51 protein-coding genes (1 of these 51 only partly in view) are annotated in these 56,661 nt (G+C 62.6%); 30 read left to right on the top strand and 21 right to left on the bottom strand.

Features of this window, described 5'->3' with window-relative positions; genetic code table 11:
• The 8 genes in view from trbE to AC5ZGW_RS19770 are tightly spaced (at most 10 nt apart) and all read left to right on the top strand, a layout consistent with a single transcriptional unit that may run on beyond the window.
• A protein-coding gene (trbE, locus tag AC5ZGW_RS19805; protein ID WP_130224674.1) for a conjugal transfer protein TrbE crosses the window boundary here: on the top strand, positions 1–1,842 show its 3' portion. It extends 597 nt beyond the left edge of the window; only the last 1,842 of its 2,439 coding nucleotides appear in the window; its start codon lies beyond the left edge, outside the window; it ends in the stop codon at positions 1,840–1,842.
• Complete coding sequence (gene trbJ, locus AC5ZGW_RS19800) at positions 1,839–2,600, top strand: P-type conjugative transfer protein TrbJ (protein WP_130224672.1); 762 nt, start codon at positions 1,839–1,841, stop codon at positions 2,598–2,600. Before trbE ends, trbJ begins: the two co-directional genes overlap by 4 nt.
• A gap of 10 nt (positions 2,601–2,610) precedes the next feature.
• Positions 2,611–3,012, top strand: coding sequence for a putative entry exclusion protein TrbK-alt (gene trbK-alt, locus AC5ZGW_RS19795; RefSeq protein ID WP_496113949.1), 402 nt, complete (start codon positions 2,611–2,613; stop codon positions 3,010–3,012).
• 1 nt (position 3,013) lies between these two features.
• Positions 3,014–4,369, top strand: coding sequence for a P-type conjugative transfer protein TrbL (trbL, locus tag AC5ZGW_RS19790; protein WP_496113948.1), 1,356 nt, complete (start codon positions 3,014–3,016; stop codon positions 4,367–4,369).
• A gap of 2 nt (positions 4,370–4,371) precedes the next feature.
• The gene (trbF, locus tag AC5ZGW_RS19785; protein WP_130224670.1) at positions 4,372–5,055 is read left to right on the top strand and encodes a conjugal transfer protein TrbF; all 684 of its coding nucleotides are present in this window, start codon (positions 4,372–4,374) and stop codon (positions 5,053–5,055) included.
• Positions 5,052–6,104 (top strand): P-type conjugative transfer protein TrbG, encoded by a 1,053-nt coding sequence (gene trbG, locus AC5ZGW_RS19780; protein ID WP_130224668.1) that lies wholly within the window; start codon positions 5,052–5,054, stop codon positions 6,102–6,104. Before trbF ends, trbG begins: the two co-directional genes overlap by 4 nt.
• Complete coding sequence (locus AC5ZGW_RS19775) at positions 6,101–7,357, top strand: TraB/TrbI/VirB10 family type IV secretion system protein (RefSeq protein WP_496113947.1); 1,257 nt, start codon at positions 6,101–6,103, stop codon at positions 7,355–7,357. The genes trbG and AC5ZGW_RS19775 overlap by 4 nt, the downstream gene beginning before the upstream one ends.
• A 1-nt stretch (position 7,358) precedes the next feature.
• Positions 7,359–7,598, top strand: coding sequence for a DUF2274 domain-containing protein (locus AC5ZGW_RS19770; protein ID WP_130226245.1), 240 nt, complete (start codon positions 7,359–7,361; stop codon positions 7,596–7,598).
• Here the strand turns inward: AC5ZGW_RS19770 and AC5ZGW_RS19765 are convergent.
• From AC5ZGW_RS19765 to AC5ZGW_RS19755, 3 genes are all read right to left on the bottom strand, one after another.
• Complete coding sequence (locus AC5ZGW_RS19765) at positions 7,531–8,511, bottom strand: LysR family transcriptional regulator (protein ID WP_130226246.1); 981 nt, start codon at positions 8,509–8,511, stop codon at positions 7,531–7,533. The two genes, AC5ZGW_RS19770 and AC5ZGW_RS19765, sit on opposite strands and share 68 nt — an antisense overlap.
• A 412-nt stretch (positions 8,512–8,923) precedes the next feature.
• Positions 8,924–10,192, bottom strand: coding sequence for an FAD-dependent monooxygenase (locus tag AC5ZGW_RS19760; protein WP_130226247.1), 1,269 nt, complete (start codon positions 10,190–10,192; stop codon positions 8,924–8,926).
• Positions 10,193–10,231: 39 nt separating this feature from the next.
• Positions 10,232–10,522: a hypothetical protein gene (locus tag AC5ZGW_RS19755; RefSeq protein ID WP_130226248.1), complete on the bottom strand. Its 291-nt coding sequence runs from the start codon at positions 10,520–10,522 to the stop codon at positions 10,232–10,234.
• Between the two features lie 47 nt (positions 10,523–10,569).
• Here AC5ZGW_RS19755 and AC5ZGW_RS19750 point away from each other — a divergent pair, with 47 nt between their 5' ends.
• Entirely contained in the window at positions 10,570–11,394 is an 825-nt protein-coding gene (locus AC5ZGW_RS19750) for an AraC family transcriptional regulator (protein ID WP_130226249.1), read from the top strand.
• Positions 11,395–11,602: 208 nt separating this feature from the next.
• Here AC5ZGW_RS19750 and AC5ZGW_RS19745 read toward each other — a convergent pair whose 3' ends face one another.
• From AC5ZGW_RS19745 to AC5ZGW_RS19730, 4 genes are read right to left on the bottom strand one after another with little or no spacing between them, the layout of a single operon-like run.
• Positions 11,603–11,935 (bottom strand): nuclear transport factor 2 family protein, encoded by a 333-nt coding sequence (locus AC5ZGW_RS19745; protein WP_130226250.1) that lies wholly within the window; start codon positions 11,933–11,935, stop codon positions 11,603–11,605.
• Positions 11,936–11,981: 46 nt separating this feature from the next.
• The gene (locus AC5ZGW_RS19740; RefSeq protein ID WP_130226251.1) at positions 11,982–12,374 is read right to left on the bottom strand and encodes a hypothetical protein; all 393 of its coding nucleotides are present in this window, start codon (positions 12,372–12,374) and stop codon (positions 11,982–11,984) included.
• A 4-nt stretch (positions 12,375–12,378) separates the two neighbouring features.
• The gene (locus tag AC5ZGW_RS19735; protein WP_130226252.1) at positions 12,379–13,596 is read right to left on the bottom strand and encodes an MFS transporter; all 1,218 of its coding nucleotides are present in this window, start codon (positions 13,594–13,596) and stop codon (positions 12,379–12,381) included.
• Positions 13,593–14,219, bottom strand: a complete 627-nt coding sequence (locus tag AC5ZGW_RS19730) for a TetR/AcrR family transcriptional regulator (protein ID WP_130226253.1) — start codon at positions 14,217–14,219, stop codon at positions 13,593–13,595. Before AC5ZGW_RS19730 ends, AC5ZGW_RS19735 begins: the two co-directional genes overlap by 4 nt.
• A 286-nt stretch (positions 14,220–14,505) precedes the next feature.
• On the opposite strand from AC5ZGW_RS19730, the gene AC5ZGW_RS19725 reads away from it, so the two are divergent.
• The 9 genes from AC5ZGW_RS19725 to AC5ZGW_RS19685 all read left to right on the top strand — a co-directional run bounded on the left by AC5ZGW_RS19725 (position 14,506) and on the right by AC5ZGW_RS19685 (position 28,847).
• Entirely contained in the window at positions 14,506–16,749 is a 2,244-nt protein-coding gene (locus tag AC5ZGW_RS19725; protein WP_130226254.1) for a TonB-dependent receptor, read from the top strand.
• Positions 16,750–16,760: 11 nt separating this feature from the next.
• Positions 16,761–18,080 (top strand): MFS transporter, encoded by a 1,320-nt coding sequence (locus AC5ZGW_RS19720; RefSeq protein ID WP_130226255.1) that lies wholly within the window; start codon positions 16,761–16,763, stop codon positions 18,078–18,080.
• Entirely contained in the window at positions 17,968–18,990 is a 1,023-nt protein-coding gene (locus AC5ZGW_RS19715) for a helix-turn-helix domain-containing protein (protein ID WP_130226256.1), read from the top strand. Before AC5ZGW_RS19720 ends, AC5ZGW_RS19715 begins: the two co-directional genes overlap by 113 nt.
• On the top strand, positions 18,987–19,709 hold the full coding sequence (locus AC5ZGW_RS19710; protein WP_130226257.1) for a 4'-phosphopantetheinyl transferase family protein: 723 nt from the start codon (positions 18,987–18,989) through the stop codon (positions 19,707–19,709). The genes AC5ZGW_RS19715 and AC5ZGW_RS19710 overlap by 4 nt, the downstream gene beginning before the upstream one ends.
• A gap of 438 nt (positions 19,710–20,147) precedes the next feature.
• A complete protein-coding gene (locus AC5ZGW_RS19705; RefSeq protein ID WP_130226258.1) occupies positions 20,148–21,341 on the top strand; it encodes an isochorismate synthase in 1,194 nt (397 codons plus the stop codon).
• 73 nt (positions 21,342–21,414) lie between these two features.
• Entirely contained in the window at positions 21,415–26,070 is a 4,656-nt protein-coding gene (locus AC5ZGW_RS19700) for a non-ribosomal peptide synthetase (RefSeq protein WP_130226259.1), read from the top strand.
• Positions 26,067–27,716 (top strand): (2,3-dihydroxybenzoyl)adenylate synthase, encoded by a 1,650-nt coding sequence (locus AC5ZGW_RS19695; RefSeq protein ID WP_130226260.1) that lies wholly within the window; start codon positions 26,067–26,069, stop codon positions 27,714–27,716. The genes AC5ZGW_RS19700 and AC5ZGW_RS19695 overlap by 4 nt, the downstream gene beginning before the upstream one ends.
• Positions 27,713–28,501 (top strand): thioesterase II family protein, encoded by a 789-nt coding sequence (locus AC5ZGW_RS19690; RefSeq protein ID WP_130226261.1) that lies wholly within the window; start codon positions 27,713–27,715, stop codon positions 28,499–28,501. The genes AC5ZGW_RS19695 and AC5ZGW_RS19690 overlap by 4 nt, the downstream gene beginning before the upstream one ends.
• Positions 28,502–28,526: 25 nt before the next feature.
• Positions 28,527–28,847, top strand: a complete 321-nt coding sequence (locus AC5ZGW_RS19685) for an isochorismate lyase (RefSeq protein WP_130226262.1) — start codon at positions 28,527–28,529, stop codon at positions 28,845–28,847.
• A gap of 11 nt (positions 28,848–28,858) precedes the next feature.
• Here the strand turns inward: AC5ZGW_RS19685 and AC5ZGW_RS19680 are convergent, their stop codons facing one another.
• The gene (locus AC5ZGW_RS19680) at positions 28,859–29,215 is read right to left on the bottom strand and encodes a hypothetical protein (protein WP_130226263.1); all 357 of its coding nucleotides are present in this window, start codon (positions 29,213–29,215) and stop codon (positions 28,859–28,861) included.
• 152 nt (positions 29,216–29,367) lie between these two features.
• On the opposite strand from AC5ZGW_RS19680, the gene AC5ZGW_RS19675 reads away from it, so the two are divergent.
• Complete coding sequence (locus AC5ZGW_RS19675; RefSeq protein WP_130226264.1) at positions 29,368–29,664, top strand: helix-turn-helix transcriptional regulator; 297 nt, start codon at positions 29,368–29,370, stop codon at positions 29,662–29,664.
• Here AC5ZGW_RS19675 and AC5ZGW_RS19670 read toward each other — a convergent pair.
• The 4 genes from AC5ZGW_RS19670 to AC5ZGW_RS19655 form a co-directional block, all read right to left on the bottom strand.
• Positions 29,618–30,874, bottom strand: a complete 1,257-nt coding sequence (locus AC5ZGW_RS19670) for a tyrosine-type recombinase/integrase (RefSeq protein WP_130226265.1) — start codon at positions 30,872–30,874, stop codon at positions 29,618–29,620. The two genes, AC5ZGW_RS19675 and AC5ZGW_RS19670, sit on opposite strands and share 47 nt — an antisense overlap.
• Before the next feature lie 292 nt (positions 30,875–31,166).
• Positions 31,167–32,765, bottom strand: a complete 1,599-nt coding sequence (guaA, locus tag AC5ZGW_RS19665; RefSeq protein ID WP_130226285.1) for a glutamine-hydrolyzing GMP synthase — start codon at positions 32,763–32,765, stop codon at positions 31,167–31,169.
• Positions 32,766–32,954: 189 nt separating this feature from the next.
• Positions 32,955–34,256, bottom strand: a complete 1,302-nt coding sequence (locus tag AC5ZGW_RS19660; RefSeq protein WP_130226266.1) for an RsmB/NOP family class I SAM-dependent RNA methyltransferase — start codon at positions 34,254–34,256, stop codon at positions 32,955–32,957.
• Between the two features lie 9 nt (positions 34,257–34,265).
• Entirely contained in the window at positions 34,266–34,649 is a 384-nt protein-coding gene (locus tag AC5ZGW_RS19655) for an MAPEG family protein (protein WP_130226267.1), read from the bottom strand.
• A 124-nt stretch (positions 34,650–34,773) separates the two neighbouring features.
• On the opposite strand from AC5ZGW_RS19655, the gene AC5ZGW_RS19650 reads away from it, so the two are divergent.
• Positions 34,774–35,613 (top strand): metallophosphoesterase family protein, encoded by an 840-nt coding sequence (locus tag AC5ZGW_RS19650; RefSeq protein ID WP_130226268.1) that lies wholly within the window; start codon positions 34,774–34,776, stop codon positions 35,611–35,613.
• On the opposite strand, the gene AC5ZGW_RS19645 is transcribed toward AC5ZGW_RS19650, so the two are convergent.
• The 4 genes from AC5ZGW_RS19645 to guaB form a co-directional block, all read right to left on the bottom strand.
• A complete protein-coding gene (locus tag AC5ZGW_RS19645; RefSeq protein ID WP_349645083.1) occupies positions 35,573–35,887 on the bottom strand; it encodes a hypothetical protein in 315 nt (104 codons plus the stop codon). The two genes, AC5ZGW_RS19650 and AC5ZGW_RS19645, sit on opposite strands and share 41 nt — an antisense overlap.
• A gap of 205 nt (positions 35,888–36,092) precedes the next feature.
• Positions 36,093–36,353, bottom strand: coding sequence for a hypothetical protein (locus tag AC5ZGW_RS19640; RefSeq protein ID WP_130226269.1), 261 nt, complete (start codon positions 36,351–36,353; stop codon positions 36,093–36,095).
• 246 nt (positions 36,354–36,599) lie between these two features.
• On the bottom strand, positions 36,600–37,622 hold the full coding sequence (curA, locus tag AC5ZGW_RS19635) for an NADPH-dependent curcumin/dihydrocurcumin reductase (protein ID WP_130226270.1): 1,023 nt from the start codon (positions 37,620–37,622) through the stop codon (positions 36,600–36,602).
• 123 nt (positions 37,623–37,745) lie between these two features.
• On the bottom strand, positions 37,746–39,242 hold the full coding sequence (guaB, locus tag AC5ZGW_RS19630; RefSeq protein ID WP_130226271.1) for an IMP dehydrogenase: 1,497 nt from the start codon (positions 39,240–39,242) through the stop codon (positions 37,746–37,748).
• Between the two features lie 344 nt (positions 39,243–39,586).
• On the opposite strand from guaB, the gene AC5ZGW_RS19625 reads away from it, so the two are divergent.
• The 3 genes from AC5ZGW_RS19625 to feoB all read left to right on the top strand — a co-directional run bounded on the left by AC5ZGW_RS19625 (position 39,587) and on the right by feoB (position 43,322).
• A complete protein-coding gene (locus AC5ZGW_RS19625; protein ID WP_130226272.1) occupies positions 39,587–41,062 on the top strand; it encodes an MFS transporter in 1,476 nt (491 codons plus the stop codon).
• Between the two features lie 93 nt (positions 41,063–41,155).
• The gene (locus AC5ZGW_RS19620; RefSeq protein WP_130226273.1) at positions 41,156–41,431 is read left to right on the top strand and encodes a FeoA family protein; all 276 of its coding nucleotides are present in this window, start codon (positions 41,156–41,158) and stop codon (positions 41,429–41,431) included.
• Positions 41,432–41,450: 19 nt separating this feature from the next.
• Complete coding sequence (feoB, locus tag AC5ZGW_RS19615; RefSeq protein ID WP_130226274.1) at positions 41,451–43,322, top strand: ferrous iron transporter B; 1,872 nt, start codon at positions 41,451–41,453, stop codon at positions 43,320–43,322.
• A 9-nt stretch (positions 43,323–43,331) separates the two neighbouring features.
• Here the strand turns inward: feoB and AC5ZGW_RS19610 are convergent, their stop codons facing one another.
• The gene (locus AC5ZGW_RS19610; RefSeq protein ID WP_130226275.1) at positions 43,332–44,639 is read right to left on the bottom strand and encodes a sensor histidine kinase; all 1,308 of its coding nucleotides are present in this window, start codon (positions 44,637–44,639) and stop codon (positions 43,332–43,334) included.
• Positions 44,633–45,298 carry a response regulator transcription factor gene (locus tag AC5ZGW_RS19605; RefSeq protein ID WP_130226276.1) on the bottom strand — a complete coding sequence of 222 codons (666 nt, stop codon included), beginning with the start codon at positions 45,296–45,298 and terminating at the stop codon, positions 44,633–44,635. Before AC5ZGW_RS19605 ends, AC5ZGW_RS19610 begins: the two co-directional genes overlap by 7 nt.
• A 464-nt stretch (positions 45,299–45,762) precedes the next feature.
• Here AC5ZGW_RS19605 and AC5ZGW_RS19600 point away from each other — a divergent pair, with 464 nt between their 5' ends.
• Complete coding sequence (locus AC5ZGW_RS19600) at positions 45,763–46,530, top strand: COG4705 family protein (protein WP_130226277.1); 768 nt, start codon at positions 45,763–45,765, stop codon at positions 46,528–46,530.
• 9 nt (positions 46,531–46,539) lie between these two features.
• Here AC5ZGW_RS19600 and AC5ZGW_RS19595 read toward each other — a convergent pair whose 3' ends face one another.
• Positions 46,540–47,238 carry an RlmE family RNA methyltransferase gene (locus AC5ZGW_RS19595; RefSeq protein ID WP_130226278.1) on the bottom strand — a complete coding sequence of 233 codons (699 nt, stop codon included), beginning with the start codon at positions 47,236–47,238 and terminating at the stop codon, positions 46,540–46,542.
• A 75-nt stretch (positions 47,239–47,313) separates the two neighbouring features.
• A complete protein-coding gene (locus AC5ZGW_RS19590) occupies positions 47,314–48,369 on the bottom strand; it encodes a Ppx/GppA phosphatase family protein (protein ID WP_130226279.1) in 1,056 nt (351 codons plus the stop codon).
• 196 nt (positions 48,370–48,565) lie between these two features.
• Here AC5ZGW_RS19590 and AC5ZGW_RS19585 point away from each other — a divergent pair, with 196 nt between their 5' ends.
• Positions 48,566–50,941, top strand: a complete 2,376-nt coding sequence (locus AC5ZGW_RS19585) for a xanthine dehydrogenase family protein molybdopterin-binding subunit (RefSeq protein WP_130226280.1) — start codon at positions 48,566–48,568, stop codon at positions 50,939–50,941.
• A gap of 148 nt (positions 50,942–51,089) precedes the next feature.
• Here the strand turns inward: AC5ZGW_RS19585 and AC5ZGW_RS19580 are convergent, their stop codons facing one another.
• Positions 51,090–51,887, bottom strand: a complete 798-nt coding sequence (locus AC5ZGW_RS19580) for a hotdog family protein (RefSeq protein ID WP_130226281.1) — start codon at positions 51,885–51,887, stop codon at positions 51,090–51,092.
• A gap of 116 nt (positions 51,888–52,003) precedes the next feature.
• Between AC5ZGW_RS19580 and AC5ZGW_RS19575 the strand changes: the two genes are divergently transcribed.
• The 5 genes from AC5ZGW_RS19575 to AC5ZGW_RS19555 all read left to right on the top strand — a co-directional run bounded on the left by AC5ZGW_RS19575 (position 52,004) and on the right by AC5ZGW_RS19555 (position 56,498).
• Entirely contained in the window at positions 52,004–52,516 is a 513-nt protein-coding gene (locus AC5ZGW_RS19575; RefSeq protein WP_165435246.1) for a YaiI/YqxD family protein, read from the top strand.
• Complete coding sequence (locus AC5ZGW_RS19570; RefSeq protein ID WP_130226282.1) at positions 52,516–54,327, top strand: ABC-F family ATP-binding cassette domain-containing protein; 1,812 nt, start codon at positions 52,516–52,518, stop codon at positions 54,325–54,327. Before AC5ZGW_RS19575 ends, AC5ZGW_RS19570 begins: the two co-directional genes overlap by 1 nt.
• Positions 54,328–54,330: 3 nt before the next feature.
• The gene (locus AC5ZGW_RS19565) at positions 54,331–55,410 is read left to right on the top strand and encodes a D-TA family PLP-dependent enzyme (RefSeq protein WP_130226283.1); all 1,080 of its coding nucleotides are present in this window, start codon (positions 54,331–54,333) and stop codon (positions 55,408–55,410) included.
• Between the two features lie 256 nt (positions 55,411–55,666).
• Positions 55,667–56,065: a hypothetical protein gene (locus tag AC5ZGW_RS19560; protein ID WP_130226284.1), complete on the top strand. Its 399-nt coding sequence runs from the start codon at positions 55,667–55,669 to the stop codon at positions 56,063–56,065.
• Positions 56,066–56,282: 217 nt separating this feature from the next.
• Entirely contained in the window at positions 56,283–56,498 is a 216-nt protein-coding gene (locus AC5ZGW_RS19555; protein ID WP_165421176.1) for a hypothetical protein, read from the top strand.
• Positions 56,499–56,661: the final 163 nt, after the last annotated feature.

Below are 56,661 nucleotides of genomic sequence, written 5' to 3'. Positions count from 1 at the left end.
GTCCCCGAAACGCCGATCTATCTCGACGCGCTGCTCGCCGACCAGCCGCTCACCGGCGGGCTCGAGCCGCGCCTTGGCGCGTCGCATCTGCGCATCCTCACCGTCACAGGCTTTCCAACGGCGACGACGCCTGGCCTGCTCGACGAGCTGAACCGTCTCGCATTTCCGTATCGTTGGTCGACGCGCGCGATCCTGCTCGACAAGACCGACGCGACCAAGCTGCTGACCAAGATCCGCCGGCAATGGTTCGCCAAGCGCAAGTCGATCGCCGCGATCCTCAAGGAGGTGATGACCAACGAGGCCTCCGTCCTCGTGGACACCGACGCCGCGAACAAGGCCGCCGATGCCGACATGGCGCTCCAGGAGCTTGGCGCCGACTATGCCGGGATGGCCTACGTCACCGCGACGGTGACGGTGTGGGACGAGGATCCGCGCGCTGCCGACGAGAAGCTGCGCCTGGTCGAGAAGGTCATTCAGGGCCGCGACTTCACCGCCATGCCCGAGACCATCAACGCGGTGGACGCCTGGCTCGGATCATTGCCCGGCCACGTCTATGCGAACGTCCGCCAGCCGCCGATTTCCACGCTCAATCTCGCCCACATGATCCCGCTATCGGCGGTGTGGGCGGGGCCGGAACGGGACGAGCATTTTGCAGCGCCCCCACTGCTCTTCGGCAAGACCGAAGGCTCGACCCCGTTCCGGCTTTCGCTTCACGTCGGCGACGTCGGCCACACGCTGATCGTCGGCCCAACCGGCGCGGGCAAGTCGGTCCTGCTGGCACTGATGGCGCTGCAGTTCAGACGCTATGCCCGCGCCCAAGTCTTCGCCTTCGACTTCGGCGGCTCGATCCGCGCGGCGGCGCTCGGCATGGGCGGCGATTGGCATGACCTCGGCGGCGATCTCAGCGACGGCGCGACCGATAGCGTCAGCCTTCAACCGCTCGCTCGCGTTCATGACGTGCCCGAGCGCGCTTGGGCGGGCGACTGGATCGTATCGATCCTGACCCGCGAGGGCGTGGCGATCACGCCCGAGGTGAAGGAGCATATCTGGACGGCGCTGACCTCGCTGGCATCGGCGCCCGTCGAGGAGCGCACGATCACCGGCCTGGTCGTGCTGCTCCAGTCGAACGATCTCAAACAGGCGCTCAGGCCCTATTGCGTCGGCGGTCCCTACGGCCGGCTGCTCGACGCCGAGCGCGAGTATCTTGGCTCGGCGTTCGTTCAAGCGTTCGAGACTGAAGGGCTGATCGGCACCGGCGCGGCGCCGGCGGTTCTCTCCTATCTTTTCCATCGGATCGAAGATCGGCTCGACGGTTCGCCGACTCTTCTCATCATCGACGAGGGCTGGCTGGCGCTGGACGATGACGGCTTCGCCGGCCAGCTCCGCGAATGGCTGAAGACGCTGCGCAAGAAAAACGCCAGCGTCATCTTCGCCACGCAATCGCTCAGCGATATCGACGGCTCGGCAATCGCGCCCGCCATCATCGAAAGCTGCCAGACCCGGCTCCTGCTGCCGAACGAGCGCGCAATCGAGCCGCAGATCACGGCGATCTATCGCCGCTTCGGCCTCAACGACCGCCAGATCGAGATCATCGCGCGGGCAATGCCCAAGCGCGACTACTACTGCCAGTCGCGGCGCGGCAACCGACTGTTCGAGCTCGGCCTGTCCGATGTCGCGCTCGCGCTCTGCGCCGCGTCGTCGAAGACCGACCAGGCGGCCATCGCCCGCATCGTCGCCAAACACGGCCGCGACGGCTTCCTCGCCGCCTGGCTCGATCACCGTGAAGTCGGCTGGGCCGCCGATCTCATCCCCACGCTCACCAACAAGGAGACGTCCCAATGAAACTGCGCAATTCCCGCGCAGCGCGTTTTGCTGCCGCCCTGCTATCCGCTCCCGTCGCGATCACGCCCATGCTCGCGACGCCCGCGCATGCCATCTTCGTATTCGATCCATCGAACTATGCGCAGAACGTGCTGACAGCGTCGCGATCGCTCCAGCAGATCACCAACCAGATCACCTCGCTACAGAACGAAGCGCAGATGCTGATCAACCAGGCACGCAACCTTGCGAGCCTGCCGTTCTCGTCGCTGCAGCAGCTTCAACAGTCCGTTCAGCGCACGCAGCAGCTTCTCAACCAGGCGCAGAATATCGCCTACGACGTCCAGCAGATCGACCGGATGTTCCAGCAGAAATACGGGAACGTCTCGCTGTCGGCCTCAGACCAGCAACTCGTCACCGATGCGCACTCGCGCTGGCAGAACACGGTCGGTGGCCTGCAGGATGCGATGCGGGTGCAGGCAGGCGTCGTCGGCAACATCGACACCAACCGCACGCAGATGTCTGCGCTGATCGGCCAGAGCCAGGGCGCGACAGGTGCGCTGCAGGCGACGCAGGCCGGCAACCAGCTCCTCGCGCTCCAGGCTCAGCAACTCGCGGATCTCACCGCCGTCGTCGCCGCCAACGGTCGGGCGCAAGCCTTGCAGTCGGCCGAGCAGGCCGCCGCCGCCGAACAGGGCCGCGAGCAGCGCCGGCGGTTCCTGACGCCGGGCTCGGGCTATCAGCCCGGCAACGCCCGCATGTTCCCGAACAGCGGCAACTAAGGCTGGCGTGATGGACGGCAAGACCCTCGCTCGCGTCGGCGCCATCGTCTTCGTCGCGGTCGCCATCGCGGCGACCGCGATCGAGATGAATCGCAAGGACGTTTCGACGGATGTCCTCGCGACGCAGGACCGTCCGATCACAGCACGAGATCCTCTCGCCTCGGAACTGCTTCGCTGTTCCGAGATCGGCGAGGCCGGCACGCGCGATCCCAATTGCCTGAAGGCATGGGCGGAGAACCGGCGCCGCTTCCTCGGCCGGCCGGCCCGAGTTTCATCACCGTCGCCGGTTGCGCCGACCCCGCTGTTTCCAAGTGCGCCCGCGTCGGCTGATCCCATCCACAAAGACAGTGCGCCAGCGGGCGTGACCGAGCCTGCGATGCAGGCCGAGCCCGCCCGGCCGGAGGTTCGCTGACATGGGCGGCACCGGCGTCATTGACCATTTCCTCGAGGTCTTCACCCGCTACATTGACGGAGGATTCGGGCTGCTCGGCGGCGAAGTCGGTTTCATCGCCACCACCTTGATCGTCATCGACGTCACGCTCGCCGCGCTATTCTGGTCATGGGGCGCCGACGACGACATCACGGCGAGGCTGGTCAAGAAGACGCTCTTCGTCGGTGTCTTCGCCTACCTGATCTCCAACTGGAACAACCTCGCCCGCATCGTCTTCGAGAGCTTCGCGGGCCTCGGCCTGAAGGCTTCGGGCACCGGCTTTGCCGTCAGCGATCTCATGCGCCCGGGCAAGGTGGCGCAGACCGGTCTCGATGCCGGCCGCCCGCTGCTCGACTCCATCTCCAGCTTGATGGGTTACTGGTCGTTTTTCGAAAACTTCATCCAGATCGCCTGCATGTTTTTCGCCTGGGCGCTGGTGCTGCTGGCATTCTTCATCCTCGCGGTCCAGCTCTTCGTGACCCTGATCGAGTTCAAGCTGACGACGCTCGCCGGCTTCGTCCTCATTCCCTTCGGCCTGTTCGGCAAGTCCGCCTTCATGGCCGAGCGTGTGCTCGGCAACGTCATCTCCTCCGGCATCAAGGTGCTGGTGCTCGCCGTCATCATCGGCATCGGCTCGACCCTCTTCTCCGAGTTCACCTCCGGCTTTGGCGGCAATACGCCGTCGATCGACGACGCCATGGCGATCGTGCTCGCCGCGCTGTCGCTGCTCGGTCTCGGCATCTTCGGCCCCGGCATCGCCAACGGCCTCATCTCCGGCGGCCCGCAGCTCGGCGCCGGCGCGGCCATTGGCACTGGTCTCGCTGCCGGCGGCGTTGTCGCAGCAGGCGCGGCCGCCGCCGGCGCAGCCGTATCCGGTGGAGCTGCACTTGCTGGCGGCGCAGCCGCCGCAGCTCGTGGCGGTGCAGCCCTCGCCGGCGGAACCTCCACCGCCTACAGCCTCGGCGCGGCCGGCCAATCCGGCGCATCGGGCGTCGCGTCGGGCCTTGGCAATGTTGTCAGCACCGGCGCGAAGGCGGCCGTCTCCCCGTTGAAACGCGCAGCCGCGCGCGCCGCCGACAGCCTCAAGCAGAGCTATCAGGCCGGCGGCCAGGCCGCGACGGATATCGCCACGGGCGCATCCGGCGCCGCAACGACAACCGCCGCGGAACCCGCATCTGCGGGAGCCGCGTCCGCTGCCAACGATGGCCCGCCAGCCTGGGCGAAGCGCATGAAGCGCTCGCAGCAAATGTCCCACGGCGTCTCCGCGGCCGCCCACGCCGTGCGTAGCGGCGACAGCCATGGCGGCGGCTCCTCCGTCAACCTTTCCGAGAGCGACTGACCATGTTCAAACGACCATCCACCCATTACGGCAAAGACCCTCAGCCCGAGACGCCCTATCAGCGCGCCGCTCAGGTCTGGGACGATCGTATCGGCTCCGCCCGCGTTCAGGCGCGCAACTGGCGCTACATGGCCTTCGGCTCATTGGCGCTCGCGGGCGGGCTTTCGGCCGCGCTGGTCTGGCAGTCCGCCAACGGCTCGATTGTGCCCTGGGTGGTGCAGGTCGACCGGCTCGGCCAGGCACAGGCGGTCGCGCCGGCGACCCCAGACTATCAGCCAAACGATCCGCAGATCGCCTTCTACCTCGCGCGCTTCATCGAACAGGTCCGCTCGATCCCGTCCGACGCCATCATCGTGCGGCAGAACTGGCTGCGCGCCTATGATTTCACGACACAGGGCGGCGCGCTCGCGCTCAACGACTATGCCCGCGCCAACGACCCATTTACCAAGGTCGGCAAGCAGCAGATCGCGATCGAGGTGTCGTCGGTCATCCGCGCCTCGCCGTCCAGCTTCCGCATCGCCTGGATCGAGCGCCGCTATCAGGATGGCTCGCTGGCTTCCACCGAGCGCTGGTCCGCGATCCTCACCGTCGTCGTGCAGCCCCCGCGCGACGCCGACACGCTGCGGAAGAATCCCCTCGGAATCTACGTCAACGCCGTCAACTGGTCGAAGGAGCTTGGACAATGACATCGACCTTCCGCAAAGCCGGGAGGCCGGCTTTCCTCAACCGTGCCGTTGCGGGTTTCCGTAAATCCGGCTTGCCGCTTCTCCTGCTTTGCACCTCGGCGCTCGCGGGCTGTGCCGGACACACGCCACCGCCCGAGATTTCCTATGACGATGCCGCGCCCGCTGTCATCGCCGCCGATCCGCCGAAACCCGTGCAGGTGGTGGAGTTGCCGAAGCCCCTCCCGCTGCCCGGCCAATTGAAGCCGGTCGGCAAGGACGGCAAGCACGAGCCCGAGCCGGCCAATCCCGCTGCGCGCGTGAACCAGGCCAACGCCGCCGCGCGGGTCCAACCCGTCCGCAACGGCTTCATCAACTCGATGCAGGTCTATCCCTTCGTCGATGGCGCGCTCTATCAGGTCTACGCATCACCGGGGCAGATCACTGATATCGCGCTTCAGCCCGGCGAGCAGCTCGTCGGCTCCGGTCCCGTCGCCGCCGGCGACACGGTGCGCTGGATCATCGGCGACACCGAGAGCGGTATTGGCGCGGCCAAGCAGGTCCATATCCTCGTGAAGCCCACCCGCGTCGAGCTGATGACCAATCTCGTCATCAACACCGACCGGCGCACCTATCACATGGAGCTGCGGGCAACGCCTTCGACCTATATGGCGTCGGTGTCCTGGCAATATCCGCAGGACCAACTCATCGCGCTGCGCCGTCAAAACCAGCAGGCTGAGGCGGCGCAGCCGGTATCCAGCGGCATCGATCTCGCGCGCGTCAATTTCCGATACGAGGTAACGGGGGACCGCGCGCCGTGGCGGCCGCTGCGCGCCTTCGATGACGGCAAACAGGTGTTCATCGAATTTCCGCGCGGCATCGGCCAAGGCGAGATGCCACCGCTGTTCGTGGTCGGGCCAGAGGGCGACACCTCCGAGCTGGTGAACTATCGCGTGCGCGGCAACTACATGATCGTGGATCGCTTGTTCGCCGCCGCCGAGTTGCGCTTCGGCGCGGGCAAGAACCAGAAACGCGTCCGCATCTCCCGCACCGACGGGAGGCCTGCATCGTGAGCGACGAACGCGATCTCGAAAAGGAAGAAGGCCAGTCGCCCGCTTCGGCAGCCCAAGCTCAGCCGACCGACGATGACGCTCGGCCGCTGACCGGCGAACCAGCCGCGACGATGCGGCTGCGCGCCGAACCGCCGCGCGTGACCCGCCTGTCTCGCAAAGTGCTGGCCGGTCTGGGGCTTGCTGCAAGCATCGGTGTAGGCGGAGCGCTGATCTATGCCCTCCAGATCCGTCACAGCGGCCAGGGCCAGGAGCTGTACTCGACGGACAACCGCTCGACACCGGATGGCCTCGCTGGATTGCCGAAGGATTATTCCGGCGTCCCAAAGCTTGGCCCGCCATTGCCCGGCGACCTCGGCCGACCCATCCTCAACGCGCAGAATGGCGCCCCCGTGCCAACGATCGGTGCGCCGGCGACCGGCCCCGTGGGCCCAAGCCCGGAGGAGCAGCGCCGGGCGCAGGAGCTCGAGGCGGCGCGGACCGCACGGCTGTTCGCCTCGACCGAGACTCGGCCCCCCAGTGCCGCGGCCTCGCTACAACCAACCGCGAACGCCACGCCGCCCGCCGATCTCGCCAGCCTCGGCCTCGCGCCGCAACCGTCAACGCCCTCGGCGCAAGACCGCCAGCTCGCATTCCTCAACCAGCCGCCCGACAAGCGCACCATCTCGCCGGATCGCGTTGCTGCGCCGGCGTCGAAGAACGTTCTGCAGGCCGGCGCTGTGATTGCTGCCGCCCTCATCACCGGCATCCGTTCAGACCTGCCAGGTCAGATCACCGCGCAGGTGACGGAGAACATCTATGATAGCCCGACCGGCAAGATCCTGCTCGTGCCCCAGGGCACGCGGGTCGTCGGGCAGTATGACAGCGGCGTCGGCTTCGGTCAGCGGCGCATACTGCTTGTCTGGAACCGGCTGATCTTCCCCAACGGCCGCTCCATCGTTCTGGAGCGTCAGCCTGGTGCGGACGCAGAGGGTTACGCCGGCCTCGAGGATGGCGTCGACTACCACTGGGGCGAACTGTTCAAGGCCGCTGCTCTTTCCACGCTCCTCAGCGTGGGAGCCCAGGCCGGCACATCCGGACAGGAGAGCGATATTGTCCGGGCGCTCCGCAACGGCGCATCCGACAGCATCAATCAAACCGGCCAGCAGATCGTGCAGCGCCAGCTCAACATCGCGCCGACGCTCACTATCCGGCCAGGATTTCCCGTTCGCGTCATAGTCACGCGCGATCTCGTACTCGAACCCTACGGAGGCTGAGATGGCCAAGCTGAAATTGGGACCGATCGTCGACGAAAAGCCGGTTAAAGTGACTGTGGAGCTGCCGGCGATACTCCACCGTAATCTCACGGCCTACGCAGAGGTTCTCGGCCGCGACGCGGGAACGCCTCCGATCGATGCGGCCCGCCTGATCGTGCCCATGTTGGAACGGTTTATTGCGACAGATCGGGGCTTCGCGAAGGCAAGGCAGTCTGAGCGACGTTTAAAGCCGGAAGCCTGATGTCTCTCTCATTGCTCCGCCGGGCCATAGCACGCGCGAGGCTGAGCAGTTTTCGGCACGCCGGGTTGTCGTTGCGAGGCGACCACACCGCACTGAAAGGCAGTATTTCACCGCCTATCACCCGGTACGACACGCCGGGAATCTGCGCTGCCGTCATCGCTTCGCTGATCAAAGTCAAACCGCGCCCCAATGCGACCAGCGGAAGCAAATTGTCACGCCCTACATATTGCAGCCGGATCTCCGGGTGGTGACCGAGGTCGGCCAGCCGTTGCACGAGATAGTCCTGGATCTCTTGGCCGGGCGCCACATCGCTCACAATGAAAATTTCGCCGGCCAAATCCGACCAGCCCAGTTCGTCTTTTCGAACGAGCGAATGCCCGTCCGGCAACACCGCAAAGACCTTCTCAGACCACAGCCGAGCGGTTTCGCAAGCCTGCCACTCCGATACTCCAGCGATAAACGCGACATCCAGCTTGAGCTGTCTAACTGCCGCAACATGCTCCGCGGGATTGCCGTCGATGAAATCGATCCGAACTCCGCTGTGCTTTTTGCTGAAAGCGAGCAGAAGATCGTGAAGAAAGCCCGACGCCAAGGATGAAAGGATGCCGATGTTGATATGTCCGTCTTCGGAGCGACCAATGGCGTTGATATCCCTTGCACCGTCTCCGATGTGCTGTAAAGCGGTCCGTATTCTTCGGAGAAAGCGCTGTCCGGCAAGTGTAAGAGTCACGCCACTATTGTGACGCTGGAAAAGTGACGCCCCTAACTGATCTTCAAGATCGCGAATGCGTCGACTGACGGCGGATTCCTGAATACCGAGAGAATATGCGGCTTTGCGAAAGCTGCCGTGATCTGCGGCAGCCACAAAATATCGCAGGTGGCGGAGCTCGGTCCGGTTCCGCTGGTTGGCCATCTACAGACAACCATCCCCGGTGCAACTGCACGGTCGAAGCGCACGCCGCTTTCGGGGCGGACTTTTTATAAGCGCAAATTGTACATCTGGGCTCGCCACGGGGACCCGTTCAGTACCTTCGACGCGAGTCGACGTGTGGACAACAGTTCCATGAGCTTTCGGTGCCTGGATATAGTTTTTCCCCCGCCCCATAATACAACCCCAACTACTTAGCTAAATCGCATCGGGCTTCGACGAAACGCCGTAATAGATCGGACCAACTTCAATTCTTTAGTCCGAGTAACGACGCGCGCGGGCACGTCGGCACCACGTTTCGGCGCCCGCCGAGGCGAAGTGTCGTTGGGCGCGTACCTTGGACTTCGAGCGTCAGGATGAGCGCTAAAAGGCTGCCGTCATCGCGCCGCCATCGCCATCAACCATAATTTGGGAGGTCGAAATCTTCCCCGACACGCCGCTCTTTTTTCGCTTCGCTTGGCCGAAGCAGGCGCTGCACTAAGCGGCTTGCGAAGAGGCGCTGGATCGCGCGCGCAATCGCGATACCGAACCACGTCTTGACGTGCATCAGACGAATGAGCCGCACGTTGATCCGCCGCCGCGACGCCTCGGCATAAGGACGCACCAGGGTCTCGTAGGCGCGGAAGGCCGCGACATGACTGGCGTTTCGCTTGATCTCGCCGGCGAGCACATAGGCGCCGACCAGGCCGAGAGCCGTGCCTTCGCCTGTGAAGGGCGTCGGGCAGTAGGCCGCATCGCCGACCATCACAAAGCGGCCCTTTGACCAGGCCGAGGCGTGTACTTGGCTCATTGGTCCGAAGTAGAAGTCCTCGACCGACCCCAATGCGGCGATGATGCGATCGGCCACCGTGCCGCGGCCCTTGAGCGCTTCTAGAAGCAGCCTTTTGCGAGCCGCTGGGTCGTCGGCTGCAACGTCGCTACCGTCGCGAAGGAACGTCATCAGCACGGTCGTTTCGGTGGCGGTGCCCGGTCGAAGCGTAATGAAGGTTCCACCGATACCGTTGACCGTGTGGGCCCAATTGTCGTCCTCCGGCAGGCGGGGAACGTTGAAGAACGACATGTAGGCGCCGAGGTACAGCAGCTGAGTCTCCTCGGCGAGCACCATCCCTCGCGTCGAGGAATTGAGCCCTTCCGCGCAGATCACCAGTTCGAAATTCTCGACATTGCCGTCGTTGAAGGCGACGGCAATACAGTCGTCTTTCTCGTCGAGGCGGGTGACGTAGGTGCCAAACCGATACTCGCAGGCGTCACGGGTGAGATCGAACAGGATCTTGGCGAAATCACCGCGCAGGACTTCGAAGTCCGCGGTCAGTCCGCCGATGGCCCCTCTGGGAAAAGCGGCCACGACCTTGCCGGTCTTATCAAGATATTTTTGGCCTTGCTCCAAAGTGTTGTTGGCAAGGATCGCGTCCGCGAGGCCCATCTTCCTCATGACCAGTTGCCCTGCGCCCTTGATGTCGACGTTCTGCCCACCGTCCCGCAAGCTTTTCGCCCTTTCGGCGATGACAACGGAATAGCCGTAGCGGTGCAACCAGTAGCCACAGGTGGGGCCGGCAATGCCGCCGCCGCAGATCAGGATTTTCCTCTGAGCATCCATAGAGCCACTTTCTATCTTCCCGCGGCCGCCCGACGGGCGCCCAAACTCATTTCCGGGTCCGCCGCCCACTCGACCAGCCCAGCAACCTCACTCAGTCCAAGCCAGTCTTTACCGGCGCCCAATACGCCTTGCTGGCGACGCGCTTGCCCGGAACCGCGCTCGCTTGAGCGCCTGCCGCAGCGGCTGCATCGTGTCGGCCTTGCCGGTCAGCGCAAACGATCCGCCAGTTCCGCTACGAGCAAGGAGCGCTGCTTCCATTTGCGCCACGTGCGCATCACCACTGCGCCGCTCGAACAAGGTGACGTCGCCAAGATCGAGCGCTTCGGTAACCTCCGGCGCCGATCGGCGCTCTCGACTGTTGCGGCATATTGGATTACAGGGGATCGATTCTGTCGTCATTACGAAGTATCGACAGATTGTTATTCGAATCCGCCAAAGGGTTACCCATGCCGCTCCTGAAAGACCACGCTGACGACATCGTCTGGGTTGAGCCGGACGACGTTCCGCGCACGGCCGTCTTCTACGGCTTTCTTTCGGACACGATCGGAGGGTTCGAATTGGAGCCGCACCATCACAGAAAGAGCCAGCTTCTGCTGGTGCAACGCGGCGCCCTGACCTGCGAAGTCGAAGGTGGCCTCTTTATCGTTCCGCCGCGCAGCGCGCTTTGGATACCGGGCGGTACACGCCACTCAATCGTAATGACGGGTGCGCTCGAGGGATATGGCGCGTTCCTCGCAGGCGACGTCGATGTTCGACTCGCCGGTACATGTTGTGTGGTCTCAGTGACGCCGTTGCTCCGAGAACTGATGATCCGCGCTGCGCAGCTTCCGTTCCACTATGAAGAAAGTGGCGCGAACTCCCGGATGGTGTCGTGCCTGCTCGACGAAATAGGCGCGGCGAAGGCGGAAGATCTGCATCTGCCGATGCCCGCGAGCCAGGGCCTGCGCCGCATTCTCAACCTAATGATGGCGAAGCCGGCGGAGCACTGGACGCTCGATTTGTTGGCGAGCGAAGTCGGCGCGAGCCCGCGGACATTCGAGCGCCTGATCCGGCGCGAAACGGGGATGGGCTTTGCGCGGTGGAAGCGGCAGTTGAGCGTGGTGCTCGCCGTCAAATGGATGGCTAGCGGCGCGACAATCCAGCGGGTCGCCGCGGATCTCGGCTATGAAAGCACGCCGAGCTTCGTAACGATGTTCAAGAAGACGGTCGGCACATCACCCGGCCGCTATATGGCCGAACGGCACGCGGCGAGGTCTGAATCCGATGTTTGACGTTGTGTTGCGCCGATCGCTGCCCCCGGCCTGACAGCGCCGTCGCAGATGCCGACCCACAGATGAGCATTCCCGTTGCCCGCAGAACTTCGGACATCGATACCCTCCGAAACAGCCCCTCGGATTCAGTCTAGGCGTCCGCCGAGCGGGCTCAAAGTCCGCGGAAGCATAGGCAACATCGCCGCGCGGCGAATACGCACCTAGCTTGTTAGCTGCCTTTTGCCGTTAAGGCGTTCCAGGCGGCGTGCGAGTCCATGTAATCTCTCCAGCGCGCGATCTTTCGGTTTTCAAGCTCGATACTCGAGCAGAAGCGGTTTTCATACTTGGCGCCCGTCGCGAGGACCATTCCATGGATGTCATACTCGACCACGACGACGCGGCCGTTAGCGGCCTTGTTGACGAACAATTCGTCTGCGGATTGCAACCGGATGCTGCCGATGTATCCTTTGAACTGATCCATCAACTCAGTGCGCCCTCGCACCACATGAGGCCAGCCCAGATCGTAACGAACCTCGTAGGCGATATCGCCGGCGACGAGCAATCACGTAGCGAAGATGACGCAGTTCGAAGTTTCCAGGCACGTGCGATTACGCAATGTCGGAGATCAAGCGCGCTACCTCAGCAAAAGCTTCGGTCTCGCTGGCAGAGATCGAGATTCTCGTGCCGAAGGCTTGCGCCAACGCTGCGCCTTGCGCCTGCCATTTGGCTCTCCGGCCTGGGTCGGGTTCGATTGAGATAATGGCCCGGCATAGCCGGGTGAATGACGATCGGTTGGCCTTTAGCCATTGGCTGCGAGCCCTCTGATCTGTGTGAGCCTCGCCCTCGTTCTGGTCCGGAAACAGAAGAACAAATGGCTGCCCCTGTTCAAGCAACCGATCCATATCATTGATCCACCGAACACTATAGCCCTCGCTCAGGCCAGATGATCGCCAAACGACGAGTGGAAATGCGCTCAAATCAAATAAAACGTAGCCATCCACGGTCTCACCTGTCAGCAACTGGCGTTCGGGCCGAGAACAGTCGAAGCCCGCAAGCGATCATCAGAAGTATTGCACCAATGACATACGGAGCGGCCCGATCCAGCTTGTAGCCGACAGCCCCAACGAGCGGTCCGAAGAAGAGTCCGAGCCCTTGGGCTGCACCACTCAGGCCCCCAACTCGGCTCTGGTCGCCTGCGGCTTCTGCAAGCAACGTCACCAGACCGAGCGTAGACGGAAGGGCAAGCCCCAAGCCGCAGCCGAACAAGGCCATGGCCGCAAGCTGCACCGCGAATAGATGAGATGTGGCCAACATGCCCATCGCCGCCAGCGCGACAACGCTGCCGCTCAATGGCAGCCGCCCCGTCCATCGCGTTGCCATACCGGATCGCATTAGCGCCATTTGGCTCAGGGCAAGGCTGGCGGCCGTGACCATCAACACCATACCGGCCTCTTGCGCGGCCGCCTGCGGCGATAGCCCAAACTGGTCTTGGAGCTGGAAGCCCGTCACCTGCAGCAAAATGCCATAGACCGCATAAAGCAGCATCATAATGAGCAATAGCGACCAGAGCTGCGCCAAGCTCGTCGTTTCTCCCTTGTGCCGGTGTGCGGCGACCAGCTTTTCCGTTCGGGCAAGACATATGAAGGCCACGACCATCGCGATCGCGAGAATCCCCGCGACGATGAGGAACGGCACGAATATGCCAAAGCGCGTTGTCGAACCGGCTATGCCGGGCGCCGCCACCAGACCAAGCGCGAAGCCAGCACCCATTTGAGCAAGAGCAGCGGTGCGGTTCTCTTGCGGCGTCTTATCCGCGATATAAGCTTGGGCGGTCGGCAAGATTGCCGCCGCGAACAGCGACAAGCACACCCTGCTCAGAACCAAGCCAGCGAACGCCGCATCGACTGAAATCATCTCTGCGAGGCGAAGATCGACGACAAGACCGAAGGCGAAAGTGGCAACGCTCGACCCGGTCAAAGCCAGAAGCACCGTCTGCTTTTGACCGATCCAGATGTTCGCTCGCCCCCAAAGGGGGCCTGTTAGGACGAAAACGAGCGCCGCCGGAGCAACGACCATTCCGAGTTGGATCTCGCTCAGGCCCATCGTGCGCCCGATGCTTGGGAGAACGGCGAAGACGAACGAAACACTGATGGCAACCGCGAAGACAGCCAGAAAGACCGCCCAGGAAGCCGCACGATCGATCTTGGCGGGGCCTCGGATCATCGCGTGCTAACGTGCCCTGGAAGCGGCGCGATCAGACCACAGACATACCTTAGGAACTCCTCGTCAGTAGGAGACGAATCGCCAACCGTGGTGATCGCGCTGTCCATCTCGAGCCGGCTGTGCAGGCGATATTGGATGAGCCCACCAGCGGTAGTCATGGCCTGACCCGCAGGAATGTCGTCGCGAATGAATCCGGCCTGCTGCGCCCGTTGAAAGATTGGGACGAAGTGACTGTTGAGCCGCTCGGCGCGCGCCCTGCGTTCGCCTTCCGGAGCTCCGAGGACCCGCCAAAGATAGAGCCTCAGGGCGGAAGGATGGGCTTGCCAGTAGTCCATGTAGGCGGCGAGCACACGCGGAATGGTCTCCGCGTCCATGACGTCCGTACGGATCTCGGACGAGACGAAATCGAGAAAATCTTCTGAAACGCGCTCCCCGACTATAGTCCAGAGGCGCTCCTTGTCCCCGAAGTGATGGGAGATGAGGCCTTGGGAAACCCCGGCACGCTGGGCGATGTCGCGAATTGTCGCGCCGTGAAACCCCATCTCTGCAAAGGCACTGAGGGCCGCCTCCAGCAATTTGTCTCTGGCATCTATCGTCGAAAAAACTGGTCGTAGCTCGGGCATGACGCGCTCCCACGGTCACTAATGCCGGTGCAGTTTAGATTTGATCGAACAAATAGTCAATTGACTGAACGTTCGTATAGTGAGAATGATTCTCAGTAGCAAGGTGACCGGCTTTCACCCAGCGGTCCGCGTGAAGGAAGCCACGAGCGAGGTAAGGATGCGAAACGATCGTGCCGAATGGGCGATGGCCAATCCCATTTCATTCGGGCCGACTGTCCCACGATCGCGAAAAGCGCGCAGTCAGAGCGTGTCGGCTCTCTCAACAAGCTGCGCGATCCTCTGCTCCATGCTGCTTGTCCGTAGCGCCGCTCTCGCTCAGGAAACGAGCGCTCCAGCCGCGGCCGGCAACGTGACCGCGCTGCCGTCGGTTACGGTAACAGCCCAAGAGAGGAGTGAGCGCCTACGGGTCCGCAGCCCCGCCCGCCGTCAAGAAGCGAGCCCCCCACCAGCGGCTGGCAACGTGACCGTGCTGGAGCCGATTACAGTCACTGCGCAAAAGAGAAGTGAGGACGTACAAAACGTTCCGATCAGCATAACGGTGCTCGAGCCGTCGCAGCTTCAAGTGGTTTCGCCGACCTCATCGAACGCCGACATCGCGCACCGGACACCCAACTTCAATTACCTTGCATCGGGCGGGCAATACGCCAACAGCGGTAACATACGCGGCGTCGGCTCCTTCTCGCCGCTTTCCCCGAACGACACATCGATCTCCTATAATATCGACGAAATTCCGCAGTCTGCCTACGGCATCCAGCCTTCGACACTCGACATGGCGCGTGTAGAGGTGCTCCGCGGCCCGCAAGGGACCCTCAATGGCCTCAATGCCCAGGGCGGTGCGATCAATTACATCCCCAATCATCCCTTCTTCGGCCACGAACTGTCGATCGGCAGCGAGATCGGCACGCACGGCTGGCGCATGGGCGAACTCATCGCCAATGAGACGTTGATCGACAACGTTTTGGCGGGGCGCTTGGCCCTGCGCTACAACGGCCGTAACGGCGATTTCGGCAACGCGATCCTCGGCGGACAGGATGGCGGTTCAAATATCGGCGCGGCGCGCGGATCGCTGCTGTTCACGCCTGATGTCGACACGAATGTACTTTTCTCATTTAACTACAACCGATCCGACGATTCACAGCCTCGCTTCGTTCTGAAAAGCGCGCCCTGCTTCCCGTGTGACGGCCTCAATCCTCGACCCGAATTCCAGCGCGAGGACTATGGCGGCAACCTCCGCATCGAACGCAACTTCGATGCGTTCCTATTCACATCGCTCACCAGCATCCAGCAAAACAACTTCCACCAAAATCTCGACCTCACCGACAGTCTGATCTTCAGCAAACTCTTTGGTCGGCCACAGTCCCATTTCAGCGTGAACGGCCAAGACGCCTACAGGGGGGACATCGACGAAACCCGCTACTATCAGGAGTTCCGTCTTTCCTCGCTTCCTGACTCGCCGATCTCATGGACGGGCGGCGTCAACTACTTTCGGTCCGACACGCATGTTGCGACGACCGGGCAAAACTTCACGGTGTCGAACTTTTCCGCCTTCAGCGGGCAGCAGAACAACGACTTGACTGTCAACAGCTATGCGGCCTTTGGCGACGTCGTCGTTCCCATCATCGGCGGCCTGAAAGCCTTGGGTGGGCTTCGCCTCACCCACCTGGATGCTGACGCGGCCTATCGCTACACGGGCGGCGGGCTGCCTGGCACAGTCGCGAGCTACTCCCAGGACTCGTCCTTCTCGGATACATTCCTCACCGGTCGCGCGGGTTTCAGTTACGACTGGTCGCCGCAGTTCGTGACCTATGGCACAGTCGGCCGGGGTGCGGTTGGAGGTGGTTACGCCTGGAACGGTAGCAACCTCCCATCTGGACGGCCGGAGCCGTTTTTCCCGACCGCAACGAGTTGGAGCTACGAAGCCGGCTTCAAGTCGAGCTTCCTCGACGGCCGTGCGACGCTCAACGGCGCGCTGTTCTACAACGATGTCAGCAAGGGTCATCTCTACATCTTCAACCGATCCCTCCTGACCTACCAAACGGCCGCGCTCGACTTCGACAGCTATGGCGGAGAGATCGAGGGCCGCTTCCAGGTGACGCCCGAATTCAGCCTGCAAGGCGGGCTCGGCTATACCCATGCCGAGCTCAAGAATGTGCCACTAGGCTCGCCGACTGGCGCGAAGTCCGGAAATCAGGTGCCGAACGTTCCCGCGATCACGGCAACGGTCGGCGGCGAATATCGCATCGACGCCTCGCGGATCGGTATCAATCAAGGGCAGATCTACCTCTCCGGTTCGTACCAGTTTGTCGATCGCCGCGCCGCGGACGTCGCCAACAGCTTTGACTTAGACAGCTACGGCGTCGCGAATGCGCGGATCGGCTGGGATGGCGATTCCGCCAAGGTTTATCTCTTCGCCAATAATCTGTTCGACAAGCGTTACGAAGCCGTCGGCACTTATTATGGGCCGGGCGTCGAAGCAGTCACGGTCGGCTTGGGCCGCACCGTTGGCCTCGGCATGAAGCTCAGCTTCTGAGGGGGCGGGTCATGAATCGGCCAACCACCAACCTACTGGCGCAAGATCACACAGGTCTCGAACCGACTCCAGTGGACGTCCGTCACTGGGCGGATCAGGAATACCCGAGCCCCCGCCCCTTCTCGTTCCTTATATCTGTCGGCGCCCTCTACACCTCGTTCGGCTTAATCTTCGGGCTGATGCAAGGAGGGTTGCCGCCCCTGCTTCGAGCCCGGGGGGTCGATTTGGCAGCCATTGGCTGGACGCTCATCATTCTCCTGCCGTTCGGCCTGACCTTCCTATGGGCGCCGCTTGTCGACGCCGTCCGCCCAATCCGAACCGCTCCGCGGATCGGCTGGATCGTGATCATGCAAATCGTCATCCTCGCAACTCTTCTCGTGGTCTCCCAGGGCGAGGACTTTCAACCCACTCTCTTGCTGAGCCTCGGGATGCTCATTGCGTTCGCGGCCGCGACCATGGACGTCGCCTTGGACGCGCTCGCCGCTTTGGCGATCCCTAACGACGTCCGCCCTATAGCTGGAGGCATAAAGGTCGCTGCCCTATCGCTCGGCTCGATGATCGGAGGCGGCATCTTCGTCGTAACCTTTCACCATCTCGGATGGCAAACGACATTTCAGATCGCTGCAGCGGTGACGTTCCTTTCCACGATTCCGATCCTGTTCCACCGGGCCTGGGACGCGACTGGGGAACACATACAGCCCGGACGCCCGAGGCAAACCGGCTTTTTGCGACAGCCGGATACGGGGCGGAGGCTGGCCCTGCTGACGTTGACGACCTGCGTCCTAGTCTCGTTGTTCAGCCTCAACCGCGTCATGCTGGTCGACCTCGGTGTTTCGGTCGAGACGATCGGATGGATAGTAGGCACCGGTTCGCCGCTGTGCAGCCTTAGCGCTTCTTTGATAGCGATCCCAATCATCAGGAAAGCAGGGCCGAACGGCGCCATTCTCGTTTTCACCGGTCTGAGCGCTTTGGCAGTCGGGAGCGTGATCGCCGGAGCACTGTCCGGAACAACTCTTCTCGCCACGGCCGGCTCGATCGCAATCAACGCGGGCACGAGCGGCTTCTACGTCATCATCTGCTCAGCAATTCTCGGCTGGGCAAAAGGCGACCGGCCAGCGACCGGCTACGCGGCACTCTACGGCGTCAGTCGCCTGGTCGCGACCATACTACTGATCGGATTGACGCGTCTCGTCCCGCTGATTGGATGGCCCGCCTTCTATGGCGGCGCACTCATCGCCCTCTTCATGGTCTCCGGCGTTCTTCGACGCGCGTTGCCGAGACTTACGCCGACAGAAGCGAATACGGAGACTACTGACGGAAGAGGAAACTGAGGCGATGAATGATGTCGTACCAGTGTCCGTCACGACGTCACAGCCGCTGCCCGATTGGTCCATTGCGATGGGACCAAATATGCGACTTTCAGCTTGGAGTATTGACGACGACGTCCTGAATTGGCGCCCAGACACATCGACACCCGCATTCAGTATCAACCTCATTCTATCCGGAGAGATCCGCTGCGGCGTCCCGGGTCCCTGGGATTTGTGCCTTCGTGCTCCCAGACTATGCGTCTTGTCAGGTATCAACGAAACATTGTCCGTTCAGTTTCTTGGCCGATGCAAGCCACTCAGGATTGTCGGCATCGATATCGCATCGACCGAAGCTCCCGACACTTGTCCAATGTCGGCGAAAAGCCTGGCCCAGCAGTTTCGTTGTCCGCTGTCGGACAGGTGTCCGATGTTGCTCCACCGCTCTGCGCCGCAACCCATCCTTTCGCTCGCAGCCCAAATCCTCACTTGCCCACTGCAAGGACCGGCGCGCGAATATTACCTTTCCGGAAAAGCGCTCGAACTCGTAGCGTTGAGCATGGACTGTATCGCACCCACATCCGAAGAAGGTCGGCAGATAAAAGCGATATCCGTTCAAGACATAGAGCGAATAGACTACGTCAAGCGTATTCTTCGTGAGCGAATTAAGTCGCCCCCATCACTTGATGAGATGGCTCGCCAAACTGGCGTCAATGCGAAGCGATTGACCGATATCTTCAGGCACCTTTCTGGAATGAGTATATCAAGCTATTTGCAACAATGCCGTTTTGAACAGGCCTTTTATCTGCTTGCACACACCCAACTCCAGATCTCAGAGATCGCATACCAGGTGGGGTACACCCCGGCCCATTTCTCAACGGCTTTCAAAAAGAGATTCGGCTGCCACCCGACCACTCTGCGGAGTCCGGCAGGATGACTGAAATCGCGCCTCACAGCTTAGCGGCGATCCAACATTTTCCACACTTTCAGTTCGACACGCCAACGAGACTGGATGTCTGGACAATGCATACCGCTGGGTTAAGCCCACAGTCGCTCAAGGCCTTCTGGGAATTGCTCGACGAGTCCCAACGTAATCGCATAGCATCGCTGCTATCCCAAGATCAGAGGCGCGATGCCCTCGCCGCGCACGGCCTTGCCCGTATCATTGTCGGGAACTTCGCGCACCTCGCGCCGGACTCCGTCCGCCTCGTCGCGCTCCGTCCCGGCGGCAAGCCAGCACTGGCGCCGCACGTAGCCGATCTGATCGATGTGAATCTCACGCATTGTCGCGACTTCGTTGGCTGCGTCGTTGGCGCGGACTGCCGTGTCGGTATCGACGCAGAGGATCTTGCTCGCGAGCTATCCGTCGATGAAGCCGCATGGCCCCTGGCCGCCGAGGAACTCGATTGGCTCGCACTCCAGGCGACATGCGATGTTGCGCCAGCCTTTCTCCATCTCTGGACGTTGAAAGAGGCAATTCTCAAGGCCGAAGGCAGCGGACTCGTACGAGACCTGACGTCATTTGCAGTTCTGCCCTTTCCACCTCGCATCTTAAGGTTGCCTCCCGACATGGGAAGGGTTTCAGAGTGGCGTCTGTGGCAGACCGTGCAGCCCCGCAATCACGTGGTGGCCGTGGCTGTCTGGCAACGCGCTTGAAGCGACAACCGATCACACGCGGCATCACACAAGCACACGCACTCCAATCCTGCAGCGAAATCGTCCCGCGCTGCATGCGATGACTGTGGCCGACGCCAGTGACCAACATCCTCGCGGTGTTGGCTGGCCATTGAGCCGTCCGCAAACTTGCCAGATTTGGAGTTATCGACGGATTCAATCCCTCAAGCGGCGAATACCTCATTGTCTCTGACGGTGCTAAACGCGTGTCCAGCTCCGCTTCACTCCGCTTCGCCAATCACGTGCATACTAAAAATCGAAAGAGTAATTCCGACGATCGAAAGCAACAGCGTTTGCAATATCGATGGCCGTTGGGGAATTTATAGAAATTGTCAGACGATCAAGACGCCGCACAAATAAGCGTCTGCCTCAAATCTCCGGAAGGTACGCCTATGGCCTTTCGGGCCAGGGAGTCAGCATATGCTTGAGTTCGAGAGACGCTATTTCGATGTGTCGACTATGGACGAGATGTCCGAGGCTACTTTCTTCTTCTCCTCGAGTTTTCGAACTCTCATAGGCTCAGATTTGGAGCCGATTGGCGTTCCGCCAAACCCGACCCCGCAGCAGTTGCTTGCGGTCGCCACCGAAGCGCTGGGAGCAGACGATAGGACAATGGGGAACGTTCCGACGATTGTCGGAGCAATCCCATTCTTCAACACCTCATCATCCGCACTCTTCCTCTCGAAGGTAAATTCGAGCCCAGCTTTCGATGTCAGAGCGGGAGAGTCGTCACCCTCATTGCAACGTCCGACACTCGCACGCATTAGGGCTGTTCCAGAACCAGATGACTATGTCCACGGAGTGAGGATAGCACTGGATCTCATCGAGGCGGGGCGATTGGAAAAGGTAGTCCTTGCCAGAACCCTGGAAATTGATCTCGTCAGTGATCTCGATACTACGAACTTACTGTCCACGCTAACTCGCAGGAACCAACACGGCTTCACGTTCGTCGTTCCTGTGATGGCGGCCCAGCAGGAGGTCCGCCACCTCTTCCTCGGCGCAAGTCCCGAGCTCCTGGTCCGCAGGGTCGGCCGAATGGTCACGAGCAATCCGCTAGCCGGTTCGACCCGTCGTGGTGCGACGCCGGAGGAAGACCGGCGGAATGCTGAAGCGCTGCTGTCATCAGCTAAGGACCGGCACGAGCACGACGTTGTCGTCGCCGCAGTTAAGCGATCATTGCAACCCTTTTGCTCAAATCTCGACGTTCCGTCGACCCCATCGCTTCTTCAGACGCCAACGGTGTGGCACCTCTCCACCGTCATCACCGGAGAGTTGGCCGACCCGATGGTGTCGGCGCTTGAACTGGCCCTCGCACTTCATCCGACACCAGCCGTGTGCGGCCAACCGACTGAGCTTTCTGGCCAGGCGATCGCCGCGATCGAGCCGTTCAAACGTGATCTATACGCCGGTTTGGTCGGATGGTCCGACGTAAACGGGGACGGCGAATGGGCAGTTGCCATCCGCTGCGCCGAGGTAAGGGGACGGTGGATTCGCCTCTTTGCCGGCGCGGGCATCGTTCGCGGTTCCAATCCGGAGGCCGAGCTGGCGGAAACAGCGGCAAAGCTCCGCACGATGCTCACCGCACTTGGGATCGAAGGCGAAAACACCCCCTGAACCGCTGCCCCTGGTCGCCCAGCGGCCAACTTCCAAACAGTCCCTTGATGTGTAGTTGCCCCGGAGGTGGCCAATGACCGCAATGCATGCTTCGCCGACACCCGACACAGAATTCCGCGGGCCGCTGACCAAGGAAGGTCTGACGCACCTCGTGGCGCGCCTTATGGAGGTGTCGCCAGACCTCCTTGACGAAGATGCATCGTTGATCGAGCTCGGGTTGGACTCGGTGAGTATGATGCGGCTACCGGCCCTCCTGAAGAAACGGGGTTGTCACATCCAGCTTCGTGATCTGATGGACAAACCGACGCTGTCCGCTTGGTGGAGGCTAATTGAAGGCGGAGGATCAGCAGAGCATCCACTGCAGCCCGTCCCCATCGATGACGTCGAGGTTGCGCGTACCCCCCTGACGCCGGTGCAGCAGGCCTATCTCATCGGACGACGGGACGATCAGTCCTTGGGTGGGATCGGCTGCCATCTCTATTGCGAGTTCGATGGCCACGGCGTCGATGCGGAGCGGCTGGAGCGAGCCGTCCTGGAACTGTGCAGGCAGCATCCGATGCTTCGCGCCCAGTTCTCGGATGACGGCTATCAGTCCATTCTACCGATCAGTCCTTGGCAGCGGCTGAAGACCTATGACCTCCATGAAATGACGAGCCAAGCCTGCGACGGTGAGCTCGCCGCGATCAGGGATAGCCTCTCGCACCGCCGACTTGATGTATGCCGCGGCGAGGTCTTCGACATTCGGCTTTCGAGGCTGCCCGCCGGCCGAACGCGCATTCACCTCAACGTCGATCTCTTAGTCGCGGACGTCCTGAGCATCACCATCCTGCTCCGCGACCTCGCGGGTCTCTACGCCGGCAAGATTTCATCCGGTTCTCGCTCCACCCTCGGGTTCGACACCTATCTCCGTCAGCAGACGGCCGGGCGCTCCGCCGAGCGGGAGGACGCCATGCGGTATTGGCGCGAACGACTGCCGAACTTGCCAGCCGGGCCATCGTTGCCGCTTTCCGCCGATCCTGATCAGGTCACACGGCCGCGGTTCACGCGCCGACAGTTCCACTTGCGAGCAGACGAGATCGAGCGCCTCATGAAGCGCGCGCGACACCAAAAGCTCACGCTGGCGACTGTACTCGCCACGGCATTCTCGGAGGTGCTTGCGCGCTGGAGCGGGGAAGAGCATTTCCTCCTCAACGTGCCACTGTTCGATCGCCAGGAGACCGATGCATCTGTTTCGCAGATGGTCGCCGACTTCACCAATCTCGTCCTCCTCGAGATCGATTTCACCAAAGCTCCGAACTTCGCCGACCGCGCACGCGCCGTGCAAGAGCGCTTGCACAAGGACATCACGCGGGCCGCGTATTCGGGAGTCGACGTCCTTCGAGACCTAATGCGCTCCGGCGAGCAACGAAGGCACGGCGCTCCAGTCGTTTTCGCGTGCAACCTCGGAGAACCATTGCTCAGTCCTAGCTTTGAGCAAAGCCTCGGGCATCTGGGCTGGGCAATTTCGCAGACACCGCAAATCTGGCTCGACCATCAGATCTATCGATTGCAGGACGGCCTGCTGCTCAACTGGGACGGCGTCGAGGCGCTCTTCCCTGCCGGGCTCCTGGACGACATGTTCGACGCCTACGAGTGGCTCGTACACTGGCTCAGCGATCATGACTGGAATGAGCCGGCCCCGCTTCCCCTGCCGGACTCTCAAACAATGACGCGAGTGCGTGTCAACGCGACCACAGCCCCCATAGATCAACGACTGCTCCATGAGCCGTTTCTCGAGAATGCCGCGAAGACGCCCGATGCGCCTGCCGTACTCTGGTCCTCCGGCGCGCTCAGCTATGGCGCATTGAAACATCGCGCCGATACGCTGGCTGCAGCGCTGCACGAACACGGTGCGCAGGCCGCAGATCATATTGCCATCGTCCTCCCGAAAGGTCCGGAGCAAATCGCGGCCGTGCTCGCGACCCTGATGATAGGCGGCGTCTATGTGCCGGTCGCTGTTGATAGTCCCCCGGAGCGGTTGGCAAGCATTCTGAACGATGCCGCTTGCAAGATCGCTCTGGCGTCGCCGAAATGCACAGCTGATGACGCTTGGCCCGCGACCGTGCTGCGGCTCGATCCAGCCGCGCTCGACGTCGCAGATACCCCGAGAAGCGGCTGGTCTAGCGCAGCAAGGCGTCTCCCGACCGATCTGGCCTATATCATCTACACGTCGGGTTCCACCGGTGCGCCGAAGGGCGTCATGATCGACCACCGTGGAGCGCTCAACACGGTCTTGGACGTCAATCGGCGGTGGTCAGTGACCGACACTGATCGTGTGTTCAGCCTTTCATCACTGACCTTCGACCTGTCCGTCTACGATCTGTTTGGGGCGTTCGCGGCCGGCGGCGCAATCGTGCTTGCCGACGAGGATGGGCGGCGTGATCCCAATCATTGGTGGTCTCTGGTCGAGAGATATAGCGTCACGATCTGGAATTCGGTACCGGCGTTGATGACCATGATGGTCGAGTATGCCGAGCGACGCCTCAGTCAGCCCTTGCCGGCCACATTGCGACTGGCGCTGCTCTCCGGCGACTGGATTCCGTTGTCCCTGCCGGATCGCATCCGAGCGCTCTCACCGCAGATGCAAGTAGTTGGTCTCGGCGGCGCCACCGAGGCGTCGATCTGGTCGAATTGGTTCGACATAGACACGATCGCACCCGAGTGGCCCTCGATCCCATACGGCTATCCCCTGACCAACCAGCATTATCGCGTGCTCGATGGGCAGGGTCGCCCCAGTCCGGACTGGGTGCCGGGAGACCTCTACATCGGTGGTGTTGGCCTCGCGCAAGGCTATTGGGATGACCCGGAAAAAACCGCCAAGAGCTTCGTGCAAGCGCACTCGGGAGAGCGAATCTACCAAACCGGCGATAGGGCTCGCTATTGGCCGGACGGGACGCTCGAATTTCTCGGCCGCCGGGACTTTCAGGTCAAAATCGGCGGCCATCGGATCGAACTGGGCGAGATCGACGCCGCGATATCGCGTGTGGCCGGCGTGCGATCCGCGATTGCGGACATCCAGGTTGTCGATGGTCAGAAGCAAATCGTCGGCTATCTCTCGATCGATTCCGAAGCATCTGCTTCGTCGATTGCCTTCCGTCACTTAGCTGCCGACAATTCGGACGAACGAAGCTCTGTCGTTCTCTCCGCCGGCATAGAAGCGTCTGACAGAACCCCCGTAGACCTCGACCCGGCGTTATTTGCTGAATTTTGGGACAGCATAGAATCGCTAAGCGTTGCCGCGATCACTCGCACCTTGCGCCACGCCGGATACTTTCGCCAAACCGGCGAGGCTCGCACGGCGGCAGAAATCCTGGCGGGCATGCGCGTGCTGCCACGGTTCCACAAGCTCATTGCTCAATGGCTGACCGTGCTGTGCGAGCACGGCGCTCTTGAGCCCGCTCCGGGCAACCGTTACCGCTTCATTGGTGACGCGGCAGACTTAGACTTCGATACCCGTTGGACCGCACTCCAGACGACCAAGGTGTTTGGCGCGAGCGCACAGCCTGTGCTCGACTATCTCCGACGGAGCATCGATGCCCATCCGGCATTGCTCTCTGGCGAACGTGATCCGCTCGAAGTCTACTTCCCAGGAGGATCGACCGAAGCCGCGGAAGGCATCTATCGCTTCAATCCGTTTATGCATTATCTGAACGGCATAGCTGCAGCCGTCCTCGCCCAGTTCGTACGCACCGCTGCACCGTCGCAAACGACAGAAATCCTGGAAGTCGGGGCGGGAACTGGCGGAACGACGGCATCGCTGCTGCCCGCGCTGCCAAAGACCGGCGTCCGCTATACCTTCACCGACCTGTCCGACTTCTTTCTGGATTCGGCGCGGACGCGGTTCGCTGACTATTCGATCCTGGACTTCGCCCGGCACGACATCAACGTGCATCCAGCCATCCAGAACGTCGGTCCGGCCTCGAAAGACGTCGTTGTCGCCGTCAATGTTCTGCACGACGCCCGATCGGTAGTAGAGGCACTCCGTCACCTGCGGTTGGCCCTGCGTCCTGGTGGACTGCTGCTTATGATCGAGGCCACGCAGAACTGCGCGCTTCAGATGATCAGCATTGCCTTCATCGAAGGTCTCAGCGACTACGAGGACAATCGGATCAAGACGAATCTTCCGTTCCTGACCATCGAGAAATGGAGAAAAGCGCTAACTGAGGCTGGGTTCGTAGGCATCGCGGTCTTTCCCGAACACCGCCACGAACGGATTGGCCTAGCGCAAAGCGTCATTGTCGCCTACGCGCCGGACCGCTGCGATGTGCCTTTAGAATCCGGCCTCAAAGCCGAGCTCGCACGATCATTGCCTGACTACATGATCCCGCGCTCCTACGTTCTGATAGACGATTTGCCACTCACGCCCAACGGCAAGCTGGATCGCGCGCGCTTACCTCGGTTCCCTGAACGGAAGGAGACGCGACCAGCAACAGCAACCCTCCCGTCGATCGGTCTGGAGGCGGAAGTCGCCGCGGTCTGGAGCGCGACGCTCAGTCGGTCGCCAGTCTATGCCGAGGATAACTTCTTCGATCTCGGGGGCGACAGCTTACTCGCCACTCGAGTCGTAAGCGATCTAGGGCGACGGTTCGGCCTCGACCTGTCGATCCGACGTCTGTTCGAGCATCCCATCCTGAGCGATTTTGCAGCCCATATTGCGGCGTCGATCGAGCAACACGAGGTCACGCCATGACAAGCAAAGACCCGGCGGCTCAGGCGGGTGACTGCCCAGACTGGCCCGACGACTTCGCGCAGCGCTATGTCGAAGCGGGATACTGGTCTTCCCTCACCTTTACGGATCTCCTCTCGGCGAGCGTCCGTCGCTTTAGTAGCCGGGTCGCCCTTGTGGATGCCTGGGAGCGACTGACCTACCAGCAACTCGAAGAACGTGTCGACCAGCTAGCGACCGGGCTCGTCCGCCACGGCGTCGCATCGGGCGACAACGTCGTCGTGCAACTGTCCAACAGGATCGCATTTGCGGAGGTCTTTTTCGCGCTCTCCCGGCTTGGCGCCCGGCCAGTCCTTGCGTTGCCCGCGCATCGTCAGCTCGACATACGCCGTCTTTGCGACATCTCGTCGGCTATTGCCTATATCACCGAGGACGACCAATCAGGTTTCGATTATCGTCGTATAGCCCGCGATGTTCTTGCGCGTTCGAGTTCAGTCCGCTCCGCTATCATCGCAGGATCTGCGCAGAAATTTGTCTCTCTTTCCGACCTACACTTGCCGCCCGCGCTGGAGGGCCCACCTCCCGCCTCATCGGCAGTGGCGTGCTTCCAACTCTCCGGAGGAACAACAGGAGAGCCGAAACTCATCCCACGCAGACATCGGGAATACCTTTACAACGTCACCGCCAGCGCCAAGCTTTGCGGCTTCAGCCCAGACACGGTCTATCTGGCGGCCTTGCCCATGGCCCATAATTTCCCCCTGTGCTGCCCTGGGTTTATCGGTGCGCTTTGGGCTGGCGGCACTGCGGTGCTGACGTCTGATCCGAGCCCGGAAGCAGCGTTCCCGCTTATTAAAAAGGAGGGTGTCACCGCAACGGCTTTGGTTCCGCCGCTTGCCATGGTCTGGTCCGACGCAATCACAGCATACGGTTACGAGGGCCTGGAGAGCCTGCGTCTACTACAAGTCGGTGGAGCCAAACTGGGTATCGAAGCCGCAAAGCGAGTAGACGCTAGCTTCCGCTGCACGCTCCAGCAGGTTTTCGGCATGGCCGAGGGGCTGATTTGCTACACGCGCTTGGACGACAGGCGTGAACAGATCGTCGGGACCCAAGGCTCCCCACTCTCGCCCGCCGACGAGATACGCATTGTCGATGCAGAAGATAGAGACCTCCCGATTGGTGCGGTCGGGAGCCTACTAACCCGCGGTCCCTATACGATCCGCGGATATTACAGGGCAAAGGAGCACAACGATGCGGCGTTTACGTCCGAAGGGTTCTATCGAACCGGCGACCGGGCCAGACTAACGCCAGACGGCTATGTAATCGTCGAGGGACGCGACAAGGACCAGATCAATCGTGGCGGCGAGAAAGTTGCCCCTGAAGAGGTGGAAAACCTTCTGTTGGCCCACCCGGCGATCGTCGATGCCGCGGTCATTTCTATTCCAGACGCCACCCTCGGTGAGCGCATTTGCGCCTTTGTAGTCGTGCGTGACCCGAAGCCCACCGCCGCAGAGTTGAAACGCTTCATTCGAGAGGCCGGTGCAGCAGCTTACAAAATTCCGGACCGCATCGAGTTCGTTGACAAGTTTCCAGAAACGGGCGTCGGCAAGACCAGCCGCAAATTGTTGCGGCGCCTGTTGCTGGAGGCCTATGAGCGCGGGGCACCGTCGTGAGAGCCACACCGACGTCAGTGGGCCAGGATGCAGATGCCCGCAGATGGCTACGAGGGTTCGGCCGTCGACGGGCTGGCAAAAGAACGCTGATCTGTTTTCCGCACGCTGGCGGCGCGGCGAGCTTCTTTCGGCCTTGGCGAGACCTTCTCGCGCCTGACGTTGACGTGCTCGCGGTTCAGTATCCCGGGCACGAAGATCGCTTGGCAGAGCCACTCGTCGAATCCATGAATGATCTGGTCAACGCTATCGTCAAGGCGATCCTGCCCATTTGCCGCGAGCCAGTCGCTCTTTTCGGCCATAGCATGGGGGCTATTGCTGCCTACGAGGTCGCCATGCAGCTTGAAGCACGAGGGCTTCCGGTTCGTGCGCTGCTCGTCTCGGCTCACCCAGCCCCGCATCGTCAACGCCTCAGCTCGCCACCGCAGAGCGATGATGGATATGCCTACGAGATTGCGCGCCTCTCAGGTGACGCACTACAAGTGCCGGACCGCGAAGTATTCCGTGATCTATTCCTGCCCGCTTTGCGCAACGACTACCAGTTAGTATGCAGCTATCGACATAGACGCCGGGAAAAGCTTCAGTCGCCTATCGTCGCTCTGCTCTCGGACGACGACACCGAGGCCAACAGTGACGAAATGAGAGCGTGGCGCGAGATGACTGCTGGGGCGTTTGACTTGGAGCGCTTCACCGGAGGGCATTTCTATCTGGTCGGCCAGGTGGAGCGCGTTGCTCGCATCATGGATCGTTGCTTCGATCTCCCAAGCACGCCGTTCATACAATCATGAACTCTATCCAACCGAACAGGTGAACATGAAAAGCGCTGAAAATTGTGCCAGCTTGGACGATATCCGAGTGGGCATTGACACACTAGACAAGCAGATCATCGACGCGCTGGGTCAGCGTATGGCCTATGTCAAAGCTGCAGCGCAATTCAAGCCAACGGAGGAAAGTATCCCGGCCCCAGAAAGGGTAGGAGCCATGCTTCCGCAACGCCAACGCTGGGCGGCGGAAGCCGGTCTCGATCCGGATTTCGTCGGCCCTCTCTTTGCGCAGCTCATATACTGGTTCATCGGACAGCAAGTGCATCATTGGCGTACCCAACGCGGACTTGGGCCCCTCACTTCCAAGTAGGGCTGCGCATTTCAGGGCTTGTCCGGGCGTACTCCCGCTGCAGGACCGACTATGATGTCGATGACCTCAACATCCTTTTTGGGTTGAAGTTCAATCAGTATCGAGTCTCCTCTCTCGGCCGCGGCCAACGCAGCCTTCCAGGCGCGTCGCATCGCACGACCCAATGCGCCCGGGTCAACGGGACAGTCAGCAACGAAGGGGACTATGAGATTGCCCGTCACACCGGCCGCCTCGTAGGCTTTGATCACCTCTTGCGTTGAGCGGGCGGCGGCGACCGCCGACATTGCTTCGATGAGTTCAAGGGGAGCCATACCATCGCTCGCGGGCGTTCTAACGATGGGGATCGTGAATGTTTCGACCTTCATCATCACCTCCAAGTCTCCACCTGCTAACGTATAGCGCAACTATCCGATGTGCACGCTATAGCCCGATATTTCGCGCCTGCTCGATCTAAAGACTTCCATCTTACGGGATCTATCGCTTTCTATCTTCTCATTCGTCTACCATGAGGAGATTTCGCATGAATACCACTGCGTGCACGCCCATCAGAAGGACGATTAGACGGCAGCAGTTGCGCGAGATGGTGCCGCTGGCTGACAGCACTATCTACGAAATGGAGCAGCGGGGAGAATTCCCTCGGCGTTTCGCATTGACCCCACGATGCGTGGTCTGGGATCTGAGCGAGGTTCAGGCGTGGCTTGCGGCCCGTCGCTCACAACCAATTGTCCGCGCGCCCGGCCCAGACGTGAAGCAGCGCCGAACCCGTCCGGTCAAAGGGCGGGATCGGGCTCCAAGATCGGCATCGACGGCGGGATGAGCGTGGGGGCGTACTTCTTGCCATCCACCCAGGCATCCAAAATGTCCGACCATTCCTGCATCATGTGCCGACGCTGCACCTCATACTCAGCTTTGTTGTAGACGCCACGCGATGAGCGCCCGTCCTCATGCGCCAGGCACTTTTCAATCCAATCGCTGTTGAAGCCGAGTTCATTCAAGAGAGTTGAACCTGTTCGCCGCAGGTCATGAACCGTGAACGGCTCCAAGGGCAAACCTTCCGCTTTCGCCCGTTCGACGACAGCGTAAGTCACGCGATTGAAGGTGGCGCGCGACATCGGAGCATCCGCATCGTACCGCGATGGCAGAAGGTATCTCGAATTGCCTGCGCAGGTCTTCAGGGCGATCATGATGTCGAGCACTTGGCGCGACAGGTAGACGTTATGCGCTTTCGAGCGCTTCATCCGTTCCTTCGGGATCGTCCAGACCGCATTCTCGAAGTCGACCTCGTCCCACACCGCGTCCTGCAGCTCGCTCTTGCGCACCATCGTGAGCAAGTACAGCCGCATTCCCAAACGGATCGTAGGAAGCGTAGCGATGTGCTCGAGCTGCTTCAGCATCACTCGAATTTCAGAAGGCGAAAGCGACCGGTCCTTCGGCACGAAGGTAGCGATCGACGCCGGCCCCACTTCATCCGCAGGGTTGCTAACCTTCTCGCCATGCAGGATCGAGAAGCCGTATATCTGCTTCAGGATGTCTCGCACGTGGATAGCTGTCGCCGGAGCGCCGCGTTCAACAATTTTGCCGCAGTGGGCTCGTAGGTCGTCTGGCGTGATCTCCGTGAGGAGGCGATTGCGCCAGACCGGCAGAAGCTCCCGCTCAAAGATGGAACGCCGCATGGCGCGCGTGCTGTCGGCCATCGGCGCGCCGGTGAGCCACTTTTCGCCGAACTCGCCAAAACTCTTCGCTTCCTTCAGGCGGCGCTTCTCGCGCTGCTTCTCTATCGCCGGCGAACGCCCTTCGCTGACCGCGCGCCTCGCGTCGAGGCACTTCTCCCGAGCCCGCGCGAGCGAAATCCCGTCACGTCCGTACTTGCCCAGATAGACAGTCTCGCGCCGACCATTCAGCCGATAGTCCAAGCGAAACGAGATCGCTCCGCTCGGCATCACGCGAACATACATGCCGTCACGGTCGGCAATTTTGTACATTTTGTCCTTTGGCTTCAGCGCCTTAAGAGCAGCATCCGTCAACACAACCCATTCCTCCTGAAAAGTACCGTCACGTCCTTTTCGGAGGCCGTTGCGCCGAAAACTCTTTTTATTTCAGCGCATTACCAAGAGAAAAGTACCGTCACGAGCCTCATTCTTCATGACGGTACTTTCAAAAATCGGGTCAGACAATATGGGGCAGGTCCGTCTGAGGGGACGCCAGGTCCAACCTCTACCCAGCGAAAGCCACCGATAGACGGTGAGATAATTTTTATTTTATATCAACATCGTACGTCGAAGCGTGGCGTATTTTTGGATACGCTCGGATGGGCTTGAATCATTCCCACTCAATCGTTCCCGGGGGCTTGCTGGTCACGTCATACACCACGCGGTTGACGCCCTTCACCTCGTTGATGATGCGCGTCGCCGTCGCCCCGAGGAAGCTCATGTCGAACTGGTAGAAGTCCGCCGTCATGCCGTCGGTCGACGTCACCGCGCGCAGGCCCACGACGTATTCGTACGTACGCCCGTCGCCCATCACGCCGACCGTCTTCACCGGCAGCAGCACCGCGAAGGCCTGCCAGATCGCATCGTAGAGGCCGGCTTTGCGGATTTGGTCGATGTAGACGGCGTCCGCCTGGCGGAGGATGTCGAGCTTTTCCTTCGTGATATCGCCGGGGCAGCGGATGGCGAGGCCGGGGCCCGGGAATGGGTGGCGGCCGACGAAGGCTTCGGGCAGGCCAAGCTCGCGGCCGAGCACGCGGACTTCGTCCTTGAACAGTTCGCGCAGCGGCTCGACCAGCTTCATGTTCATGCGTTCGGGCAGGCCGCCGACATTGTGGTGCGACTTGATCGTCACCGACGGGCCGCCGGTGAAGGAGACGCTTTCGATCACATCAGGATAGAGCGTGCCCTGCGCGAGGAATTCGGCGCCGCCGATCTTCTTCGCCTCCGCCTCGAACACGTCGATGAAGAGGCGGCCGATGGTCTTGCGCTTCTGTTCGGGGTCCGTGACCCCTTGGAGCTCGCCGAGGAATTGCTTTGACGCATCAACGTGAACCAGCGGGATGTTGTAGTGATGACGGAACAGGTCGACGACGGTCTCGGCCTCGTTCAGCCGGAGCAAGCCATGGTCGACGAAGACGCAGGTGAGCTGGTCGCCGATCGCTTCATGGATCAACACAGCCGCGACCGCGGAATCGACGCCGCCGGAGAGGCCGCAGATCACCCTGCCCTTGCCAACCTGGGCGCGGATCTTCTCGATCGCCTCGTCGCGGAAGGCGCGCATGGTCCAGTCGCCGGTGAGGCCGGCGACCTTGCGGACGAAATTGCGCAGGAGCCTTGCGCCGTCGGGCGTGTGCACCACCTCGGGGTGGAACATCAGGCCGTAATACTTCCGCTTCTCGTCCTGGATCACCGCGAACGGCGCGTTGGCCGAGATGCCGGCGACGGTGAAGCCCGGCGGCATTTTGGTGATGCGGTCGCCATGGCTCATCCAGACCTGGTGGCGCTCGCCCATCGACCAGGTGTCGTCGAACAATTTGCTCGCGGTCTTCACTTCCAGATCGGCGCGGCCGAATTCGCGATGATGCCCGCCCTCGACCTCGCCGCCGAGCTGAGCGGCCATGGTCATCTGGCCGTAGCAGATGCCGAGCACGGGGACACCGGAATCGAAGATCGCCTGCGGCGCGCGCGGCGAGCCCTCCTCATGCACCGATTCCGGGCCGCCGGAGAGGATCACCGCCTTGGGCTTCATCTCGTTGAAGGCGGCCTCGGCCTTCTGGAACGGCACGATCTCGGAATAGACGCCCTCCTCGCGGACGCGGCGGGCGATCAATTGCGTCACCTGACTGCCGAAATCGACAATCAGAATCTTGTCATGCGCCGAGGCCACTGATGGCGTCGACGGCGAGCGGTCGGGCTTGGCGGCTGTCATGGACAGCAGATACGCGACGGGGGGCGGCGCCGCAACCCTCCGCGTGCCGTCATGGCCGGGCCTATCACGGCCATCCACGGTGTTTTGCCGGTATCGGGGCTGCCGTAGGGTGGGCAAAGCGAAGCGTGCCCACCATCCACGGGCGGTGCAAGAAAGGTGGGCACGCTGCGCTTTGCCCACCCTACGCGGCTACCCCGTCCGCTTGAGGACTGAGACGAAGAAGCCGTCGGTTCCGGTGCGGCGGGGGGTCATCAGCCAGCCCTCGGGGGACGGCAGGGCCGCGCCGGCGAAGGCTTCGGCCTTGTCCCAGAGGACGGAGGCGGTCTGTTCGGGCGGGACGATCGAGAACTCGCCATGGCGGGCGAGGAAGGCCTGGACCTGCTCGCCGTTCTCGGCCGGCAGCACCGAGCAGGTGATGTAGGCGATCCGCCCGCCCGCCTTCACCAGTGGCGCCGCGCGCGCGAGCACCTCGGCCTGGTCCTTCAGCCGCACCTCCAGCGCGCCGGGGCGCATCCGCCATTTGGCATCCGGATTGCGGCGCCAGGTGCCGGTGCCGGTGCAGGGCGCGTCGATCACGACGAGATCGGCGGAGGCCTTGATGTCTGACAGCGGATCGCTGTCGCCGCGGGGCGTGCGGACCTCGCAATTGTGGACGCCGGCGCGCGACAGGCGCTCGTGGATCGGCGCGAGCTGGCGCTTGTCGCGGTCGGTCGCGATCAGCCGGCCCTTGCCCTGCATCATCGCCGCCAGCGCCAAGGTCTTGCCGCCGGCGCCGGCGCAGAGATCGATCACCTGCTCGCCGGGCTTTGCTGCAGAGAACAGCGCCGCTAACTGCGAGCCTTCGTCCTGCACCTCGATGCCGCCCTTGACGAAATCCTCCTCGGCATGGATGCCGACATTGCGGGCATCGGCGCCGAGCTCGATGCGCAGGCCAAGCGGCGACCACGGCGTCTCCTTGGCGCCGAGATGCTTCAGCCGCGGCAGCATCTTGTCGCGGCTCGTCTTCAGCGTGTTGACGCGCAGGTCAAGCGGCGCGCGGCTTGCCATCGCGGTCGCTTCCGCCACGCGGTCGTCGCCGAACACTTTTGCCAGATACGGATCGAGCCATTCCGGATAATCGCCGGCGATGTGCGCTGGCGCGCCCTGCAGCGAGCGCGAGGTGAGCGCGGTGCGCTCGCTATCCGTGAGCGGCGCTGGGGCGAAGCGGCCGCCGTCGCAGAGTGCGGTGATGGCGTCGACGTCCATGCTGCGCTCGAGCTTGAGCATGCCGAGCACGCGCGCGCGGGCGCTGTCGTCATCCATCAGGTAGGCGCTGGAGGATTGCCGGCGCAGCACGTCCCAGATCAGGCCGCTTATCGCGGCGCGGTCGCCGGAGCCGGCGTAGCGGTGCGCGGTGCCCCACTCCTTCAAGGCTTTCGCCGCCGGCACGCGCTCGGCGTCGATGGTGTCGATCAATTCGATGGCGGCGGAAAGACGCGCGGCGGGGGTCATCAAGAACTTTCAGATCAGGAGCAGGAGTTTCAGGGCGAAATAGAGCCACATCGCAAACAGCACCAGCGCGCTTGCGAGCCAGGCCGTCGAGCGGGGTGCGGAATCGCTTGATGTGACGAAGATGCCGGCATGGGCAAAGCGCGTCACCACGAACACCCAGGCCAGCAGCACGATGACAAGATCGGCACGGCGCAGCGGCAGCGCAAGTGCGATCAGGAGATAGAACAGGACCGGCAATTCGAACTGGTCGCGGTAGCAATCGGCAAGCTGCGTTGCCCGGTTTGGCTCGCTACTGGCCGGCGCGCCGCGCCGCGTTCGCATCATGCCGAACAGAAGCGCGAAGGTAAGGCCGACCAGCACGAAGACCGGCAGCAGAACCATTTGAACCGACATGGGATTCATACCCCGTTTAAAACGCAAGCGATAGCTGATGGCGAACGCTTGCGCTACTGACAACGTGACACCGTCATCATTCCGACTTCGGCCCGATCTAACATCGTTGCAAAAGGAAGGTTGCATGTCCGAATTTCGTCTGACCCAGATTTCCGACACCCACCTCGCCCGCAGCCGGCCGACGCTGATCGCCAACTTCGAGGCGGTCGCCGAGCATATCGACGCGACGCGGCCAGACCTCGTGCTCAACAGCGGCGACGTCGCCTTCGATGGGCCGAACAGCCGCAGCGATCTCGAATTTGCGAAATCGATGCATGCGGCGCTGCCGGTCGATTGCCGCTATCTGCCCGGCAATCACGACATCGGCGACAACCCGACCGCGGTCGGCACGCCGCCGACAGAGCCGGCGACGGAGGAGAATTGCGATGCGTTCCGCGCCACCGTCGGCGAAGATCGCTGGTGCTTCGAGGCCGCAGGCTGGCGCTTCATCGGGCTGAATTCGCTGATCATGAATACGGGGCTCGATGGCGAAGCCGAGCAATTCGACTGGCTCGCTTCACAGCTTGGCAACGTGAACGGCGAGCCGGTGGCGCTGTTCCTGCACAAGCCGCTGTTCCTGAATCTGCCTGATGACGCCGAGTTGGCGGAAACCGCGATCCGCTACATCCCGCAGCCGGCCCGCGCCCGCCTGATCGAGATGCTCAGTGCGCTCGACTGGCGCCTGGTCGGCAGCGGCCATGTGCATCAGCGGCGCGATTTCACCTTTGGACGTGTCCGCCACATCTGGGCGCCGTCGGTCGGCTTCATGATTCCGGACCACATGCAGGACGTGATCGGAATCAAGGAAACCGGGATCGTCGAATACCGCTTCCGGCCTGACAGTTTCGAGGTTCGCCACGTCAGGGCGGAAGGCCAGGTCGATATCAGCCTCGACGCGCTGCTCGCAGAGATGGCGGCGGATTAGGCCGACGCGTTAAGTCTGCGCCGTATCCCTCTGATCCTGCTGGATGACTGTCGTTCAGATCCTGCTGGATCACTGTCAGCAGGGCCTGCAGTGAGTCCGCGCTGGAGCGCGGCGCGGGCGGCGGCAGCAGCGGACCTATTCCGAACGGTTCGGACTCGGGCTCAGCCTCGACGAATTTGCCGTGCAAAACATCAGCGCGGCGGCCGATGACCCACATGGCCATCGCATAGCCGGCCGCCAGCAAAATGACACAGAAAATGCCGATTTCAAACATGACTACACCTGAAAATAATGTGATGATTCAATGTGTTGCATGCACAGTCAAGCAAAGGTACCGCTCGCCGGAATCATTTGGTTAACGCTGTGACCTTTGGGGTACGCCGGGCCCCCTGCCGAGGCTTGCGACACTTCTGCGCCGGCATGAAAAAGTCCGCCGCGTTGGCGCGGCGGACTGGAGTTGCTTCCAGATTTCTCAGAGGTCAGTAGCCGTAACCCGGCGCCGCGTAAGGCGAGCCGTAGTACGCCGGCGGCGGGGAATTATCCCACGGTGCGGTGGCGAATGCACCGACGCGCGGCCCCGGATAGTAGGCCGGCCCGCTGCGGTAATACGGGGCGGCCGGGGCGGCCAAGTCGGGATCCATCACGGCGGGTCGCTGCACGTAGCGCTCGCGGGCGGCCACGGGGTTTGCCAACGTCGCCGTCGCAATCAGTACTGCTGATAGGACTGCCAGTCTTCTCATTAGCTGCTCCATTCCGATGCGAGGAACCTATGGTGTTCGGCTTCCCGGCATCTTGGCTTGCTGGTTGCGCATGATCCCCGCGCGGGAACGCTTCGCGTCATCGCGCGCGAATGTTCCCGGCTTTTTCGGATCATGCTCGGCCACCAACAGCCGCAAGCAGCAGTGCGTTCCTGATTTCCATTCACCGATGCGCGAGGTCGGCGGACTGCGACCCATGGATCGCAGGGCTCGCTGAGCTGTGATGGCTCACGCCTTGTCGGGCCCGACGCGCACCAGCTGCTTGCCGAAATTGGCGCCCTTCAAGAGGCCCATGAACGCCTCGGGTGCGCTCTCGAGACCCTCGGTGACGAACTCCTTGTACTTGACCTTGCCCTCGCGCACCCACCCCGACATATCGCGCAGGAAATCGCCCTGACGCGCGGCGAAATCGCTGACGATGAAACCGCGGAACGTCAGGCGCTTGGTCAGGATCGCACGCATCATCGCACCCGCCCATTTCGGCGGCTTGCTTTCGGTATCGTTGTAGTGCGCGATCAGGCCGCAGACCGGCACGCGTGCGAACGGGTTGAGCAGCGGGAACACCGCGTCGAATACGGCGCCGCCGACATTCTCGAAATAGACGTCGATGCCCTTCGGGCAGGCTTCCTTCAACTTGGCAGCGAGGTCGGGATCGCGATGGTCGAGGCAATCGTCGAAGCCGAGCTCGTTCTTCACGAAGTCGCATTTGTCCTTGCCGCCAGCGATGCCGATCGCGCGGGCGCCCTTGATCCTTGCGATCTGGCCCACCGCCGAACCGACCGCGCCGGATGCTGCAGCCACGACCACGGTCTCGCCGGCTTGCGGCTTGCCGATATCGAGGAGACCTGTGTAGGCCGTCATCCCGGGCATGCCGAGCACGCCGACCGCTGTCGAGATCGGCGCAAGCTTCGGATCGATCTTGGACAGGCCCTTGCCATCGGAGAGCGCATGCGTCTGCCAGCCGGCGCGCGACAGCACAATGTCGCCCTTGGCAAAGGCTGGATTGTTGGACGCGACCACCTCGCTCACGGTGCCGGCTTCCATCACGCCGCCGACCGGCACCGGCTGCGCATAGGACGGGCCATCGCTCATGCGCCCGCGCATATAGGGATCGAGCGACAGCCAGATCGTGCGGAGCAGGACCTGGCCCGCGCCCGGCTCCGGCACGGCATATTCCTCAAGGCGGAAGTCGGATGGTTTGGGCTCGCCAACGGGACGCGAGGCGAGAACGATGCGCTGACCCTGGGACATGGTGTTTCCTCCTGTGTTTGTGATTGCGAGCGTAGCGAAGCAATTCACAGGTCCGCAAGCGGAGGAATGGATTGCTTCGTCGCTATCGCTCCTCGCAATGACGGCGTTGCAGGAGGAGAGAGCTTACGCCCCGCCCGGATAGTTCGGGGATTCGCGGGTGATGGTGACGTCGTGGACGTGGCTCTCGCGAAGTCCCGCGCCGGTGATCCGGACGAACTCCGCCTTGTCGTGGAATTCGGCGATGTTCTTCGCGCCGACATAGCCCATCGCGGCGCGCAGGCCGCCCGCGAGCTGGTGCATCACATTGGCGACCGGCCCCTTGTAGGGCACCTGCCCTTCGATGCCTTCAGGCACGAGCTTGAGCGTATCCTTGATGTCCTGCTGGAAGTAGCGGTCGGCCGAGCCGCGCGCCATCGCGCCGACCGAGCCCATGCCGCGATAGGCCTTGTAGGAGCGGCCCTGCCACAGGAAGACTTCGCCTGGAGTCTCGTCAGTGCCGGCCAGCAGCGAGCCGACCATCGCGATATCGGCGCCGGCGGCAAGCGCCTTGGCGAGATCGCCGGAATATTTGATGCCGCCGTCGGCGATCACGGGCACATTGGCCTTCTTCGCCGCTTCGACCGCATCCATGATCGCGGTGAGCTGCGGCACGCCGACGCCGGCGACGATGCGGGTGGTGCAGATCGAGCCCGGGCCGATGCCGACCTTGATCGAGTCAGCGCCGGCATCGATCAGCGCCTGCGCGCCGTCTTTGGTTGCGATATTGCCGGCGATCACCTGCACCGCGTTGGAGAGCCGCTTGATCCGGTTGACGGCATCCAGCACGCGTGAGGAATGGCCGTGCGCGGTGTCGACGACAATGAGGTCGACGCCGGCGTCGATCAGGCGCTCGGTGCGCTCGAAACCGCCCTCGCCGACCGTGGTCGCCGCGGCAACGCGCAGGCGGCCCTGTGCGTCCTTTGCGGCCAGCGGATGCGCGACCGCCTTTTCGATGTCCTTCACGGTGATCAGGCCGACGCAGCGATATTGATCGTCGACGACCAAGAGCTTCTCGATGCGATGCTTGTGCAGCATCCGCTTGGCTTCGTCCTGGCTGACGCCCTCGCGCACGGTCACGAGGTTTTCGCGCGTCATCAATTCCGAGACCTTCTGCCTGGGATCGGTGGCAAAGCGCACGTCGCGGTTGGTGAGAATGCCGACCAGCTTGCCCGGGACATTCTTGGCCGCGCCGGTGACTACTGGAATGCCGGAGATCCCGTGGTCCTTCATCAGCGTCAGCGCATCCGCGAGCGTCGCGTCGGGGCCGATGGTCAGCGGGTTGACCACCATGCCGGATTCGAACTTCTTGACCTGCCGCACCTGCGCGGCCTGGCCCTCGGGATCGAAATTGCGGTGGATCACGCCGATGCCGCCGGACTGCGCCATCGCGATCGCCATGCGCGCCTCGGTGACGGTGTCCATCGCGGAGGCGATGATGGGGATGTTGAGCGGAATCGCGCGGGTGACGTAGGAGCGGATGTCGACTTCGGAGGGAAGCACGTCCGATAGGCCGGGCTTCAGCAGCACGTCGTCAAACGTGAAGGCCTCGCGGATCGCGGGGAATGCCTGTACCGTCGCCATTGCCAACTCCTTTCGGCGGCGATCCGCCGCGATAACGTAAAAGGATGAGCGCCGCCTCCCGGCGCTGCCTGCTGCATCGCCGTCGAATCGGAGCCCATCGGTGGGGTTGACGCTGGTCGATAGCATGGCGACATGACGAATCAAAGCGTTTGCCAGCCATGCACAGGCTTTTTCGGCGCCTGTCCCGATCTGACATCGCCCCTTTCGGGCGGAATCGCGTCGGCAAACGCCAAAATCGAGCGTCGCATACGATCTAAGTGGTCATGCGGGTTCCGCAATAGCCAGTCCCGTAGCGGGGTGATACAGCCCGTCCGCGCCCGCCCGCTTCTCAAGCCTCCGGCTCCATGGACAAGCAACGCCTGATCCCGCTGATCGTCGCCACGGCCCTATTCATGGAAAACATGGATTCGACGGTCATCGCGACGTCACTGCCGGCGATTGCGGCCGATATCGGCACCAGTCCGCTGACGCTGAAGCTCGCGATCACCTCCTATCTGCTCTCGCTTGCGGTCTTCATTCCAGCGAGCGGGTGGACCGCCGACAGGTTCGGCGCGCGGATGGTTTTTGCAGGAGCGGTCGGCGTGTTCATGCTGGGATCGATCGGCTGCGCGCTATCGTCCTCGGTCACCGATTTCGTGTTCGCGCGCATCCTGCAGGGCCTCGGCGGGGCGATGATGACGCCGGTCGGGCGGCTGGTGCTATTGCGCTCGGTCGACAAGAGCGCGCTGGTCAACGCCATGGCGTGGGTGACGGTGCCGGCATTGATCGGTCCCGTGATCGGGCCACCGCTCGGCGGCTTCATCACCACCTATTTCTCCTGGCACTGGATCTTCCTGATCAACATTCCGATCGGCTTCCTCGGCATCTTCATGGCGCTGAAATACATCGATCCGATCAAGAGCGAGAATCCGGAGCCGTTCGATCTCTATGGCCTCGTGCTCGCCGGCATCGGCCTTGCCGGCATCGCCTTCGGGCTTTCGGTCGCCGGCCTCAACCTTTTGCCATGGACGGTCGTCGCCTCGCTGATCGCGGTCGGTTCGATCTCGATGACGCTTTACGTTATCCACGCGCGACGGACCGGATCGCCCGTGCTGGATTTCTCGCTGCTGAACCTGTCGACACTGCGCGCCAGCATCATCGGCGGCTTCATGTTCCGCCTCGGCGTCGGCGCCCTGCCGTTCCTGCTGCCTTTGCTGATGCAGGTCGGCTTCGGGCTGTCGCCATTCCAGTCGGGCCTCGTCACCTTCGCGTCCGCCGTCGGCGCCATGGGCATGAAGACGCTTGCCGCACGCATCATCCGCAGCTTCGGCTTCCGCAACCTGATGACGGTCAATGCGGTAATAAGTTCGCTCTTCCTTGCCGCCTGCGCGCTGTTCACGGCGGCGACCCCGCTGCTCCTGATCATGATCATCCTGGTGGTCGGCGGCTTCTTCCGCTCGCTGCAGTTCACCGCCATCAACACGGTCGCCTATGCCGAGGTCGAGCCGGCGCAGATGAGCCGGGCGACCACGCTGGTCAGCGTCAACCAGCAACTCGCGATCTCCGCCGGCGTCGCGGTCGGCGCGTTCTCCGTCGAGACGACGATGTGGCTGGATGGTGCGAGCGACTTGAACGCGACCATGTTCGCACCAGCTTTCCTGGTTGTCGCGGTCATCTCCGCGGCGTCAGCCTGGTTCTTCTGGCAGATGCCAGACGATGCCGGCCACGAGATCTCGGGCCGCAAGGCGGTCGAGATCGCCAGCCGCAAGGGCGCGGCCACCGCCGCCGTCAAGGCCGCAACCGAAGGCACGCAGGACGCGCGGGATCAGCGATTGGGATAGCGCTCGCGTCACCAACTTGTAATCGTTCTAAATCCCAGCTTCGTGTTGGTCGCAGCGCTTGACCGTTTCGCGCCCGGCTGAAAAACACGTGCGATGAGCGAACAAACCGATATCCGAACATCTCAGCCGTTGGGACTGGCCAAGCGGGGATATTCGGGCGTGATCCAGCATCTGGCCGTAGCTGAGGCAGCTTCAGCGCTCGCCGGCCACGAACTTGAGAGCCGGTTGATCGAGCTCGGTTTCGTCGAGGGCGCCCGGGTCGAGGTGCTGCACGAGGGGATCGTTGGACGCGACCCGATCGCGGTCAGGGTCGAGAACGTCACGATCGCCCTGCGCCGGCGCGAGGCCATGGCGATCATCGTCGCCTGATGGAGCGAGCTGTAACGCGATGGAAGCCCCACTGCTGCACCTGGCGCTAGTTGGCACGCCCAACAGCGGCAAGACCTCGCTTTTCAATGCGCTGACCGGCAGCCGCCAGAAGGTCGCGAACTATCCGGGCGTGACCGTCGAGCGCAAGGAAGGGTTTTTCGTCACCCCCGCCGGACGGCAGGTTTCGCTGGTAGACCTGCCCGGCACCTATTCGCTGCGCGGGCGCAGCCCGGACGAGGAAATCACCCGCGACATGGTGCTGGGCCGCACCCCTGGCGAGGCCGTCCCCGACCTCATCCTCTGTGTCGCGGACGCGACCAATTTGCGGCTGACGATCCGCCTGCTGCTGGAGCTGAAGAACACCGGCCGGCCGATGATGCTGGTGCTCAACATGTTCGACATTGCGGCCCGCCGCGGTGTGAGCGTGGACGTGCCTAAATTGTCCGAGGCGCTCGGCGTGCCCGTCGTGACCTCGATCGCGGTTCGCAAGGGCGGGATCGCGGAACTGTTGCGCCGAACCGACGAGATCGCGGCGCAGGAGCAGACACCCGTCGGGCCGAATCGATGGCAGCCCCTCACCGCCTCCGAGTTGCGCGCCACCCAGCGCGAGGCTGACCGCATCATCGCGTCCGCCGTCACGCTACCGGCCAAGCCCGACACCTGGACCGCCCGGATCGACGCGGTGGTGCTGCATCCGGTGGCGGGACTTTTCATCCTCGCACTGATCCTGTTCCTGATGTTCCAGGCCGTGTTCGCCTGGGCGCAGCCGCTGATGGAGCTGTTGTCCTCGGCCTTCGACGCGCTCGGCCAGTTCGTGCATGACACGCTGCCGGAAGGGCTGCTGCAGAGCTTCCTGCAGAACGGCGTCATCTCCGGCGTCGGCAGCGTGATCGTGTTCCTGCCGCAGATCATCATCATCTTCCTGTTCATTCTGCTGCTGGAAGATTTCGGCTACATGGCGCGCGCGGCGTTCCTGATGGACCGCATCATGGGCGGCGCCGGCCTGCACGGCCGCGCCTTCATTCCGCTTCTCTCGAGCTTTGCCTGCGCGATCCCCGGCATCATGGCGACGCGCGTGATCGACAACCGGCGCGACCGCCTGACCACCATCCTGATCGCGCCACTGATGACCTGCTCGGCACGCATTCCCGTGTACACGCTGATCATCTCGGCGTTCATTCCGGACCGCGATGTCTGGGGCTGGTTCAACCTGCGCGGCCTCGTCCTGTTCGGCCTCTATGCGGCTGGAATCACCAGCGCGCTCGGCGTCTCGTTCCTGGTCAAATTCTTCATGCTGCGCGATTACGCCCCTGCGCCCTTCATGCTCGAATTGCCCGACTACAAACTACCGCGGCTGAAGAGCATCGCCATCGGCGTCTACACGCGGGCGAAGATGTTCCTGCAGCGGGCCGGCACGACGATCTTCTCGATGATGGTGCTGATCTGGTTCCTGGCCTCATTCCCGACCGCGCCGGCCGGCGCCCAAGATCCCGCCATCGACTACAGCCTCGCCGCGATCATCGGCAAGGCGATCGAGCCACTGCTGGCGCCGCTCGGATTCAACTGGCAGATCGCGGTGGCGCTGATCCCCGGAATGGCCGCCCGCGAGGTCGCGGTGGCAGCGCTTGGCACCGTCTACGCCATCGAGGGCGGCAAGGAAGCCGCCGACCAGATCGGCCATGTGCTCGCCACCAAATGGAGCCTCGCCACCGCTTTGTCGCTGCTGGTCTGGTACATCTTCGCCCCCCAATGCGCCTCGACGCTCGCGGTGATCCGCCGCGAGACCGGCGGCTGGCGATGGATGGCAGTGACGTTCTTCTACATGCTGGCGCTGGCGTATCTGGCGAGTCTGGCGACCTACAATATCGCGGTCGCGCTTGGGGCGGGTTGACCCCCGAACCTATACGTTGCTCCTGCACGGCATCTTAATGGTCGCGCGAAGGCCCGATCGACCGGTTCCGTTGACGTTCTCGAACGCGATCGAGCCACCGTAACGATCGATGATCCGTTTCACGATCGAGAGTCCAAGCCCGGATCCCTCGCCTGTCGGCCGCTCACCTCGAAAGAACGGCTCGAAGATTCGATCGAGATCGCCCGGTGGAATTCCCGGCCCGGTGTCCTCGATCTGCAGGACCGCCATCTCGCCCTCACGATAGACTCCAAGGTCGATGCTTCCGCCATCAGGCGTGAACTTGACCGCGTTTTCGACGAGATTGCGCACAGCCGAGGCAAGCGACAACGCATCGCCGCTGACCGCAACAGCCTCGGCGATCCGAAAGCCCAGATCTATGTCTCGCGCAGCGGCTTCCGGCAAAATATCGGCGACGACTTCCTTCGCGACCTCGTCGAGAGCGACGGTCTCCCAAACCGCGACTTGCAGGGCATCCTGGCGCGCAAGTGCCAAGAGTTGCTCGAGCAGATGCTTGGTTCGCCGCATGCCGCTCTTCAACGCATCGAGACGGTCGCGCGCCTGCGGCGACATTTCACGCGGATCCAGATTTTCAGCCTGAAGGCTCAGCGCCGTAATCGGCGTCCGGAGTTCGTGGGCCGCGTCTGCGATAAACCGCCGCTGCTGCTCCATCATGCCGCGCATGCGATCCAGCAACCCGTTAATCGACACGAGAAACGGATGCAACTCGCTCGGCATTCCCGTCGCCTTCAATTCATGGATGTCGTCGCCCCTTCTCGCGTCGAGATCATGAGCCAGCCTGACCATCGGTTGGAACGAACTAGCGATCACCGCTGCTGTCACCAGCAGAAGACATGGAACCAGCGCGACGATCGGCAGCAACGTCCGCAACGCCATATTGCCTGCAATCTCGGTGCGGATCTCCGTGCGCTGCGTCACCGCGAATCGGCTGCCATCGGCCCGTGTGCGCAGCAACACCCGGATGGGCTGTCCTTTATAGGTGCCGTTGTGCAATCCATCCGGCAGCGTCCAGAGCTTACGCTCGTCGGCCGAGCCGCGTGGCGTCGCCCCCAGTTCGATGACTGCAACCTCTGCCTCCGCGTCGACACCGTTGACAGGTTGGCTTTCCCTGACCGAAGCGTTCAGTGCGAACGTACCGACCTGGATCAGGACCGAGTCCTGCATTTCGATCGTTTCGCTGTAGGCCCACAGATACGCGAAGGTGCCTCCGATCGCTCCCGTCAGCACGATGATCGCCGTGAGGCCGACGAACAGACGTGCGCGCAACGATTTCAGCATGTGGGACGATCCACCATCCACCCAACGCCGCGAACGTTCCTGATCGCAATGGCACCTAGCTTCTTGCGCACCGCGTGGATCAGGAATTCGACGGCGTTGCTTTCGACCTCCTCGGTCCAGCCGTAGATCTGCCGCTCCAGCTCGCCGCGGGACAGGATCGCACCGGGCCGCATCAGCAGCGCCTGAACCAGAGCGAATTCGCGTGCGCTCAGCACGGCTTTCTCACCCGAGAAGGTCGCCTCGCGCGTGGCCGGATCAAGGCAAAGGCGGCCGTTGGTGAGGACCGGCGGCGTACCGCTGCCTTCGCGCCGCAGGACAGCGCGCATGCGCGCCAGCAATTCGCCGATCTCGAATGGCTTGACCAGGTAGTCGTCGGCACCGAGATCGAGACCAGCCACGCGATCGCTCAAGGCGTCGCGCGCCGTCAGCACGATGACTGGAAGTCGCACACGCTCTGCTCGGACTCGTTTTAGAACCTCAAGACCGTCGATGAGGGGCAGGCCAAGATCAAGCAACGCGATATCGTATGTCTCGCTGTGGATCGCCTCGATGGCGAGATCGCCGTTCCTGACCCAGTCGACGGCGTAGGCGGCATCCTTCAGCGCCTCCAGAACGGCCGCGCCAATCATTTTGTCGTCTTCGACCAGTAGCACTCGCATGACGGCCGGCCCCCCTATGGCGCTTGCGGACCCGCATCGTTCGCGGCTGCGCCGGGGGTCTCGGCCATCGTAATGCCAGTGACCAGCGAGCAGGCTAGGCTCCGTGAACGGGACATCATCTTCCCTCTGGTTCTCCTGTCTCGGTCTGGCTCGCGCCCCGGAGCATGACAGCTCCGACTTAGCCGATACTTAGCTCCACTCCCGTTCATCCTCGGTACGATCCGGCTCCTAAGTCGGAGCTAAGTCTGGACAGGTACGCTCCATTCGAAGTTCGGCAAGACCGCCGGATATCCCGATTGGAGTTCCGCAAAGTGTCCGACGCACTGGCGCGCCGATGCTGAACAAGGTCCCCGAAGTCACACTAGTCTTCTGGGTGATCAAGATCATGTCAACGACGGTCGGCGCGCGCCGAAGCCGCCGCCTCGAAGCTCGGAGCCTTGGGCTTGGGCCGGAGTGAAGAGCCGATGGAATTCATCAACAAGAACGGCCGTGTCGACGATACCGGCAAGGTGCCGGCCGTTTCGTTGGGCTTTTGGATCGTCAAGATCCTGGCTACGACGCTGGGCGAAACCGGCGGCGATGCCGTGACGATGTCGATGGGTCTCGGCTACCTGGTTGGGACGGCGATTTTCGCCATCGTCTTTGCCGTGGTGGTCGCCGCCCAGATCGGCGCGAAGCGGTTCCATCCGTTCCTCTATTGGACGGTCATCATCGCAACGACAACCGTCGGCACGACGCTGGCGGACTTCGTGGACCGGTCACTCGGGATCGGCTATCTCGGCGGGTCCTCGCTGCTTGCGGCACTGCTCGTCGCATCGCTGGCGGTCTGGCATCGAACGATGGGGTCGGTCTCGATTGCATCGATCGACAACAAGGCGGCGGAAGCCTTCTATTGGGTCACGATCCTGTTTTCGCAAACGCTCGGGACGGCGCTCGGAGACTGGATGGCTGATACAACCGGGCTTGGCTATCGCGGCGGCGCCCTGGTCTTCGCAACAGGCATTGCCGTCGTCGCGGCCGCATATCTTTGGACCAATCTGTCCAGGACGATGCTCTTCTGGATCGCCTTCGTGCTGACCCGGCCTCTTGGAGCGACCGTGGGCGATTTCCTGGACAAGCCGCTCGATCACGGCGGCTTGGCTCTCAGCCGATATGCGGCTTCAGGTGCCCTCGCAGCCGCCATCGCGGCGCTGGTCTTGCTCCTGCCGCAACGAGCGGGCCAGCGAGCCTGACCCGATCCGTCATGAACGTCCTTCGGTCTTTGTGACACCGCGAAATCCCGTCGCCACCACGTAACGCTCCGACGAATCCTGCCGGCTGGCGGCGGGCTTTACGTGGCGGATGGTCGAGAAGTCGCGCTTCAACTGCGCGAGTAGTTCGGCGTCGGCGCCGCTCTGAAACACCTTTGCAAGGAACGCGCCGCCGGGGCTGAGCACGTCGCAGGCGAAGGCTGCGGCGGTCTCGACCAGGCCGACGATCCGGAGTTGATCTGTCTTGCGGTGACCGGTGGTGTTGGCGGCCATGTCGGACATCACGACATCGGCGCGGCCGCCCATCATCGCGATCAGTTTTTCCGGCGCGTCGTTGTCAAGGAAATCGAGCTGCGCGAAGGTGACGCCGGGGATCTCCCCCATTTCCAGGACGTCGATCGCGATCACCTTGCCCTTGCCATCGGCTGCGCCGACGCGCTTAGCCGCGACCTGGCTCCAGCCGCCGGGCGCAGCGCCGAGGTCGACGACAGTCATGCCCGGCTTGAGCAGACGATATTTGTCGTCGATCTCGGTCAGCTTGAAGGCCGCGCGCGAACGGTAGCCCTGCGCCTTGGCTTTCGCGACATAGGGATCGTTGAGCTGGCGTTCCAGCCAGAGTTTTGAGGACAATTTCCGCTTGCCGCCGCTCTTCACCGTGACGTGCAGCCGGCCGGTCGAATCTTTCGCCATAAGTGTCTCTGGATTCTCTTTGTTGGAGCATGATCTTGTCGGAAAACCGGTTCCCACTTTTCCGGATCACGCTCGTTACGGCACGTGCAGGCACGACTTCAGCGCGCCGTCCTCGCGCATCATCTCGACCAGCATGCCCTCGCGCAGGCCGCGGTCGGCGACGCGCAGCCGCGGCAGCGGGAATGCGTTCCTGATGGCATCGAGGATCGCGCAGCCCGCAAGCACGAGGTCGGCGCGCTCGATGCTGATGCAGCTATTATTGATGCGCTCCTCATAGCTCATGCCAAGCAGATTTTGAATCGTCGCAGTCACGTCGGCGTCGCTCATCCAGATGCCATCGATGCGTCGGCGATCGTAGCGCGGCAGATTGAGGAATACGCCGGCAAGGGTCGTCACCGTGCCCGACGTGCCCAGCAGATGCATGTCGCGCAAATCGGAGCCGTGCTCGGTCGCGAACGGGGCGACATATTGCGCGACCTCGGCGACCATCCGCGCATACAACTCTTTTGTGACATTGCGACCGCCGAATTGCTCGGCAAGGCTGACCACACCGAACGGGATCGACATCCAGGCCTTGATCCAGGGCGCAGCATCCGGCCTTGCCGGATCGCGCTCGATCCGCACCAGTTCGGTCGAGCCGCCGCCGATGTCGAACAGGACCGCGCCGCGGCCCCTTCGGTCGAGCAGCGGCGAGCAGCCGATCACGGCCAGCGTCGCCTCGGTCTCGCGGTCGATCACCTCGAGCTTGATACCGGTCTCGGCGGCGACGCGGGCGCGGAAACTGTCGGCATTGGCGGCGGCACGGCAGGCCTCGGTCGCGATCAGCCGCAGGCGCCTCGCCTTGCGGTAGCGGATCTTGTCGCTGCAGATCGAGAGCGCGGCGATCGCGCGCTCGATTGCGGCGTCGCTGATGGAACCGGTCGCCGAAATGCCCTCGCCGAGCCGAATGATGCGGGAAAAAGAGTCGACCACGCGGAACCCGTCCCCGGTGGGACAGGCGATCAGGAGCCTGCAATTGTTGGTGCCAAGGTCAAGCGCGGCGTAAACGCCGCTTTCGACGGCCGCCGTAGCCAACCCTGACGGGCTCTCGCGGGCCGAAAGGCCGACGCAAGGCCGCGTGTCATCCTTCATCAACACTGTCTTTCCGCGCGGCACCCGGCCCGCCGAAGAATTTCCGTTCACGGAAACTTTAGCAGCGCCAAAGGCCTACGCAACAAATCATCACACGCGACATGCCTAATCGGGCGTTGTCGCTTACATCACGCTACGTTATCTGGTCGAAACACCGCGAAATTGCTCCAAATCGCGGCATTTCAGGTTATTTACCATGCAAGATCACACATCTTCCGCGGCCCTCGAAAACGCTATCGCACTGCAAAAATACGGTGTCGGGCAACCGGTCCGCCGCAAGGAGGACGACACGCTGGTGCGCGGCAACGGCAAATACACCGACGATTTCTCCCTGCCCGGCCAAGCCTATTGCTGGATGGTGCGCTCCTCCCACGCCCACGGCGTCATCAAGGGGATCGACACCGCCGCCGCCAGGGCGATGCCGGGCGTGCTTGGGGTGTGGACCGGGGCCGACCTCGCGGCCGCCAACTACAACCCGTTCACCTGCGGCATGCCGCTGAAGAGCCGGGATGGCTCGCCGCTGCAGCAGACCAACCGCCTGCCGCTGCCGACCGACAAGGTCCGCTTCGTCGGCGATCCCGTCGCCTTCGTGGTGGCTGAAACGGCCGCGCAGGCGCGCGATGCGGCCGAAGCCGTCGAGGTCGACATCGAATCGCTGCCGGCGGTGACCGATGCCGCCGAGGCCGCCCAGCCCGGCGCGCCGCAGCTCTACGACCACATCCCGAACAATGTCGCGCTCGACTACCACTATGGCGACACCGACAAGATCAATGTTGCCTTCGCCAGCGCCGCGCATGTGACGAAGCTCGACATCGTCAATACCCGCGTCGCTGTCGTCTCGATGGAGCCGCGCGTGGCGCTTGCGGCCTACGACAAGACAACCGAGCGCTATACGCTGCAGGTGCCGACCCAGGGCGTCTCCGGCAACAAGACGACCTTGGCAAAAATCCTCAACGTGCCGCCGGAGAAAGTGCGGATTCTCACCGCCAATGTCGGCGGCTCCTTCGGCATGAAGAATCTCAGCTATCCCGAGTATGCCTGCATCGCGCATGCGGCGAAGGAGCTCGGACGTCCCGTGAAATGGACCGACGAGCGCTCGACCAGCTTCCTCTCGGACAGCCAGGGCCGCGCCCAGCTCATCCATGCCGAGCTGGCGCTCGATGCCGACGGCAAGTTCCTGGCGGTGCGGCTCTCCGGTTATGGCAATCTCGGCGCCTACATCACCGGCGTCGCGCCCGGGCCGCTGTCGCTCAACACCGGCAAGAATCTGGCCAGCGTCTACCGCACGCCGCTGCTCGGCGTCGACATCAAGACGGTGCTGACAAACACCACCTTGATGGGCGCCTACCGCGGCGCCGGCCGGCCGGAGGCCAATTACTACATGGAGCGGCTGATCGATAAGGCCGCCGACGAGATGGGCATGAACCGGCTCACCTTGCGGAAGCGCAATTTCATCAAGCCGTCGCAACTGCCCTTCCCGGCCGCATCAGGCGTCACCTATGACAGCGGCGATTTCCAGGGCGTGTTCGAGAAGGCGCTGGAGATTTCGGACTACGAGAATTTCGGCAAGCGCAAGCGGGAGAGCAAGAAGAACGGCAAATTGCGCGGCATCGCGGTCGGCTCCTACCTTGAGGTCACCGCGCCGCCGAGCGGCGAGCTCGGCAAGATCACCTTCGATCCGGATGGCTCTGTGACGCTCACCACCGGCACGCTCGACTACGGCCAGGGCCATGCCACGCCATTCGCGCAGGTGCTGTCGGACCAGCTCGGCGTGCCCTTCGATAAGATCAAGCTTGAGCAAGGCGACAGCGATCTGGTGCGGTTCGGCAACGGCACCGGCGGCTCGCGCTCGATCACCGCGACCGGACAGGCCATCGTCGAGGCGTCCGCGCTCGTCGTCGAGAAGGGCAAGAAAGCGGCCGGACATGTGATGGAAGCATCCGAAGCCGACATCGAATTTACCGGCGGCCGCTTCACCATCGCCGGCACCGACCGCTCGATCGGCATCATGGAGCTCGCGCAGCGGATGCGTGAGGGCCAGATTGCCGACGGCGGGCCTGATACGCTCGACGTCGACCACGCCACCAAGGAGACGCCGTCCACCTTCCCGAACGGCTGCCACGTCGCGGAGGTCGAGATCGACCCGGACACCGGCGTGATCAGGATCGTGCGCTACACCGGCGTCAACGACTTCGGCACCATCGTCAATCCGATGATCGTCGCGGGACAGTTGCATGGCGGCGTCGCGCAAGGCATCGGCCAGGCGCTGATGGAAGAGGTCAATTACGACGCCTCCGGCCAGCCGATCACCGGCTCGTTCATGGACTACGCGCTGCCGCGCGCCGAGGACATTCCGCCCATGGCGGTCGGCGATCATCCCTCGCCGGCGAAGAGCAATCCGCTCGGCACCAAAGGCTGCGGCGAGGCCGGCTGCGCGGGCAGCCTTGCCACGGTGGTGAATGCGGTGGTGGATGCGCTGTCGGAATACGGCATCAAGCACATCAACATGCCGCTGACGCCGGAAAAAGTGTGGCGCGCGATCGAGGATGCGAAGAAGGCGCAGGCGGCCTGACGCTTCAGCGGGGCAGGCGGCAATGGCGGCAGAAGCCTACAACCACCAACACTCGTCATGCGCGGGCTTGACCCGCGCATCCATCTCCAGAGCAGAGTCTTTCAAGCGTGATGGATTGCCGGGTCAAGCCCGGCAATGACGCGTCGAATCACGCCGCGGCCTGCTCTCGTGGTTGATAGATCGCGATGTGCCAGCAATACGCCAGCGGCGTGGTGCCGTTGGCGACCACGATCGCGTCGAGCTCGACGAAGCGGTGGCCCTTCTTGTCATAGTTCGCAGTGACCTTCGCGCGGGCCGTCAGCTCATCGCCGGTCTTCGCGGCCGAGAGGAGCTGCATCCGGCTGCCGACGTGAATCCAGGGGCCGAGGATGGCGTTGTCCACCAGGAGCTTGTTCATCACCTTCTGCAGCATGCCGGGATGGCCGAGCTTCTCGCGCGTGTAGATCGTGTCGGTTTCCCTGATATCGGCGAGATATCCCGCCGCAGCGTCACCCGCCCAGGTGTACGGCCGGGTGCCGAGCCATTTGCCGACTTCGTAGGACGAGGCATTCACCGGCTTGCGCTCGGCGACTGCGGCGACCTCGATGTAATCCTTGACCGAAACAGCGGGCGCCGCAGCCGGCAACGACGCGCTGCCGGTGGCGCAAAGCTCTCCGCGGCTGAACACCTCGATCGACAGCGCGCCATTGCGCGCCTCGCCCCTCACCTCGGCCTGTTCGCCATCATAGACCGGCTTGAGGAAACGCGCGTCGATCAAGCCGCGCCCGAGGAAATCGCGGCCCCATGTCGCAACCGGTAGGTGCATCATATAGGCCATCACGTCGACGCCGGGGACCAGCCCGCCCGAGAAGCCGTACCGCCGCGCCACCGCATCGTCATGGATCTTGTTCTCGGACTCTTTCGAGGTGTTATAGGCCGAGACCCGGTAAGTTTGCGGATTGCTCATGGGTTCCCTCTTATTTTGGTTGTTTTTCTGACGGGATCGTACGCCATCAACCGTCCGTGGCAAGCCTGTGGGCGGCCTCGCAATTTTCCGCCCGATGGGTTACATGCGGCCCACGAATGAACCGCCAAACAGTGATGCCGACTGAAAACCCCACCCGCATCTATGTCGATGCCGACGCCTGTCCGGTGAAGGACGAGGTCTATCGCGTCGCGCTCCGGCACGGACTTGCCGTCAGCGTGGTCGCTGGCAATTTCATCCGCGTGCCGCAGGACCCGCTGATCGAACGCGTCGCCGCCGGTTCCGGCATAAACGCCGCGGATGACTGGATCGCCGAGCGCGCCGGAGATGGCGACATCGTCATCACCGCGGATATTCCGCTGGCGAGCCGCTGTGTGAAGGCGGGCGCAGACGTGATTGCGCCGAACGGCAAACCGTTCACGGAGCAGTCGATCGGCATGACGCTGGCGATGCGCAATCTGATGACCGACCTGCGCTCGTCGGGCGAGATCACCGGCGGACCACGATCGTTCTCGCCGCGCGACCGCTCGGCGTTCCTCTCGGCACTCGACACCGCGATCCGCCGCATCCAGCGCCGCCGCGCCGAACAAACCGTAACGGGACAAAACTGATGGCGCCGCCCCTGATCCAGCTCAAGGACATCAGGCTGACGTTCGGCGGCACGCCGCTGCTCACGGGCGTCGAGCTCTCGGTCTCGGCCGAAGAGCGCGTGTGCCTGATCGGGCGCAACGGCTCCGGCAAATCGACGCTGCTCAAGATCGCGGCCGGTTTGGTCGAGCCTGACGCCGGCAGCCGTTTCGTGCAGCCCGGCGCGACCATCCGCTATCTGCCGCAGGAGCCGGATTTCGGCGATCACGCCACCACGCTCGCCTATGTGGAAGCCGGTCTTGGACCCGGCGATGACCATTATCAGGCGCGCTATCTGCTCGAGCAGCTCGGACTGCACGGCGACGAAGATCCCGCCCATCTCTCCGGCGGCGAGGCGCGTCGCGCGGCGCTCGCGCGGGCACTAGCGCCCTCGCCCGACATCCTGCTGCTGGACGAGCCGACCAACCATCTGGATCTGCCGACCATCGAATGGCTGGAAGGCGAATTGCAGAACCGGCGCTCGGCGCTGGTGCTGATCAGCCACGACCGCCGCTTCCTCACCAATTTGTCGCGCGCGACCGCCTGGCTCGACCGCGGCCAGATCAGGCAGATCGACCGCGGCTTCGGCGCATTCGAGGCCTGGCGCGACGAGGTGCTGGCCGAGGAAGAGCGCGATCAGCACAAGCTCGACCGCAAGATCGTCAACGAGGAGCACTGGCTGCGCTACGGCGTCTCCGGACGACGCAAGCGCAACGTCAAGCGGCTTGCCAATCTGCATACGCTGCGCGCGCAGCGGCGGAACTATCGCGGCACCGCGGGCAGCGCCAATCTCGCTGCTGCCGAGGCAGACAAATCCGGACGGCTGGTGATCGAGGCGAAGAGCATCGGCAAGGCATTCGGCGAGCGCAACATCGTGGAGGATTTCTCGATCCGCATCCAGCGCGGCGACCGCGTCGGCATCGTCGGCCCGAACGGCGCCGGCAAGACCACGCTGGTCAACCTGCTGACCGGCGCGGAGGCACCCGATGCCGGCAGCGTGCGGCTCGGCGTGAACCTTGAAATGGCAACGCTCGACCAGCACCGCGAAAGCCTCGATCCGAAATCGACGCTGTCGGAAGCCCTGACCGGCGGTCGCGGCGACCATGTGATGGTCGGCGGCAAGCCGAAGCATGTCGTCAGCTACATGAAGGACTTCCTGTTCTCGCAGGAGCAGATCCGCACACCACTGGAAGTGCTCTCCGGCGGCGAGCGCGGCCGGCTGATGCTGGCTCGCGCACTTGCAAAACCCTCGAACCTCCTGGTGCTGGACGAGCCGACCAACGATCTCGATCTCGAAACCCTCGACGTGCTCGAGGAGATGCTCGGCGATTACGAGGGCACGGTGATCCTGATCAGCCATGATCGCGACTTCCTCGATCGCGTGGTGACGTCAGTGATCGTGCCCGAGGGCGATGGCCGCTGGATCGAATATGCGGGCGGCTACACCGACATGCTGGCGCAGCGCGGCGCGGATCTGAAGCGCGAGGCAGTAAAGACGACGGTTGTCGAGGAGAAAAAGGGAACGAAGGCCGCGGCGCCGACGGCTACGCCAAAGCGGCGGCTGAGCTTCAACGAGAAGCACGCGCTGGAGACATTGCCGAAGACGATCGAGAAATTGCACGCGGAAATCGCAAAGCAGCAGAAGCTGCTTGACGATCCCAACCTCTACGCGAAGGATCGCAAGACATTCGACGACGCCTCCGCCGCGATCGCCAAGGCGCAGCAGGAGCTTTCCGCCGCCGAAGACCGCTGGCTCGAACTCGAAGTGCTGCGCGAAGAAATTGAACAGGCATAATCCATGACCAATCCCCTCGCCGCAAAAATCGCCCGCGACTATGGCACGCCTTGCGCCGTCATCGACATGGACCGCGTCGAACGCAACATCGCGCGAATCCAGGCGGCGTGCGATGCGGCCGGCGTGGCGCATCGTCCGCATATCAAGACCCACAAGAACCCGATGCTGGCGCAGATGCAGATCGCGGCCGGTGCCAAGGGCATCACCTGCCAGAAGCTCGGCGAGGCCGAGATCATGGCAGAGGCCGGGATCTCCGACATCCTGATCAGCTACAATTTGCTGGGCGACGAGAAGATGGCGCGGCTGGGCGCGCTGCAGGGGAAAGCAAACGTCACCGTAGCGGCGGACAATTCGGTTGTCGTCGCCGACCTGCCGAAGGCTGCGGCTGCGTCGGGCCGCACGCTGTCGGTCGTGGTCGAATGCGATACGGGGCGCAAGCGCGCCGGCGTCGAGACGCCGACCGAGGCGGTCGCGTTGGCGCGGGAGATCGCCGGCAGCCAGGGGCTGCAATTTGCGGGCTTCATGCTGTATCCGACCGAGACCGGCTGGGCGGACGCGCAGAAATTCTTCGACGAAGCGCTGGCCGGCGTGCGTGCACACGGCCTTGACGCGACCATCGTGTCGACCGGCGGCACGCCGAACCTGAAGAATCTCGGCAAGCTGAAGGGCGCGACCGAGCATCGCTTCGGCACCTATATCTACAACGACCGCATGCAGGTCGCGGCCGGCGTAGCCACCTGGGACGACTGCGCGCTGCACATCTATTCGACGGTGGTGAGCCGCGCCGCACCCGAGCGCGGCATCCTCGATGCCGGCTCGAAGACGCTGACCACCGATACCGGCGGGCTCGAAGGCCACGGGCTGATCCTCGAACATCCCGAGGCCAGGATCGCGCGCTTCGCCGAGGAGCATGGCTTCCTCGATCTCTCCCGCAGCAACACCCGTCCCAATGTCGGCGACGTCGTCCGCATCGTGCCCAATCACGTCTGCGTCGTCGTCAACATGATGGACGAAGTGGTAATGGTGCGCGGCGAAGAGATCATCGGCACACTGCCGATCGCGGCGCGCGGGAAGCTGCGCTAGCTAGAGCAGTCACGGCACCCTTCCCCGCTGGTTCTCCTCGAACCAGCATCGCCCATTCCACATATGCCTCTCTCCTCTTGAATCGGCGCCTGGGCATCCGGTCGACTGCAGCACTCATATGGCAGAGGCGCTGTCTAATTCACGCGTTATCCAGGACGCGCTCCTACAACGACAGCTTGCAGGCATAAAGTGCTACGACTAAAGTGACTGACTAGCGCCGTACTCCAAATGATTTTCATTAGGGAGGAATTGACCGGTGGCCATCATCAGGAAAGTGCAGACACCTCAGGGTGTGGAAAATAGAGACATCACGCAGCCAACCCTTTCTTACCCCGACACCGACCTTCCCAGAGTGATCGTTGAGGTGTGGAACAACCGTCGACACATGTTGGATCGGAATCCCCCCGACAGCAACATTCCGACGCAACAGGCCGTGGATGAGGCTACAGAACTGATTAATCGAGAGACCGGCATGGCACTGAGGCGTGCCGTCATCATCACCGAAAGAGAGCACGATAATCACTATGTCATGCAAGACGACGACGAAATCGTCTTTGTGCTGCCGAACCCAAGCCGGATAATCGGCGGCGCAAGCCAACATCAGCTTCTCGAATCTGCCAAGCTGCTGATGGCTTGTACGCCGAACGGGATTTAGGCATGGGCCCTGATGAGATATTCGAGCGGCCGCCTACAATGCGGGCGCTCGTTTTCTCTCTCGCAATTGAGCAAAGTGGCTCGTGCTAATCGACAAGCATTCGTAGCATTGCGGCGAGCGCTACATTTCAGCGCTGACTGATCCACAGGGCTTGAAGGTTTGAAGCGAGTGCCCGTGCAAGCACCCTTCATGTTTCTGGGCGTAGGCAAGCACGCCCATGACAATCAAAGCCACCACGACCAATCCGGCTACGAGGTTCTGCACCATGGCTGCCACTCCAGCTCAACTCATGACCAAGGCGACCAGCGCGATCGTGCCCCGGCGCGATCGTGGGATCAACGCCGGGGCGCGCTTCCTCTCCGCCGACCGGGGCTGGGGGCTGAGTGGTCAGCGAGAGGTCGCGCTGCCAAGGAGAGCACAACCGTCGAACTGATGGCAGTTAAAACTGTGCCGCGCTGCCCAAAAAATGCCGACGTCCACGGATGTCGCGACGCAAACCGGTGCACCGCGATTGAGTTTCGTAGATGGGGTAACGGGCCGCGGTCTGCCCTCCAAGCAAGCCGCGCTTGCTACGGCGCTATGGGTGGCGCGCTGCG

Source organism: Bradyrhizobium sp. Crot121, assembly GCF_059512385.1.
Note: the sequence above shows the minus strand (reverse complement) of the source record. Positions and strands in the feature narration are given on the sequence as shown.

What these genes read in the sequence shown, in the direction of transcription:
- trbJ (WP_130224672.1), top strand. Translation starts at nt 1,839, where the DNA reads ATGAAACTGCGCAATTCCCGCGCAGCGCGTTTTGCTGCCGCCCTGCTA.
- trbK-alt (WP_496113949.1), top strand. Translation starts at nt 2,611, where the DNA reads ATGGACGGCAAGACCCTCGCTCGCGTCGGCGCCATCGTCTTCGTCGCG.
- trbL (WP_496113948.1), top strand. Translation starts at nt 3,014, where the DNA reads ATGGGCGGCACCGGCGTCATTGACCATTTCCTCGAGGTCTTCACCCGC.
- trbF (WP_130224670.1), top strand. Translation starts at nt 4,372, where the DNA reads ATGTTCAAACGACCATCCACCCATTACGGCAAAGACCCTCAGCCCGAG.
- trbG (WP_130224668.1), top strand. Translation starts at nt 5,052, where the DNA reads ATGACATCGACCTTCCGCAAAGCCGGGAGGCCGGCTTTCCTCAACCGT.
- AC5ZGW_RS19770 (WP_130226245.1), top strand. Translation starts at nt 7,359, where the DNA reads ATGGCCAAGCTGAAATTGGGACCGATCGTCGACGAAAAGCCGGTTAAA.
- AC5ZGW_RS19765 (WP_130226246.1), bottom strand. Translation starts at nt 8,511, where the DNA reads ATGGCCAACCAGCGGAACCGGACCGAGCTCCGCCACCTGCGATATTTT.
- AC5ZGW_RS19755 (WP_130226248.1), bottom strand. Translation starts at nt 10,522, where the DNA reads ATGACGACAGAATCGATCCCCTGTAATCCAATATGCCGCAACAGTCGA.
- AC5ZGW_RS19750 (WP_130226249.1), top strand. Translation starts at nt 10,570, where the DNA reads ATGCCGCTCCTGAAAGACCACGCTGACGACATCGTCTGGGTTGAGCCG.
- AC5ZGW_RS19735 (WP_130226252.1), bottom strand. Translation starts at nt 13,596, where the DNA reads ATGATCCGAGGCCCCGCCAAGATCGATCGTGCGGCTTCCTGGGCGGTC.
- AC5ZGW_RS19730 (WP_130226253.1), bottom strand. Translation starts at nt 14,219, where the DNA reads ATGCCCGAGCTACGACCAGTTTTTTCGACGATAGATGCCAGAGACAAA.
- AC5ZGW_RS19725 (WP_130226254.1), top strand. Translation starts at nt 14,506, where the DNA reads ATGCTGCTTGTCCGTAGCGCCGCTCTCGCTCAGGAAACGAGCGCTCCA.
- AC5ZGW_RS19720 (WP_130226255.1), top strand. Translation starts at nt 16,761, where the DNA reads ATGAATCGGCCAACCACCAACCTACTGGCGCAAGATCACACAGGTCTC.
- AC5ZGW_RS19715 (WP_130226256.1), top strand. Translation starts at nt 17,968, where the DNA reads ATGGCGGCGCACTCATCGCCCTCTTCATGGTCTCCGGCGTTCTTCGAC.
- AC5ZGW_RS19710 (WP_130226257.1), top strand. Translation starts at nt 18,987, where the DNA reads ATGACTGAAATCGCGCCTCACAGCTTAGCGGCGATCCAACATTTTCCA.
- AC5ZGW_RS19705 (WP_130226258.1), top strand. Translation starts at nt 20,148, where the DNA reads ATGCTTGAGTTCGAGAGACGCTATTTCGATGTGTCGACTATGGACGAG.
- AC5ZGW_RS19700 (WP_130226259.1), top strand. Translation starts at nt 21,415, where the DNA reads ATGACCGCAATGCATGCTTCGCCGACACCCGACACAGAATTCCGCGGG.
- AC5ZGW_RS19695 (WP_130226260.1), top strand. Translation starts at nt 26,067, where the DNA reads ATGACAAGCAAAGACCCGGCGGCTCAGGCGGGTGACTGCCCAGACTGG.
- AC5ZGW_RS19685 (WP_130226262.1), top strand. Translation starts at nt 28,527, where the DNA reads ATGAAAAGCGCTGAAAATTGTGCCAGCTTGGACGATATCCGAGTGGGC.
- AC5ZGW_RS19680 (WP_130226263.1), bottom strand. Translation starts at nt 29,215, where the DNA reads ATGATGAAGGTCGAAACATTCACGATCCCCATCGTTAGAACGCCCGCG.
- AC5ZGW_RS19675 (WP_130226264.1), top strand. Translation starts at nt 29,368, where the DNA reads ATGAATACCACTGCGTGCACGCCCATCAGAAGGACGATTAGACGGCAG.
- guaA (WP_130226285.1), bottom strand. Translation starts at nt 32,765, where the DNA reads ATGACAGCCGCCAAGCCCGACCGCTCGCCGTCGACGCCATCAGTGGCC.
- AC5ZGW_RS19660 (WP_130226266.1), bottom strand. Translation starts at nt 34,256, where the DNA reads ATGACCCCCGCCGCGCGTCTTTCCGCCGCCATCGAATTGATCGACACC.
- AC5ZGW_RS19655 (WP_130226267.1), bottom strand. Translation starts at nt 34,649, where the DNA reads ATGTCGGTTCAAATGGTTCTGCTGCCGGTCTTCGTGCTGGTCGGCCTT.
- AC5ZGW_RS19650 (WP_130226268.1), top strand. Translation starts at nt 34,774, where the DNA reads ATGTCCGAATTTCGTCTGACCCAGATTTCCGACACCCACCTCGCCCGC.
- AC5ZGW_RS19645 (WP_349645083.1), bottom strand. Translation starts at nt 35,887, where the DNA reads ATGTTTGAAATCGGCATTTTCTGTGTCATTTTGCTGGCGGCCGGCTAT.
- AC5ZGW_RS19640 (WP_130226269.1), bottom strand. Translation starts at nt 36,353, where the DNA reads ATGAGAAGACTGGCAGTCCTATCAGCAGTACTGATTGCGACGGCGACG.
- curA (WP_130226270.1), bottom strand. Translation starts at nt 37,622, where the DNA reads ATGTCCCAGGGTCAGCGCATCGTTCTCGCCTCGCGTCCCGTTGGCGAG.
- guaB (WP_130226271.1), bottom strand. Translation starts at nt 39,242, where the DNA reads ATGGCGACGGTACAGGCATTCCCCGCGATCCGCGAGGCCTTCACGTTT.
- AC5ZGW_RS19625 (WP_130226272.1), top strand. Translation starts at nt 39,587, where the DNA reads ATGGACAAGCAACGCCTGATCCCGCTGATCGTCGCCACGGCCCTATTC.
- AC5ZGW_RS19620 (WP_130226273.1), top strand. Translation starts at nt 41,156, where the DNA reads ATGAGCGAACAAACCGATATCCGAACATCTCAGCCGTTGGGACTGGCC.
- feoB (WP_130226274.1), top strand. Translation starts at nt 41,451, where the DNA reads ATGGAAGCCCCACTGCTGCACCTGGCGCTAGTTGGCACGCCCAACAGC.
- AC5ZGW_RS19610 (WP_130226275.1), bottom strand. Translation starts at nt 44,639, where the DNA reads ATGCTGAAATCGTTGCGCGCACGTCTGTTCGTCGGCCTCACGGCGATC.
- AC5ZGW_RS19605 (WP_130226276.1), bottom strand. Translation starts at nt 45,298, where the DNA reads ATGCGAGTGCTACTGGTCGAAGACGACAAAATGATTGGCGCGGCCGTT.
- AC5ZGW_RS19600 (WP_130226277.1), top strand. Translation starts at nt 45,763, where the DNA reads ATGGAATTCATCAACAAGAACGGCCGTGTCGACGATACCGGCAAGGTG.
- AC5ZGW_RS19595 (WP_130226278.1), bottom strand. Translation starts at nt 47,238, where the DNA reads ATGGCGAAAGATTCGACCGGCCGGCTGCACGTCACGGTGAAGAGCGGC.
- AC5ZGW_RS19590 (WP_130226279.1), bottom strand. Translation starts at nt 48,369, where the DNA reads ATGAAGGATGACACGCGGCCTTGCGTCGGCCTTTCGGCCCGCGAGAGC.
- AC5ZGW_RS19585 (WP_130226280.1), top strand. Translation starts at nt 48,566, where the DNA reads ATGCAAGATCACACATCTTCCGCGGCCCTCGAAAACGCTATCGCACTG.
- AC5ZGW_RS19580 (WP_130226281.1), bottom strand. Translation starts at nt 51,887, where the DNA reads ATGAGCAATCCGCAAACTTACCGGGTCTCGGCCTATAACACCTCGAAA.
- AC5ZGW_RS19575 (WP_165435246.1), top strand. Translation starts at nt 52,004, where the DNA reads ATGAACCGCCAAACAGTGATGCCGACTGAAAACCCCACCCGCATCTAT.
- AC5ZGW_RS19570 (WP_130226282.1), top strand. Translation starts at nt 52,516, where the DNA reads ATGGCGCCGCCCCTGATCCAGCTCAAGGACATCAGGCTGACGTTCGGC.
- AC5ZGW_RS19565 (WP_130226283.1), top strand. Translation starts at nt 54,331, where the DNA reads ATGACCAATCCCCTCGCCGCAAAAATCGCCCGCGACTATGGCACGCCT.
- AC5ZGW_RS19555 (WP_165421176.1), top strand. Translation starts at nt 56,283, where the DNA reads ATGACAATCAAAGCCACCACGACCAATCCGGCTACGAGGTTCTGCACC.